Here is a 52,936-nt window from a genome sequence, read left to right on the forward strand (position 1 = left end):
ACCTCCCGAATCTGCATAATTGTGTCAAATCATTGATGTTATTGATTAACTATATCCATCTCATTAAGGCCATTAGCAAAATATGTATTCAAATATGATAATAAATGGAAGTATATTTTTTTCATAGATGATTTAGGGCTATTTCATGGATGAAAAAAGAGGACTTAAGAACGAGATTAGTCAATGGCTAAATTTATAATCAACTATTTTGCCAAATGAAATTGAACACTTTTCCACAAAAGTTTCCTCGGCTAAGCTCCCCCTTATAAACGTAAGCCAGAATTATAAAAAAAATAAGCGCACCTTCCGATACGCATAGCAAATACATATATCATGATTTTTTTTAATCTTTCAATAGTGAGTGGTAAACACTGATCAATTTTAACAAAGAATACTTTCACAAACTTTGTAGCCATTTCTAGTCACAAGTTGAAGAATTCGATGTGATAATTGATGCTAAAAGCCATTATTAACCATTCATTTTATCCGGCAAGCAACAATCTATTTAAATAAAGAACTTTTTTAAACATTCCTCTTTTACAGCCCTCTCGTATGAAACCTAAAACAACGAAAGCCCTACCTCTCTTTCATCCTTACGGCTCCTAGGCCGTGCCAGTATGAATCAGGTATGATCACAACAAAATATATAACGCCTCCCCGGGGAAATGATATTAGGCGCTGGGGCTGATTCTTAGTATATTACTCATCGTACTTTTCTTTTGAAAACATTTACTTTACTTTAGAAAATCAATTGGAAAGAATTTATTTTTTACGAAAAATGTTGATGGGATATTTCTGAAGAATGTATAAGGTGTTTACACAGATTGATAAGAACAAATGCGAAAAGCGCCTTGATCATCGGCGCTGGAGCTAGACGTGGACAACTTTTTTAAAGGCGATCCACTTTTCTAAACTTTATACGCTAACCAATAAAAAAAAGGTGGCACTTCATTCGTCGTGCCACCTTTATCTTATGGACAACTTACGCTTTTTGAACGTTAGCAGCTTGTGGTCCACGGTTACCTTCAACGATTTCAAATGTAACAGCTTGACCTTCGTCTAATGATTTGAATCCTTCAGATTGAATAGCTGAAAAATGTACGAATACATCATCTCCGCCTTCTCTTTCGATAAATCCAAAACCTTTTTCTGCATTAAACCATTTTACTGTACCTGTTACCATTGTAATTCCTCCTAATGTGTAATTTCACTATAAGTTTATTTATGCATTTGTAATATATCTATTTTCAACGGTGATCATTGACAAAATAAAAAGCCGAGCTATCAATGAAGAAGGACTACCAAAATCGCCCACCCTTCATTGCAGCTACGACTTACATATATCCAACAATATGATTAAATTCAAACTTAGTAGCCTTTTCAAAGTCTATTATAGTGGATATTTTTTATAAAGTCAATCTTTTATTTTTTATTCAATAGAACGTACATATTCTGCAATTTTGGCTATTTCACCTTTAGTTAAATTCGGGGCTGATTCATATTGATGTCGTTCAATCGTTTCTTCAATCGTCTTTGCACTTCCATCATGAAAATAAGGTGCGGTCGCCCATACTCCCCTTAATGTTGGTGTATCAAAACTCTTTCCGTCCCGAGGGTTCGTAAATTGAGCTCTTCCATCTCCATCTGAAGGTTGATCTAATGAACTTGCTGTGCCGATATCATGTAAGAAATCAGTGCGATCCGTTGTAAGCTTATGATCTTTTCCGACCGCTTTCACACTATCTGTGAACATACTTCCTCCATGACAAGAAAGACAATTTCCTTTTCCTTCAAAAAGTTCTTTCCCTTCTAAAGCAACCTGCGACAATTTTCCATTTTCCCGATAAGGACTTTTCGGTACAGGAAATGAAGATGGTTCTTTAAGGAAGGCAAACATGGCATCATACATATGCTGAACATCTTTTGGTAACGGTTCATTTTGTTTGTATTTCATCATGCCACCCATTTCTGTTTGAACAGTGATTAAGTAGTCGGTAAAATCATCACGGCTTCCATCCCACATAAACAGACCTGTTTCGGTTGTTAATACATTAGAAGGAAGGTTTCTCGGTCCTTTTGGGGTCGTAAGTGTTAGTCCGTTTAACTCGCCATCACTATGGCAAGAAACACAGCTCATCCAGTTATTTCCCGTTATATCCGTAGCAAATTCCTCACTATTGGCACTATAAAAAATCGTTTTTCCTTCACGAACGAGTGGGGATAGTGGATCTTTTTTAATGAGCTTCATATTATCCCCAGCATTTTTCACTCGGGCATATGAGCTGTCACCACCTGTATCAATGGTTGCGATATCATGACTCATCGCATTATGAACATAAATCATTTGATCATCAGGTGAAATAACGGCTCCCCTAGGGTTATTTCCCTCAATTCTTCGTAATATTTGAACTGCGTTTCCGCCACGTTTCAAATCGAACACCACTAAATCTTCACTACCAGACATGACAACATACGCTTTATTTCCATCTGATTGAAACACAATATCGGCAGGATTTGAGACGATCATCGTTTGATTTTGTTTGTCTGTCACATTGATTTCTGCAAATAGTTCTTTCCGCTTATCCACGATCTCTTTATCTTTTTCCAAGTCAATCACCGAAATAGCGGGAAAGACCGTTTCTTCAAAATGGATAGGGGTATCAATATTCGTTAAATAATGAGCTACCCAAGCGGTTTTACCATCTGGTGCAATCACAATTTGCTCTAATGTATTGGGGATTCCTTGGCTTTTTTTTCGATCAGATTGATCTGGTGATTCAGCTAATGGGATCACCTTTTTAACTTTTTCCTTTTTCGTATCTACGACAGAAATAGTTCCTTCTAAATATTGAGGTACATATAGTTTTTTACCATCTGCAGTTAAGGCTAATGTCCGCGGACGATCTCCTACTTTAATCTCATTCACTATTTTTTGATCATGTAGGTTAATAACAGACACAGAGTCTTCTCTAAATTTGGCGACATAAAGTTTTTGTCCATCTTGGCTTGTAAGTAAGCCAAATGGTTCATTGCCTACTTGAATGGTGTCTATTTTTTTCTTATCCTTCACCGAAATCAAATCAACTGTTCCACTATAACGACAGGAGACATACAATGTTTTTTCATCAGGGGATAAAGCCAGTTGGACAGGTTCTTTTCCAACTGGGATTTCCGCTAAAACCTTCATCTTATTTACGTCAGTGATCGACACCGTATTAATGTCCATATTTGCGGTAAAAATCATGTCTCCTTTTTCTGTCGAGAGGATGTTGTTACTATGAACAGCCTTTTGGCGAATCATTTCTGTCTTCTCCTTGGAACTTGTGACCCCATTTGAACAAGCAGCCATCATTCCCATGGTTAGAATCAATAGAATGGAAAAAAGTGAACCTTTTCTCATGTTCATACCTTCTTTTACCGTTTTTTCACTTCAACTGGAACGAGTACAGGGGCAATACCATATTTACCATGGCCTGCTTGAACTTGTGGGACTGTGTCTCCATCTGTGTTTTCCGACCTGTCCTTTTCTTTATAGACATCCCCTGTGTCCCAAAATTCACTTGTTTGCATTCCCTCTTTTAAGTTCGGACCATCGATAACAAGATCGTAAAAGTCTGTGTATCTTTTAGTAATCGTTTCAATTTCCAACGCTTTTTCCTGTTCTCCATTGTCACGATTACTTAAATTTTGAATCGCTACACGAAAAACTGCTGATAATGCCCCAGCTGTTGTAGGATCATACTTTATTTCTCCATCTTTCGTCTGTAAAATTTTTAACTCTTTATCGTAAAATTCTTTTTCCATAGAAACATACAACTCGCGAGCTGCTTCCCGATATTTCTCGTCTTCCGTTGCTAAGAATGCGGCCGTTAAACCACGAATGGCACCGAGTTGAGCTTTTAGTGTAACTTCATCCTTGACACCTTTTCCAATTTCATAGCCACTTGCTACTAATCCATCTTTTTGAACAAGATGAGTCAACATAAAATCCGCCTGCTTACGAATCATGTCAATCGCAAGTTTTCCTTCTTCCGTTTCTAAACCTTTTGCTGCTTCTCCACTTGCATACCCAACAGGCAATCCATCAATCGCACGTTGGAAAATCCGCAATGCTTCCATCGTATAGCCCGCTTCAAATGTGTCCACATATGTCCCTTGTTGCTTGCCATCATGTTCGTGAACAAAGACACCCTCTTTGTTATTAAAATGCATCGCACGGATGTTTTTAAATACGTGAAGCATAATGTCACGATTGACCGAGTACGGATCATCTGCTGTAATGTCATTATTTGCATTTGAATCAATATTTTCCCCTGCTCCCTGTGGGAAAGGATCCCCGTCAAATAACGCTTGGAAAGATGGAGCAACATTTTTATTTTCAGGACGTTGATCTGTCATTCCAAAAAATTCTGCAGATGGCCAAAGCATGAGCCATTGATCATTTAGGACACTTTTCGCATCGGTTACCTTCAGCTGTTTCGCCATGGCAGCTGCCTCATTCCCGTCTTCTGTAACAGCAATTTGATGTGGTAAATAGACAAGTCCTTTAGCAGGGTCATAGTTTACTCCCATTTTTGCTGCCTGTAATTGATTTGTTTTAGAATCATAGAATAAGTGATTACGAATATATAGAAGCTTATTCCAAATCTCTTCCGTTAAAATCATCCCTTGCATACCATCCGCAGAACTCACTCCAAGTGCAATGTTTTGATCTTCATCATCTTTTGGTGTTTCTCCTGCAAGCTCCTCATCCCCATCGACTGTATGGAAACCACCTAGGAAGTCACCCGCCCAAAGTGCTTGTTTTAAGAAAACACTTCCGTAAGCAGAGGGGACAAGTGCTTTTTCCATTTTATCGCGATCCCAACGAAGAGATTCAAAGTTTACTTGATATTTAGGTACATAAGTTCCATCGTCATTTTCTGCATATTTTTTCGTATCAACCTTTTGAGCATAATGTGGATCACCTTTGGAGTATTCCATAAATGTTGGATACATATTTGAGAAAATTTCTTCACGAGGATAGCCAACCGCATCAGCTAAAGAATAAAATCTTTCCCCAAGCAATTGTTCTGGTTGTTTTCCCTGCTTCTTCGCCAATTGTTGGATCGCAGGACCATGAACAAGATGAAGACCGAAACCAGATTTCTCGACTACTTCATACATTGCTTCTTCCGAGTATTCATAAGATTCAATTCCCGCCGTATAATCAAATTTCGTTGGCTTATTGACTTTTTGTGGATCTAACACATCTAAATCTAATCCTAATCCTTCAGCTAATGGTTCACCAGAGAGTTCAAATTCACTATAAGCGAACATATTGGCTGCTGTATCAAAGGTATAATCGGTTACCTTGACAGATGCCTTCGCTGTCTCTTTTTCTGATTTCTTCTCATCTTTGGCTTGGTCCGCTCCACAGCCAGCAAGAAATAGGGCTGAAACTACAGCCACTTTGGAAAATACATTCCATGGTAATTTACTCATGTCTAAAGACCCCTTTATGTACGTGTATAATTGATACTTTTTATCAATAACTGTTAATTATTATACATATGATGATAATGATTATCAATATCTTTTTCGTTTTTTCAATGGGGCAAAAAAAACGGAGGCGACTGTTCAGTGCCGGCAAACAAATAGTCATGCTCCCAAAGATAACACGGTTTCTTTATAGGATCCGTTTTTGACCACAAGCACTAGGAGACAGGTCGCCGTAAAAGTTCCTTCTATTCTTGGTCCGTTTTTTCAAAAAAAGTACGGAGAAATTGCAAAAATGTCGTAATCGCTTTCGTTGTGAATGGGTAGTTCGATGTAACTGCGAAAAAGTCACGATTGTAATAATATTGTTCTTTTCCAATCATTTGTAATCTATTAAGCTCGACTTCCTTTCTAACGGTCCATTTAGACAATAGCGAAATTCCAAGTCCTGCTTCAACCGATTCCTTAATAATTTGTGTACTTCCAAATTCTAATAATTTCTTCGGTTTTAAATTATATTTTTCAAAAAATAATTCGACCGCTTCACGTGTCCCTGAGCCTTTTTCCCGTACGATCCATGCCTCTTCTTCAAGGGTTTCGGCATCTGTTTGATTTTTCCACCCCTTCCCTCCAATGATGTACATTGTATCGGTTGCAATTTTCTCCAGCTTAACTTTACTTTGAGAAACACTTCCCTCCACAATTCCTAAATCAATTTCATGCTTCATAAGTTTTTCAACAATATCGTGGGTGTTCCCAATAGAAATGTTCGGCTTCACCTTTGGGAATGTGGCGAGAAATGGAGCAAGTATATGGGGCAAAATATATTCTCCAAATGAATAACTTGCCCCAATGGATAAATCCCCAGCCACCTCACTTGTTAAATCTTCAATGGCTTGGTGCATCTTTTGATACAACATCTCAATCTCTTCAGAATAAAAGGCAACAATGCTTCCTGCTTTCGTCAATCTGACTGTTTTATTCGTTCTTTCGATTAGTTTGATCTGAAGCTCATCCTCTAAAGCCTTTACATATTGACTGACTGCAGGTTGGGTAATGTAAAGTTCTTCAGCCGCTCGAGAAAAATTCAAATGGTTCGCTACTGTTAAAAACACCTTCAGCTTTTGTTCCACTTTACTCCTCCACTATAAGTAATTACTTATCGTAAATATAAAAATGATTAATTTCTATTATATCAGTGATTGCGATATGGTGAATATAAGGATTGGAGGCTACAACAATGGAGCAAATGAAACAGAAGTTGTCAGACCGATTTTTCTGGGGGGGAGTTGGGTTTACAACTTTCATTGCCTTAGTTGGAACAGCGCTTTCCCTCTTGCCTTTTTTCGGTAAAATCGGGGCGATGGCCTGCGCCATTCTTCTAGCTATTCTTTATCGACAGTTGTTTGGATATCCGGAAAAACTCCGAACTGGAATCGAGTTTGTAGGAAAATTTATCTTGAGATTTGCTATTGTTTTATATGGCTTTAAATTAAATATTTACCTCGTATTCAATGATGGTCTTGGCCTTCTTGGAAAAGGCATATTAACAATCATTTTTTCCATTGCGGTTACGATGCTGATCGCTAAATGGTTAAAAGCGGATCCAATGATTTCTTTACTACTTGGAATTGGAACGGGAATTTGTGGGGCCGCGGCGATCGCTGCTGCTTCCCCCATTATTCAATCAAAAGATGAAGATACAGCAATAAGTGTGGGCATGATTGCTTTGATTGGAACCATTTTCGCATTAGGGTATACAGCCATACTTCCCCATTCCGGGCTTTCACTAGTTTCATATGGGGAATGGTCAGGGATTAGTTTGCACGAAATTGCACATGTAGCTTTAGCCGGAGCAGCAGGTGGGGATGATGCACTAACAATGGCATTGTTAGCCAAGCTTAGCCGGGTATTATTATTAATTCCCGTTTGTTTTATCCTTGTATTTTGGATGAAAAGAAGAACAAAAAAAGAGAAAATTCAATCGAAGATCCCTTTCCCGTGGTTTTTACTAGGTTTCTTGTTAACGAGTTTCATTGGGACATTTGGAATGGAGCATGGGGTGATTTCCGAACATTCGATAGATTTGATTTCTACCATGGGAACATTTTTATTAACGATGGCCATGACAGGGCTAGGCCTAAATGTTAGTTTTCAAGAAATGAAACGAAAAGCGCTACGTCCACTTATCGCTTTATTGATGACATCGTTGGCCCTGTCTACTATTTGGTACTTGCTCTTAACCTAATTTCTATCAACAGAAGTGGTTTCCCTACTATAACAAGCAACTGCCCATCCCTTCTGTCCTATTCATTACGATAGAGAGGATGAGCAGTTGACATGGAAGCAGCAAGGAGCCACAACTATTAAGAATTTAATAAACTACTTTTTCATTAAGCAATATAACACCGCTTTTTGAGCATGAAGGCGATTTTCCGCCTCTTGGAATACGACAGATGCGGATCCATCCATCACTTCAGCTGACACTTCTTCACCACGATGAGCTGGCAAACAATGCATAAAAGTGCAATCTGGCTTTGCTTTCGACATGAGGCTTTCATTTACTTGATAGTTAGCAAATGATTGTAAACGTTTCTCTTGTTCTTCCTCTTGTCCCATACTCGTCCATACATCAGTATAAATGACATCCGCTCCAACGACAGCTTCATCTGGGTTACCGATTACTTCCACCGTTGCACCTGTTTCTTCGCCGATCTTTTGTGCCTTCTTCACGATTTCTTCATTCGGTTCATATCCTTCTGGTGTAGACACAGCAACATCCATTCCAACCATGGCAGCGCCAATCATTAATGAATGCGCGACATTATTTCCATCCCCAACATAAACGATTTTCTTTCCTTTAAATGATCCCTTTACTTCATACACGGTTAATAGATCTGCCAATGCTTGACAAGGATGATATAAATCCGTTAATCCGTTGATCACTGGGACAGTCGCTGCTTCCGCAATTGCCTCAATTCTAGAATGACCATGTGTGCGGATCATAATTCCGTCTAAATATCCTGATAATACCTTCCCTGTATCTTCAATAGTTTCCCCGCGACCGAGTTGTGTATCATGGCTGCTTAAAAAGATCCCATGTCCTCCTAGCTGGAGCATTGCCGCTTCAAATGAAACTCTTGTACGAGTTGAGTTTTTCTCGAAAATCATTCCAAGAATTTGCCCTTTTAAACTGTCTTGATATTTTTCAGGATTCTTTTTCATATCAGCAGCTAGATAGATTAGGTTTTTTACATCTTCAATTGAATAATCTAGTAATGTTAATAAATCCTTCCCTTTTAAAGTTAGTTCCTTTACATTTTGCGCCGTTGTCATAGTTTCATCACCTCAGGTTTTTTCATTTTCCATTGTTGTAGTGGGGCCACTTCATATCCTGTTACATGCAGACTTGATAGAAAGGCCATTAGAGATTCTTTCTCTGTAAATGTGAGCATTCTACTTTGCTCTGCAATCATCCGTTCTACTTTGCTCTTCTCATCTTCGCAAGGGGCATAAAATACAAACGCTTCTTCTTTCTTAGTCCACTCTTTTATCTTAACGTCCGTTACGACGGCTAATCCTGCATGTTCCGCATTCTTCAACAGTTCTTTATCTATCTCATCGGTTAAACAATACAATTCCTTCCCGTATGGTTTCTTATTTTTTTGTGGTAAAAAGATCTTGTGTAAAGCTTCTTCAACAGTTTTCCCGAAGGCGATCCCTTCTCCAGTTGCTTTCATTTCTGGACCTACTAATGTATCCAAACCTTGCAAAGCAAAATTTGAGAACACTGGATATTTTACTGCGTAATTTCCATCCGTTTCATGCGAGAAAATGGGCATCGACGCTATGGGCAGTTGTTTCTTCCCCGTCATCAGTAAAACAGATTCACGTGCCGCATTCATCCCGCACACTTTACTAACGAGAGGCACAGTTCGGCTTGCCCGTGGGTTCACCTCTAATACGTAAACAACTCCGTCATATAGAACATATTGAATGTTCATAATTCCTTTATAGGACAATTTCTTTACAAGCTTTTGTGCATATTCAAATATTTTCTGCTCTTCGTCCTTTTTTAAACTGACAGCTGGGAGGATCGCCATACTGTCTCCAGAATGAATGCCGGCTTTTTCAATATGTTCAATGATTGCTGGCATGGAAACCTGTTCCCCATCACATAAAATATCTGCTTCCACTTCTTTTCCAGGTAAATATCGATCCACTAATACTGGATATTGGATCTTATCATAGCTATTCAACCACTGCTCGAAGCTTTCTTTCGAATAAAAGCGGTGCATCCCTTTCCCACCGATGACATATGATGGACGAATCAAAATCGGAAATGGTATTTTTTCCGTTATCCCCATTAAATCCTCATACGATTCAGCGATATCCCCTTCAATATGCGGTATTTTCAGTTCATCTAAAAGTTGATAGAACAATTGGCGATCCTCTAATAAATCGATCAATTCCCCAGTCGTACCGAGAAGATCTAATCCGGCACGTTCTAGATCATGTGCTAGTGAAATGGCCGTTTGTCCCCCTAATTGTACGATGACTTTGTCTACTCCTTCTGCCTCAATAACATCCATTACAGATTCAAGTGTTAAAGGTTCAAAGTAAAGACGGTCGGCTGTCACAAAATCAGTACTCACCGTTTCAGGGTTATTATTAATCATAATCGTTTCATAGCCTGCTTCTTTTAACTCCATCACTCCATGGACTGAGCAGTAGTCAAACTCAATTCCCTGCCCGATCCGAATTGGACCACTACCAATAATGAGTACCTTCTCCTTATCAGACTTCGCTTGCTCGTTCTTACCACCATAAGTGGAATAATAATAATGAGAAGCTGACGGGTGTAGGCCTGCACATGTATCAATATTTTTATAGCTTGGAATAATTCCAAATTCTTTCCGCTTCGCTGTAACGTCTATTGATTTCGCACTTAATAAAGCAGCGATGGCCTCATCTGAGAAACCTTTTTGTTTCCAATGAAAAAGCTGCTCTTTCGAAACCTCTTGGAGACTAAGACCACTTATTTCTCGTTCTAAATCGATTAAGCTTTTCATGACATTTAAGAAAAACAGATCGATTTTTGTTTGACTATGAAGGAATTCAACAGACTCTCCTTTGCGTAGCATTTCTAAAAGGGCAAAAAAACGGCGATCATCTGCTTCTACGATGATGTCTAACAATTGTTCTTTAGACCATCCTTTTAGCTCAGGTAAAATTAATCCTTGTTGATCACCTTCAAGTGAAACAACTGCTTTTTGAATGGCTCTTTCAAACGTGCGGTCAACCGCCATGATCTCCCCTGTCGCCTTCATTTGTGTCGTTAATTTACGATCCACTTGTTGGAATTTATCAAAAGGCCAGCGCGGGAATTTCAATGCAATATAATCAATCGTTGGTTCAATATGAGCAAACGTTGACTGAGTGACTGGATTTTTCAGTTGATCTAACATCCAACCTGTTGAAAGTTTTGCCGCAATCCAAGCAATTGGGTAACCAGTCGCTTTTGATGCAAGTGCTGAAGATCGACTGACACGGGGGTTCACTTCAATTAAATAATACTGCTGATTGTCTGGATGGAGAGCAAATTGGATGTTACATCCCCCAATAATCTCCAAAGCCGAGATAATTTTAATGGCAGATGTTTTTAGCATCATTTGTTCTTCATGGGTTAACGTTTGAACAGGGGCAACAACGATCGAATCTCCTGTGTGAATTCCAACTGGATCGATATTTTCCATATTGCAAATCGTAATACATGTGCCACTCGCATCACGCATTACTTCATATTCAACTTCTTTCCACCCTGCAATACTTCTCTCAATTAAACATTGATGGATTGGGCTCTCCTTTAATCCTTTCTCCACTTTCCCCTTTAATTCAACTTCATTATGAGCAAATCCACCACCAGTTCCTCCTAACGTATAGGCTGGTCGAATGATAACGGGATATCCAATATCATTCGCAAAAGCGATTGCTTCTTCCGCTGTTGAAACGATCGAGCTTTCTGGAACAGGCTCTCCGATTTCAACCATCAACTGTCGGAAAAGGCTGCGGTCCTCTCCTTTTTGAATAGAATCAATGGATGTTCCAATCACCTTTACGCCATACTTTTGAACAATCCCTTGTTCAGACAATTGTTTTGCTAAATTCAATCCAGTTTGCCCACCAAATGTTGCAAGTAAGGCATCTGGTCGTTCCTTTTGGATAATTTTCTCCACCGTTTCTACTGTTAACGGTTCACAGTAGATGGCATCCGCAAAGATTTCATCTGTCATAATGGTCGCTGGATTATTATTCACAAGAATGACTTCGTAACCATCTTCCTTCAGTGCCATGCATGCCTGTGTTCCAGCATAATCGAATTCTGCCGCCTGCCCGATGACGATCGGTCCCGAGCCGATGACTAATATTTTCTTTACATTTAAACGCTTTGTCATATTAAGTGCCCCCTTCGTGACGATCGCCCTATTTCACTTTTTCCTCAACGATAAATTTGAAAGTAGTTCCATTCGATTGACAAATGGATTGAATAAGTGACCTTGTGTCTACTTCAATGAATAATGGAATCCTCCACTTAGATAAATACTCCTTCAAAGGTAAAAAAGTATCCATCGGAAAAGACTTATTCCAAATTTGATACACGATCACCCCCGCCACTGTAGGGGGGACATCCTTTAATGAATTTGCAATCCCACGTATACCAATTAAAGGATTAGAAAAAATAAGATATTTCCCTTTATATTGTGGATCGAATAGTGCATCCTCATATCCAGTCATTCCTGTATAAAAGATCAGCTCTCCGTTTACCTCAAGGTCTTCCATATGTTCACATTTACAGGGATAGCTTTCCCCAGTTTCTAACATCATCATTCCGTTCATTATTGTTCTCCCCTTCAAAACAATTCACCTTATTTAATATTTATACATCAAACAGAATGAAAATACAATATCATTTTCTGATTTTTTACTATTTATTGAAAATACCTATCCAAGAATAACCATAGGAACAAGATGAACCCCTTTCAAAAAGTCTAAAACTTTCGTCTTTTTATTTTGAGTACTTTTTTTTCGTTTGTACAAAGTAAATAGTGTACAATAGTCATGTAATCAATCTGCGGCGGGAACTTTTCAGCTTTTATGAATAGCTTACTTCGTTAAGCAGAGACAACTTTAGAGGTGAAAGTAAATGAGAGAAACTAGATTAATGCGTGATACCCTTTCGGTCAAAACAAGCTATGTTTTACCGCCAGATACAAATCAACATGGGACCCTTTTTGGTGGGAAACTAATGGCCTATATAGATGATATCGCATCCATTACAGCGACGAAACTAGCAAGAAAACCAGTTGTTACAGCTTCTACTGACTCCGTTGACTTTTTAAAACCAATCCGCGTTGGAGATGCTGTTACTTTAGAAGCGATGGTTTCCTACACTGGTCGTACAAGTATGGAAGTATTCGTAAAAGTAACTTCGGAAAATTTACTAACAGGGGACAAAGACGTGGCAGCTATTTCGTTTTTAACTTTTGTCGCTCTTGACGAAAATGGAAGACCAACTGTGATCCCTGAAGTCGTTCCAGAGTCTGAAGAAGAAAAATGGTTGAATGAAACAGCTAATAATCGTGCGGAACATCGGAAAGCTAGAAAAAAACACAGCCAAGAACTTGCTCAATTTTTCTCAAAATTATAATGTAAAACTTCATTAAGTGGAGGTTTTACTGCCCATCGAGGCGGGACAAATCCACTTTTCACAAAAAAAATACGCCTCTTTGGCGTATTTTTTGATGTATAAAACACAGGTTCCCCATCTTTTTACGGTCATGCCGGTCATTTTAGCTTATCCTTATCTAACTAGAATGATCTAACCCCAATTACCTAATTGGAGCATAAACATTAGCCATTGGAAACTTTTCTCTTTACAAAGATTAAATTTCGTTAACATCATGTTGATGATTTTGGCCTGTTTTTTATTAAAACTACCGTTAGAACAATGGATAGCTTACTGTAATATATTGTTGAATTTTGTAACAAAAATCTTATGGTACATTCTATCCATATACATTCCTAATTTCCCCCTCTTATACTAGATAGGACAAGTATAAGAAGGAAATTAATTTGGAGGAAGCTATATGTTCTCACAAACTGAAATTGGAATTGACTTAGGTACAGCAAACTTGCTCGTCTATAGTAAAAATAAAGGAATTGTAATTAATGAGCCTGCTGTAGTTGCAATTGATACAGCGACCATGAAAGTGTTAGCAACCGGACTTGAGGCGAAAAACATGATTGGAAAAACTCCTGGGAAAGTTACAGCATTAAGACCATTAAGAGATGGTGTCATCGCAGATTTTGATATGACAGCTGAAATGCTAAAAGACGTGATGAAGAAGGCTGGGAAAGCATTAGGATTTTCCATTAGAAAACCAAATGTTGTGGTATGTACCCCGTCTGGAGCAACTTCTGTAGAAAAACGGGCGATCCATGATGCCATTAAAAGCTTTGGTGCAAAAACCGTACATTTAATTGAAGAACCTGTTGCAGCTGCGATCGGAGCAGATTTGCCTGTCGAAGAACCCATTGCAAATGTGATTGTCGATATTGGAGGCGGAACAACAGAAGTAGCCATCATCTCCTATGGAGGTGTTGTATCCTGCAACTCCATTCGGGTAGGCGGTGACCGGATGGATGAAGATATTATTCAATACATCCGGAAGCAATATAATCTATTAATTGGCGAACGAACAGCTGAACAAGTGAAGATAGAAATCGGCATGGCTCTTATCGACCACGATGTAAAAAAGATGGATGTTCGCGGTCGTGACCTTGTGACAGGTTTGCCAAAAACGATCTCGATTCACTCTAAGGAAATTCAAGGGGCATTAAAAGAATCTCTACTCCAAGTGTTAGAAACGATACGAGTTACACTGGAAAATTCCCCACCAGAATTAAGTGGTGATATTGTTGACCGAGGTGTTATATTAACAGGCGGTGGCTCACTTCTGCAAGGAATGCAAGAGTGGTTAAGTCAAGAAATCATTGTTCCCGTTCACCTAGCCCCCAACCCTCTAGAATCGGTTGTAATTGGTACAGGACGATCCTTAAATATCATTAATAAATTACAAAAAGCCTTACGATAGCAAGTCGCTTACATGCGGACTTGCTTTTTTATTTAAAAAATACCGGTGCTCGTTTAAGGGATTTGCATATTTCCCTTAGGCTTTTGATGATTTCCCGAGGGCTTTTGCACTTATTCTATGCGGATTTGCTCATTTCCCAGTGTATATGCTTATTTCCCGTGATTTTATGCACTTCTTCTCACAATATTTGCACCTCCCATCCGAACATTACTTTTTAATCGCTGTGAGGTTTGCTCACGGGGTTTTGCTTATTTCCAAATGATATTTGATGATTTCCCAAGGGCTTTTGCGCTTGTTCTATGCGGATTTGCCCATTTCCCAGCATATATGCCTATTTCCCGTGATTTTATGCACTTCTTCTCACAATATTTGCACCTCCCATCCGAACATTACTTTTTAATCGCTGTGAGGCTTGCTCACGGGGTTTTGCTTATTTCCCAATGATATTTGATGATTTCCCAAGGGCTTTTGCACTTATTCTATGCGGATTTGCTCATTTCCCAGTGTATATGCTTATTTCCCGTGATTTTATGCACTTCTTCTCACAATATTTGCACCTCCCATCCGAACATTACTTTTTAATCGCTGTGAGGCTTGCTCACGGGGTTTTGCTTATTTCCCAATGATATTTGATGATTTCCCGAGGGCTTTTGCACTTGTTCTATGCGGATTTGCCCATTTCCCAGCATATATGCCTATTTCCAGAGATTTTATGCGCTTCTTCTAACGATATTTGCACCGTGCACCTCTTCGCCGAACATTTCGAGACGTTAGTTCGCTGGCATTTGACTATTTCCTTGCATATTTATCTAATCCGCCCCCCATTTTTCCCCTATATGGAATAATCAAGTTAAAACTCCGTATTTTTGGACATAATAAGACCAAAGGAGGATTCATCGATGACTGAACAACAAATCGCTTATACATTTCACACTTGTAATTGCGGCCATTTATACGATTCTTTGAGGGGGCCGATTGAAATTTCCGCCATGCTTGATCATGTTGAGGAAGATGTATTAGCTCAATTTTTGACCGCTTTTGATTTTTCTGAGCATGATCATCTTTTATTTGACGAGTTTAAATATTATTTCCGATTATTTCAAAAGGTGAAGCAGTCTTTTTTTTAATCACCTGGCGCTTCTTTTCCTATATATCCATCTTTCTGAGAATAAAAGCAAAATCCCCATCGGACTAGCCAATGAGGATGGATGATTTATTATCTTGAAAATGATCGTTTCGGACGATGGGTTGGAAAATGAATTTGTGGAATAGCAATCCCAATAAGGATAATCATGATTCCGGTCATTTGTAGGAAGGAAACTGCTTCCCCCAAAATAAATAAAGCTGCGACAATAGCTGCTGGAAGCTCAGCTGCCCCTACAATCGTCGCTAATCCTGAATCAATCTTAGGTGTTCCAATCGCGAAGAAGACAACTGGCAGGATCGTTCCGAATATCCCTAATAATAGGCCATATTTCCATAATCCAGTAGTCAAGACCCCATCTACAATCAAGATCGGTGAAACATAGAAAAGAACGAGAAGGAGCCCCCCGCTTGTAATAAAAACACTTCGTTGAATCGTCGGTACACCAGGTGCTACTTTCCCACTGTAAAAAATAAACAGTGCAAACGTGATCGCCGCAAGCAACCCATATACGACACCATCCAAATGTTCTCCCCATTGAAAATTCGTCGAACCAACTCCACCAGCTAACAATGTTCCAGCCCATAAAAAAACAACAGAAATCAATTTCTGGTTGGATGGCATTGCTCGATGATAAATCGCTTCAATTAAGATTCCAATCCACGTAAATTGGAATAACATCACAACTGCAATCGACGCCGGTACCCTTGCTAAACTCAATCCATAAAAAATCCCCGTCGCACTAAGCAATAACCCGACCGTCATTAAAGAACTGACATCCTTCCAACTCATTTTTACTCTTTTTGTAAAAAAATAAACAGCCATCAACATGGCAAGTCCAAAAAGGTACTGGCTTCCTGTCACTTGACCGACTGTAAATCCGGCTGCAATCGTCAGTTTTACAATAGAGGCATGGATCCCATAACTACATGCCCCAATCAAAACAAATAACGAATAGCGAAACTGATTCATCTTTTATGTCCTCCTTTCTCGATGACTTTTTTTAAAAGATGGTTGATTTCAGGAAAAAATACGATGTTTCACAATAAGTTCCATCTGATTTTTCCGCCGATGATCCATCACAATCTGCTATGATTCAATAAAGGAACAAAATAAGCCTTTTGCAAAGAAATAGGAGGGCCTTTAGTTGGCACTTCCCTGAATTTCAAATATACACATAGTATAGTACGTCTTTTCATGTTTCATCAATCCCTTTTAAATAGCCTGAATTTTCAAGATATACAAGAAGATTTCTCCTTGAAAAACTAATTCTGTAAATACTGTTAACCGATAGGAAGTAAAAGGGGTTTATAAAGATATTTCAGAAATTTCAAATTACACCTTGACGATTAATCCTAGATAGCATATGATTATAGTCAAAATTAATATTGTTGTTCTTATCCAGAGAGGTGGAGGGACTGGCCCAAAGAAACCTCAGCAACCAGCCAATTGGTCAGGTGCTAAATCCAGCAAACTACAACAATCGTAGTTTGGAAGATAAGGAGGAAATGATTACAGCCAATCAAGCCTTCTTATTATAGAAGGCTTTTTTTTATTATTGAAATCTGGAAAAAGGAGTGACTGAGATTGAATCTATTGGATCGACTAAAAGAGGAAGTGCTTACTGCTGATGGCGCAATCGGTACTCTCCTTTATTCATATGGGATTGACTTTTGTTATGAAGAATTAAACTTAACACAGCCCGACGTCATTAGACGGATTCACCAAGATTATATTCAAGCAGGAGCGGATGTCATCCAAACGAATACGTATAGTGCAAACTCGTTAAAATTAGCTCGTTACGGATTGGAAAATAAGAGAGAAAAAATAAATAAAGCAGCGGTTCAAATTGCAAAGCAAGCAGCTGGATTGAATGACACATTCGTTCTTGGGACGATTGGTGGCATTCGAGGTGTTCGAAAAAGTGATGCTACTCTTCAAGAGATTGTGGTCGCCTTTTGCGAACAAGCCGAAAGTTTACTTAGCGAAGATATCGACGGCCTTCTATTGGAAACATATTATGATTTAGAGGAAATTACAACGGTTGTGCATACAGCTCGGAAAATGACCGATCTCCCCATCATCGCTCAAGTGTCGATGCATGAACCAGGTGTGCTACAAAATGGGTTGCCATTAAACGACGCTTTATGCCAGTTAGAAGCTTTGGGGGCGGATGTCGTTGGCGTTAACTGCCGACTAGGTCCACATCATACAATTCTAGCATTGGAAGAAGTCGCCCTACCAAAGAAAGCTTTCTTATCTGCTTATCCGAATGCAAGCCTTCTGGATGTGGTCGATGACAGGATTGTCTATGAATCAGAAGCTGACTATTTTGGAAAGGCTACTGTTAAACTAAGAAATGAAGGTGCTCGTCTTATTGGCGGATGTTGCGGGACTACACCGAAACATATCGCTGCGGCGAAAAAAGCCTTACAGGGGTTACATCCGATTACAGAAAAGCAGGTAAAAGAGAAAACACCAATTTTGGTGAAATCCAGAAAAATATCGACAGTGCCTCCCCTCCATGAGAAAGCGAAAAATGAACGTTCTATCATCGTTGAATTGGATACACCGAAACATTTAGACACCACATCTTTTTTTGAAGGAGCAAAATGTTTACAAGAAGCGGGAATTGATGCGATTACGATGGCCGATAACTCCCTTGCATCCCCAAGAATTAGCAACATGGCGATGGCAACTTTATTAAAGTCAAATGATCAAATCCGTCCGCTTGTCCACATCACTTGTCGTGACCGAAATTTAATTGGCCTACAATCTCATCTAATGGGATTACATACTTTAGGTCTTCATGATATTTTGGCTGTTACGGGAGATCCAACAAAGGTCGGGGATTTTCCAGGAGCCACTTCTGTTTATGACGTTTCTAGTCTGGAATTCATCCAGCTAATCAAACAATTGAATGAAGGGATTTCTTTTTCAGGGAAATCATTAAAAGTAAAAACAAATTTTTCAGTTGCCGCTGCCTTTAATCCAAATGTTCGCATTTTAGATCGAGCAGTCAAACGATTGGAAAAGAAAATTGGGTTTGGGGCCGATTACTTTATCAGCCAGCCTGTTTTTACGAAAGAAAAAATTATTGAAATCCATGAAAAAACTAAGCATTTATCCACTCCAATTTATATCGGAATTATGCCATTAACAAGTTCACAAAATGCGGAATTTTTGCATAACGAAGTGCCCGGGATTAAACTTTCCGAAGAAACACTTAACCGGATGAAAGCTTGTGAAAATGACAAAACGCGGTCACATCAAGAAGGAATTTCGATTGCCAAAGAATTAATTAATACAGCTCACGAACTTTTCCACGGGATTTATTTAATCACTCCATTTCTTCGGTATGATATGACGGAAGAATTGGTCACATACATCCATGAGCTAGATGCCAAAAAGTTAGAAAGAGGGATTGTCCATGTCCATTCAACATTTAATTGAGAAAGAACTACAATCGCGAATATTAATTATTGACGGTGCAATGGGAACAATGCTACAACAAGCCGATCTTTCTCCAGAGGACTTTGGCGGTGAGGAATATGATGGCTGCAATGAATATTTGAACATCACTTCACCCAAAACACTCGAGAAAATTCATATGGCATATTTAGAGGCCGGTGCTGACATTATTGAAACAAATACGTTTGGTGGTACTCCCATCGTATTAAATGAATATGGTCTAGGTGACCAAGCCTATGAAATCAATAAAAAAGCGGTTGAAATTGCCAAATATTGCACTTCTCAATATTCAACTCCTAACCACCCTCGGTTTGTTGCAGGGGCAATGGGGCCCACTACCAAAACCTTGTCGGTGACGGGTGGGATTGATTTTGATACATTAAGTCAAAATTTTGAAATCCAAGCGAAAGCGTTGATCGATGGCGGATGTGACTTACTTTTACTTGAAACGAGCCAAGACATGCTCAATGTTAAAGCGGGATTCATTGGGATTGAAAGAGCTTTTGAAAAAACAGGTAAGAAAGTCCCTATCATGATCTCAGGGACTATTGAGCCAATGGGAACGACATTAGCGGGACAAAATATCGAATCCTTTTATTTATCCGTTGAGCATATGAAACCTTTATCTGTTGGCTTAAACTGTGCGACTGGACCAGAATTTATGACGGACCACCTCCGCTCACTCTCTGATTTATCAAAAGGATTTGTGAGTTGCTATCCAAATGCAGGTCTTCCAGATGAAGAGGGCTGTTATCATGAATCCCCCGAATCATTAGCGAAAAAAATTGAAGGGTTTGCCAAGAAAGGTTGGTTAAATATTGTCGGTGGCTGTTGTGGAACGACACCTGAACATATTCGCGCCATTCGAGAAGTCGTAAGTCAATATCCACCTCGTGTTCCGCAAAAAAAGCCACATGGACATGCAGTTTCCGGTATTGAACCGCTTCTTTACGATGATTCAATGAGACCATTATTTATCGGAGAAAGAACCAATGTCATCGGATCGCGGAAATTTAAACGACTCATCATCGAAGAAAAATATGAAGAAGCAGCAGAAGTTGCACGTGCTCAAGTAAAAGGCGGTGCGCATGTCATCGATGTATGCTTAGCCAACCCTGATCGCGATGAACTTCATGATATGAGCCAGTTCATCCAGGAAGTCGTGAAAAAAGTGAAAGTTCCACTTGTCATTGACTCTACAGATGAGAAGGTAATCGAAGAAGCATTGAAATTCTCACAAGGGAAAGCGATTATTAACTCTATTAATTTAGAAGATGGCGAAGAACGATTTGAAAAAGTCATCCCGATCGTAAAAAAATATGGAGCTGCCGTCGTCGTCGGAACAATTGATGAAACCGGAATGGCTGTGACACGTGAACGGAAACTAGAAGTTGCGAAACGCTCCCATGACTTACTTGTTCATAAATGGGGAATGGAACCAGAAGATTTAATTTTTGACCCGCTCGTCTTCCCTGTCGGAACTGGGGATGAGCAATATATCGGCTCTGCAACTGAAACAGTAGAAGGGATTCGTTTAATCAAACAACATCTGCCTAACTGTTTAACCGTTCTCGGTGTAAGTAATGTTTCATTCGGTCTCCCTCCTGTTGGTCGTGAAGTATTAAATGCCGTTTACTTATACCACTGTACCCAGGCTGGACTGGATTACGCGATTGTGAATACGGAAAAATTAGAACGTTTTGCCTCTATCCCTGATGATGAAATTAAGATGGCGGAGGATCTTTTATTCAAAACATCTGATGAATCGCTTGCGGTTTTCGCCGACTTTTATCGTGATAAGAAGAAAGAAAAGAAAGAAAGTGAATTACCGAAAACGGTTGAAGAACGCTTAAGCTATTATGTTGTGGAGGGTACGAAGGAAGGGTTAATTCCCGATTTAAAGAACGCGTTAACGATTTTTGACAGTCCATTAGACATTATTAATGGCCCATTAATGGATGGGATGGCAGAAGTCGGTAGATTATTTAACGACAACCAACTGATCGTTGCCGAAGTTTTACAAAGTGCGGAAGTCATGAAAGCAGCTGTTGCCTTTCTAGAACCTTTAATGGAAAAAACAGATGATGCTGGAAAAGGAAAAATCATTTTAGCCACTGTAAAAGGCGATGTACATGATATCGGGAAAAACTTAGTGGATATTATTTTAAGTAATAACGGTTTTACTGTCGTGGATCTCGGTATTAAGGTATCACCTAATGAACTCATTCAGGCGATTGAAAGAGAAAAACCAGATATCGTTGGTCTCTCAGGTCTCCTTGTAAAATCTGCTCAACAAATGGTCTTGACAGTCCAAGATTTTAAGCAGTTTGAAATTGATGTACCCGTGATGGTCGGAGGTGCCGCCCTATCTCGACGGTTTACCGAAACAAAGATTTCAACCAATTACGAAGGTCCTGTTTTATATGCGAAAGATGCCATGGAAGGATTATCTTTGGCGAATCGCTTACAAAATAAAGAGGAAAAACAAGTGCTTTTAACTGAATTAGTCGCTCAACAACAAAAGCGGAAGGAAGTGGAAGCTTATAGAGCAACAATGAAATCTTCTAATCATGTGGCGGTCTTAGAGAAGCCGAAGAAAACGGTCCGAACTGATGTGCCGGTTTTCAAACCTCAAGACATGAGAAAACGGGTATTGCGTGATTACTCAATTGCTCATTTAACTCCTTATATTAATTTGCAAACCTTAATTGGCCATCACCTTGGCTTAAAGGGAAAGGTAGATAAACTGTTAGCAGAGAAAGATTCCCGTGCACTTGCTTTGAAGGAAATGGTCGATTCCTTTCTATATTCCGGAAAATTACGAACAGCGGCTCTGTATCAATTTTTTCCTGCCCAATCCGATGGGGATGATGTTATCATTTATGATCCAGAAGATGAAAAAACGGAAATGGAACGATTCACCTTCCCTAGACAGGAAAAAGCTCCATTCCTTTGTTTAGCCGATTATTTAAAGAGTAAAGAGAGCGGAGAAATGGACTATGTTGGCTTCTTCGTTGTTACAGCAGGCTTTGACGTTCGAAAAAAAGCCACAGCATTAAAAGAACAGGGAGAGTTTTTACAAAGTCATGCCATCCAAGCGACGGCACTAGAATTGGCAGAAGGTTTTGCCGAAAGGATCCATCAGGAAATGCGCGACCATTGGGGATTCCCAGACAGCACTGATTTTACAATGAAAGATCGATTCGCAGCAAAATATCAAGGACAACGCTTCTCCTTTGGCTATCCAGCTTGTCCTAACTTAGAAGACCAAGAAAAATTATTTAAATTATTAAAGCCAGAAGAAATCGGAGTCCATTTAACAGATGGCTATATGATGGAACCAGAAGCATCAGTATCAGCAATTGTCTTCGCACATCCAGATGCAAGATATTTTAATGTATATTAAAAATTTCATACAAATTAATAAAACTTGGGATAGGTTATGGAACCACCCAAGTTTCTTTTTGTGTTTTTTGAGGGGATTGGAGAAGTGAAAGTGTAAATTCATGAAATTAGAGACCCTTTTTCAGTGAGAATATAGGACGTTCAGCGAACTAGTGCAATTATCTTATGAAGTAGTTCATATATTTGCCGGAAATAAGCATATATTTCGGGAAATATGCAATTCCTCTTTGAACTAGTGCATATCTCTCAGGGAAATAGGCATATCCATTCGGGAAATGATCAAACGACCGAGGAACATCCCCTCTCCAAGTAAGATAGAAAACTAATCCAAAAAAATTAATAGAAGTCCTACTCATAACTTCCCTCCATCGGCTTCATACTATGAGAAGAAGGAGTTGAAGGTATGAAGAAAAAGGATTTTCATTCAAAGGAATCCCCTATGATCCCAAAGACACCACAAGCTGGGGTTGCATCTGATATAAATGAATATTACCCTGGAGATTCTGTCAATGAGCATAGTCATTTAGAAGTAGCAAATGAATTGATTGGTCGGGGGGAAATCGAACAGCAAAATAATAATTTATAAAGAGTAGGGATTTTCTTCCTCCCCAATGAATGTTAAGTTGAACTGATCGCGGACCTTTAGGCAGTGATCCTCCACCTGTCTTTTTATGTCCGAATCATTTTGAGGGGTAGGTTTTCTGCCGGTTAAGTGGGATAAAAAACGCCCGCTCGAATTCTCAAAATGAGCGGGCCTATGATCTTATCGATTATCTACTTTTTCAGGGTACAAATCATGATTCATAAGACGATAATCGGCCATCTTTTCATATTTTGTTCCAGGTCTTCCCCAGTTACAATACGGGTCAATCGAAATTCCGCCTCTTGGAGTAAATTTCCCCCATACTTCAATGTAACGCGGATTCATCAGTTCTATTAAATCGTTCATTATAATATTCATGCAATCTTCATGGAAGTCACCATGATTTCGGAAACTGAATAAATATAATTTCAATGATTTACTTTCAACCATTTTTATATCTGGAATATAGCTAATATAAATAGTGGCAAAATCAGGTTGTCCAGTCTTTGGACAAAGACTAGTAAATTCCGGACAATTAAATTTCACAAAATAATCCCGATCTGGATGCTTATTATCAAACGTTTCTAATACATTTGGTGTATATTCAAACGGGTATGTTGTCCCCTGATTCCCTAGTAGCGACAGATCCGTTAACTCCTCATCTTTTCTCCCTGTCATCACTCATACCTCCCAGCATTATAAAAAATAAAACCACACCCTAAAAAATGGATATGGTTTGCACATACTATTACAATCCATAATTTTTTCAGAGAGTTAAGGCTTGAACCTCTACAAAACAGCCCAACTTCATCAGACCTACTCATTATAAAACACAACACCCCTATTGTAAATTGATTGAATTTCCATTTTCTGGAGGGTGCCTGGCACCTGGTTTAAATTTACACTTCCGGCATAGCCTTGTCCGGTTGTTGTTCTTTTGTTAAAATATTTATACAGTTTAGAAAACACTAGTAACGTAGTGGAAAATGAGGTGCTTTATTATGAGTCTGTTAAATGAGATTATGGAATATAATAAGAAGTTTGTGGATGAGAAGTTATATGAAGAGTATTCGACTACGAAGTTTCCTGATAAAAAGGTTGTCATTTTGACTTGTATGGATACGAGATTGGTTGAATTAGTTACACGGGCCATGAATTTTAAAAATGGGGATGTTAAAATCGTCCGCAATGCCGGAGCAATCGTCAATCATCCTTTTGGAAGTATTATGAGAAGTATTTTGGTCGCTGTCTACCAATTACAAGCAGATGAAGTTTTAGTTGTTGGTCATCATGACTGTGGAATGAGTTCATTAAAAAGTGCGAAAATCATTGAAGACATGGCTAAAAGAGGAGTCAAAACGGAGACAATTGATACATTGCGCAATGCCGGAATAGACATTGACCAATGGTTAGAAGGTTTTAACAGTGTAGAAGAAAGTATCAAACATAGTGTTCAAATGATCAAAACTCACCCACTTATGGTTGATGATATTCCTGTTCATGGACTCGTGATTGAACCACACACTGGTAAATTGGATTTAGTCGTAGATGGCTATAAGAAAGTAGAAGTAAATAACTAAATCACATTCTTTCGCACAAAGGGGCTGTCCGAAAAGTAGTTTTCTAAGCCTAAATCGGTAAAATGCAAAACCCAAGAATGCTGTCATATCAACATTCTTGGGTTTTTAATTTGGGCAAAATTCATATTAAAATGGACTTTTGAGACAGCCCCTTTTTTATTGTCTCAGAAAAATAAAAGACCCTTAAGCAGAAAAAAATATAAAAACTATCGAAAAGGTGGATATTCATTTCAGTTATTCTTATTTTGCTGTTTCTATTAAAAGATTATATTAAATCTTTTTAAGACAAATACACCGGTAACCGCCGGTGTATTTGTCTTGAATATTAATCTTCCATTGTTGAAAGGTCGCCTGTTGGTAGTCCTAGTTCCCAAGCCTTTAGGACACGGCGCATAATTTTTCCTGAACGTGTTTTTGGCATTGTTTCGCGCACTTCAAACATTCGAGGTGCGGCATGTGCTGCCAGGCGAGTCTTGACGAAATTGCGAATTTCTACCATCAATTCTTCACTTTCCTCATAGCCCTCTCGCAATGTAATGAAGGCTTTAATGACTTCTCCACGAACTGGATCTGGTACACCGATAACTCCTGCCTCTGCAACAGCTGGATGTTCTACTAGTTTACTTTCCACTTCGAATGGCCCAACACGCTCGCCAGAAGTGTTAATAACGTCATCAACGCGACCTTCAAACCAGAAGTACCCGTCCTCATCACGGTAGGCAGAGTCCCCTGAGACAAACCATCCATTTAAGAAATACGACTCATAACGCTCTTTGTTATTCCATACTTGAGGGAGCATCGCCGGCCATTTTGGTTTAATCGCTAGGTTCCCCATATGACGTGGTGGAAGCTCATTGCCATCATCATCAATGATCGTCATAGTAATACCTGGCACAGGTTTCCCCATAGACCCTGGACGAATCGGGTTACAACGGAAGTTCGCACAAATCGATGAACCTGTTTCAGTCATCCACCAGTTATCGTGAATGCGACGATTTAATGAGTCCATTCCCCAACGAATAACCTCTGGGTTCAATGGCTCACCGGCAGATAAAATATGTCGTACTTTTGAAATATCATATTTTTTCGGTAGTTCATTCCCACTCGCCATTAACATACGAAAAGCTGTAGGAGCACTGAACCAAACCGTAACATTGAATTTTTCTAGTGTCTTATACCAGTCCTCCGCTTTAAAGCGACCACCGCGAAGAACATTTGTTACACCATTTAACCAAGGAGACCACATTCCCGCAGATGTCCCTGTTACCCAACCGGGATCCGCTGTACACCAATAAACATCGTCTTCATGTAAATCATATACCCATTTTCCAGCGACATATTGGTGGATCATCGCATCATGAACTTGAAGAATTCCTTTTGGCTTTCCAGTAGAACCAGAAGTGTAATGAAGAAGCATTCCATCTTCTCTTTCCATCCATTCGATGACATGCTCATCAGAAACATTCATGAGTCCATTGAAAGTGACGATGTTCTCCCCTTTTTCATCGCCCCCGACTAAGATCACAAATTGTAAATCCGGTAATTCATCGACAGGAATTCGGGATAATAATTCTGGAGTGGTTACAACCGCTTTCGCACCACTATCTTGCAAACGATCTTTAACCGCTTCTTCCATAAAAGCTTCAAATAATGGCCCAGCAATAGCTCCAATCCGAAGAATTCCTAAAACCGAAATATATAATTCAGGACTACGTGGCATAAAAATAAAGACACGATCACCCTTTTCAATTCCTTTAGAACGTAGACCATTCGCAAATTGGCATGAAAGCTTACTCAATTCAGAATAAGTATATTCTTCCTCCCGTTCACCATCCGTATAAAGAAGAGCTTTTTTATCCCCCTTGCCTTCTTCCACATGACGATCAATTGCTTCATGCACCATATTCACTTTTCCTGTTTTAAACCAAGTAAAGTGCTCAGCAGCCTTTTCCCAACCAGCTGTTCGAACGGCTTCTTCGTAATTTTGTAAATTAGCATCCGTACCTGTTGGCATTAATTCTTTTTCTAAAGCATTTGTCCCCATTGTTTGCCCCCCTAGTTTATGTTATATAACAGAATGTAATTATCTCTTGTTGTTATTATACAACACAGGTGTTACAATTTTCAAAATATTTTTTAAAAATAATGTATTTTCTTTTAAGTTTTTGTCAAAAAAGTGGTTTTATTATCTCCTTTTCATCACACCACTACTTCCTTTTAAGCAACTTGATCCCGATAACTAACAATATAATGCCCCGTCTTTAAATTCTTTATCAATCGACTAATGATCAATACGGGAATTTACGCATGTTTTTTAAAAAGTAAAATAGGTAAAAATGTCATAATATGAAAAAAGTTGTCTAGAAATATAAAGAGGAATTGATTGAATAATCTGGAAATTTAGTTTTATAGTAGGATTTTTAGAGTTTCCAAAATAATACTTAAGGGGGAATTGTATTTGAAAGTACTTATTTCATTGTCGAACAAATTAATGCAACGCTATTTGCCTGACCCATTTTTATTCGTTATTATTCTTACTTTTTTTGTAGCCGGATTATCGTTGGTGTTGACAGATAGTACACCAACACAAGTGGTTGAGTATTGGGGCGGTGGATTTTGGGGATTATTAGCGTTCACCATGCAGATGGTACTTATACTTGTTACCGGGCACACATTAGCAAGCAGTCCATTTTTTAATAAAATTCTAAGTGGTCTCGCAGGCATTCCAAAATCTCCAGGGCAAGCAATCATTCTCGTTTCAGTTATTTCTTTAATAGCCTGCTGGATCAATTGGGGATTCGGTCTTGTCATTGGAGCATTATTTGCAAAAGAGCTGGCTAAAAAAGTAGAGGGTGTCGATTATCGGCTATTGATTGCAAGTGCTTACAGTGGGTTCCTGCTTTGGCACGGGGGGCTTTCAGGGTCTATTCCACTAACAATTGCAACTCCAGACCATTTTACTGAAGATATTATTGGAATTGTTCCAACAAGTGAAACTATTTTCTCGGTATATAATTTAGTCATTGTCGTTGCACTTTTTGTGATCATTCCATTCGTTAATCGGCTTATGCTACCTCCAAAGGATGAAACGATTGTGATTGATCGCTCATTATTAGAACAAAGAGATTCATTTCAAGCGGCCTCCATCGAAACATCAAGTGTGACACCTGCCGATCGTCTTGAGAATAGTCGAATTTTATCACTATTAACAGGTCTTCTTGGACTGGCATTTCTATTTTTTTACATAAAGAATAATGGCTTAAATATTAACTTAGATATTGTGAATTTTACTTTTTTATTCTTAGGGATTTTATTCCATAAGACTCCGAAGAAATTTTTAACTGCAGTAGGAAATGCTGTGAAAAGTTCAAGTGGGATTATTATTCAGTTCCCCTTTTATGCGGGATTAATGGGAATCATGGTTTCCTCTGGTTTAGCAAATGTATTGTCTGAAGCTTTCGTTTCCATTTCTACAGAGAACACTTTCCATATGCTTGTCTTTTGGAGCGCAGGGCTTGTTAACTTCTTCGTACCATCCGGTGGTGGACAATGGGCCGTGCAAGCACCTGTTATGTTAGAAGCTGCACAAGGAATGGGAGTATCCATGTCGAAAACTGGTATGGCTGTAGCATGGGGGGATGTCTGGACCAATATGATTCAACCATTTTGGGCATTACCAGCATTAGCAATCGCTGGACTCAAAGCAAAAGATATTATGGGATTTTGCCTCATCGTATTCTTTGTAAGCGGTGTCATTATTTCCTTAGTATTTTTGTTTTTATGACAGTTAATAGTTAAAGGTAATTTAGAAACCCAAAAACAGGTGAATACACCGAGTATTCACCTGTTTAGATTTTTCACTAAACCTTCCGCAAATTTCACGCCAAATTGTTTGCATTGCTGCTCTTCTTCATTTTCGGGCATTCCTTCTATTTTTAATCCTGGCTGCATGACAGTAGCTCCTTGTTGTTGCATTGTTTTTTCCAAAATGTCAACGGCTCTCGCGAAGTAAAGGTAGGATGTATCTCCTGAACCGAATGCGGCTACTGCTTTCCCTTCCAAGTCTAAATCTTGCACTTCTTCGTGTAAGTCCGCCATTTCCCAAGGGATTTCACCTTCTCCGTATGTATAACTTCCTAATAGAATCCCGTCATAAGGCAAAAGCTCATTCGCCAATAGTTCAAAAGAATCTTTAACTTCAACCTCCACCCCTTTTTCCTCGATGCCCTCCGCTACCAAATGGGCGATTTCTTTTGTATTTCCAGTCATACTTGCATAGACGATGATTACTTTCATATCATTTCCCCTTTCCCCTATAGTGTACATGTTCTGAAACCTTTGCATTTCACTATGTTCAGATAATACAAGTCTTTTCGTCCTTTCTGCAAATAAAGATCCTTCTTTTACATCACTACGTTCAGATAAAAGGGGCGAGGTTGGAATTCCACTCGGAAATGTAACTTCACCTTTAAATCCCACTACGTTCAGATAAAAGGATGAAAATGATAAATTTCATGAAGAATACGCAATACTTTAAATCCCACTACGTTCAGATAAAAGGATAATAAGTCTTTTACGTTTTGAGTTATTCCTGTCTTTAAATCCCACTACGTTCAGATAAAAGACTTTGAAAAAAAGAGAATTACAAGAGATATGATCGCTTTAAATCCCACTACGTTCAGATAAAAGTGGGACAAACGTGGATTATGCTGATTTCGTCAACACCTTTAAATCCCACTACGTTCAGATAAAAGCAAACCAAAAAAATGTATCAATTACTAGCTGACAACTTTAAATCCCACTACGTTCAGATAAAAGGTTTCAGGCCCCATAAAATCCTTAACTCTATCACGCTTTAAATCCCACTACGTTCAGATAAAAGAAAGAAGCCGAAAAGCGCATTCAAGCTTTTTTGAAAACTTTAAATCCCACTACGTTCAGATAAAAGTTGCTTGTGATTACTTCAATCTTTTTAGACTTAGTACTTTAAATCCCACTACGTTCAGATAAAAGACATTTCGGTTATGCCGCATCACAATTGTTTAATGCTTTAAATCCCACTACGTTCAGATAAAAGTGATGCCTATCTTAGCCTATATGGGAATCACGGTAGCTTTAAATCCCACTACGTTCAGATAAAAGTGCATTCCTCTTTCCGCTTACCGCCGCTTTACACCTTTAAATCCCACTACGTTCAGATAAAAGAATTTGGTTAGAAGAGTGTTCTGAAATCAAGTACGACTTTAAATCCCACTACGTTCAGATAAAAGGACAACTAAACGAAACAGGTCAACACTTTAAAGACGTCTTTAAATCCCACTACGTTCAGATAAAAGACTTCGCTCGGTATTGCCCTCGACTATAATTACGTTCTTTAAATCCCACTACGTTCAGATAAAAGGGTATCGATCCAACTATAATCAGAATCACTTTTTCCAACTTTAAATCCCACTACGTTCAGATAAAAGGGAAACAACGGAAATTCCAGCTGGTTAAAAAACAACCTTTAAATCCCACTACGTTCAGATAAAAGGGGCTAAACAGATATGGCTAAAAACAGGCGAAATCCTCTTTAAATCCCACTACGTTCAGATAAAAGTGCGGATGGCATCCCATTATTAAAAGCAGATAAGTGGCCTTTAAATCCCACTACGTTCAGATAAAAGGTCGTTACCGTCATTATCGTATGCAGTTACTCTTCTTTAAATCCCACTACGTTCAGATAAAAGAGAAACTAAATGTTCAATCGCATATGTCAACCCTCCCTTTAAATCCCACTACGTTCAGATAAAAGTCCTGGGCCGTCTTCGTCCTCGTCTTCCCCAGCCATCTTTAAATCCCACTACGTTCAGATAAAAGGTTTACGACGTTCGTCGGCTGCTGCCATTTTAGCGTCTTTAAATCCCACTACGTTCAGATAAAAGAAGGATGCGGATTCCATAGTTTCCTCCTGGTGATCGTACTTTAAATCCCACTACGTTCAGATAAAAGTGTCGTATAGACCGTCCCTAGTAATTTCATACGCAATCTTTAAATCCCACTACGTTCAGATAAAAGTGGTGCCGATTGGTTAGTGGATGCTTGTTTTTTCGTCTTTAAATCCCACTACGTTCAGATAAAAGTTCCAAGCACTTGACCCAATAAATCTCTTAAATCATTCTTTAAATCCCACTACGTTCAGATAAAAGCAACACAGCCATTAGCCAGTTTGACGCCGAATTTGAGTTTCTTTAAATCCCACTACGTTCAGATAAAAGGTGTCTAATAATGGGATATACCCGAGGTTTGAAGCCCTTTAAATCCCACTACGTTCAGATAAAAGGATAACGGGCGTCAATATCAATGTTAGTACCGACGTTCTTTAAATCCCACTACGTTCAGATAAAAGTAGATATTCCTGCTTTTTCTTTTAATTGGTTATATGTCCTTTAAATCCCACTACGTTCAGATAAAAGCCCAACCCAAAACCGCAATAAATCAATGCTTTTGTTGGTTAGTTTGCGGCGAACCATCAATGTGGTATTTTTAACAATTACACAATCATACTATAAACCCTATCATATCAAGACTTTCTCATATTCAAAAGTACAAATTCCAAAATGCACCAATTCAAAAGAAACAATCAAATTGTCCTTTTTCTTCGCCTATAATTTCTTTACGAATATGCTTAGGATTTTCAACTATATAGTAATAAATACTATCCTCATTTATATTTATAATGCTTTCCACCTCTTGGCGGCACTTCAAAAATGGTCCCTTTGTTACTTCTCCTTCAAAGACGGAATTTTGTGTCCATGTTAAATGGGCTTTTAACTTTTTGCATATTTTTCCAACCCTTCTCTCATTTACATCATAGGTAATAATTACATACATTTTTGATTACCACCACGCTTTCAACGGAATGTATGGTGTATCCCCAATTACATGCTTAATTAGTTTATAGCATTCAAGGCGAATTAAATACCAGTAAGAAACATTTCGTTTCAACTTTCGATGACGAATTGTTTGCTGAAGTCGCTCATCAAAAGCAGCAATAACTATTTTTCGTCCCATTTCATTCAAGTAAACCATTCCATCATGATTCTCAAAATGTTTTGATGTGATTTTTTTCTTATTTACAAGTGTAATTAAAAGCGGATCAACAAGTAATGGCTTAAATATCTCAGCTAAATCCAAACAAAGAGAAAAACGTTTTTGAGAAGGCTCATGTAAATAACTAATAGTTGGATTGAGCTGTGTCTTATATATTTCAGATAAAACAGATGTATACATCATTGTATTTCCAAATGAAATTAAAGCATTGAAAGGGTCGCGAGGAGGTCTTTTCGTCCTTTCTGCAAATGTGAATTCTTCAGGAATTAACTCATTTAATGCTCGATAATAATGTTGACGAATCATTCCTTCTATTCCCATAGTTTGCTGTACATCTTTCGCATCTCTAATGTTCTTACTCAGTTCAGTTATTATTTGTACAGATTCATACCCATGTATCCCTCTCTTACGACATGTCCGCAGCATGTGAAATGATGCAGATTGGACAAAACATTTTGCTAAAAATAACCTTTTCTCTTTTCGTAAATAGTGATCGCTCTGCTTAACTGTAACTATTCCAGAAACACTATGTTCTCTTGGATAAAACGACCCTGTATAGAATCCATAATAATTATAAAAATGAAGCATTACCTCTTTTTGACCCGAAAAATTAAATAAGGCACTATTCAAATCGATTTGGCCAAAAAGATGAACATTTTCTACCTGTTCAACTGGTACTGCTCTTTTTATTCCATCTTCCGAAACAATATATAATGTATTGTCTTTACGCATTAATCTTCCATTTGAAAACAAATAAATATCACGTCGCATCATCATCTCCCCCTTCTAAGGCAAAACAAAAATCGAAATATGCACAATTACGACAATAAGGGAGTTTTACTAATTTGGGAGTTTGCTCACTTTCAATAATTTTAAATACCTCAGCAATCACTTTACGGATTTTCTTTTCATTTTCTTCATTCAGTTCAATTTCAACAACTTTCTTTTCCTTCGTATAAGCAATGCGGCCTCGTTTTTCTATTCCTCGCTGCTTGAGTAAATATAGATAATAGAGCAGTTGCAGTTCATCAGCTTTTTGCATTTTACTAGATAGTTTTGTTTCCTGGACAAATTGTTGATCTAACACATCTATTTTTGCATGATCTCCTAACATAATTTCTTTTTTCTTTCTTTTATAAGATCCTTCATGCAACAATGTACCTTCAATTACCTTTTCATGTGCGGTTTCAAATGAAATTTGGCGACTATACAACCATAATTTCCTTTTACAAATTGAGTAATATTGAATGTGTAATCCTCCAACCTCACCTTTCATAACCCATCTCTCCATTAAAAAAATCTACTATTTACGTCATCGCACGCTAATTCTAATCCACGATTCTTACTATATTTAGCATTCACAATTTTATAATGTAGAAAAGCCTTCTGGTCCAAGGAAGACACACTTAGTCGTTCCTTCTTTGCTCTATACTCAAACGAAAACTTATTGACCGATACCGTTAGTTGATTTAACTCTTGGATAATCTTTTTTCGTTCTATCTGTTCTTCATTTGACATCTGATAATATAACTCAACTAAATTCCTTGCTTCATCCCCTAACTCTTGACCTGGTATAATAAGACAGCTATGAATATCTCGTAATATATTTTGTGCTTCTTTCGAATCTAGTTTAAATGGGGTTAAATGATTTAATTCCATTATAGATTGGTCAAATGTTTTTAAATATTCACTGTCTTCCAGTTGCTCACGACTAAACACATTTTCTACAATTCTTAATTTGGTTTCCTCATCCATTAATTCACCATCGTAATTTTTTAAAGACTCTAGTCCATTTGATACAATGGAGTACTCATAGATTGAATCAATACCTGACGCCTCTTCTGCACAAATAAAAACATTTGGCTCTTTAGGTGTAAAACCTTCACCAAACATTCCTGGTCTTTTTCCTTTACGATTACATCTTCCGAAGCGCTGAAACAATGCATCAGGAGTTGCAGCCTCAGTAAATAGAATATCGAAATCAACATCTATTGACGCCTCTACAATTTGAGTCGTAATCCAAATACCAGGAGAATCATTATTCAACTGTCCAAAACTCTTAATATTATTTTCTAATAATTTTCGATCTCTAGCGATAAATTGTGAATGAAGCAAGTACACATCTGATTGCTCTTCACCATTTAACGCATCATACACTTCTAAAGCCCTCTTAACCGTATTGACAACAACAAGGACTTTCTTATCAAATGAGAGTTCGAGTATGTTATCTACACAATTTAAAATGTTACTTTGTAATATCTTGATTCGATGACGTCGTGGCATTTTTTCAGTCGCTTGACTTCGATCGTCTGGCAGTAGCGTGATCTGTTTCACTGTAGATTTTTCTTCTAATAAATTTCTTTTCTCCAATTCTTCTATAAAAATAGCAGGAAGAGTAGCTGTCATAATCATCCACTTCCCACCAAGTTGGTGAATCATTTCAATCCCTTTAATTAATATGGCTACAATATGGGGATCATAAGCTTGAATTTCATCTATAACTACTTTAGAGTAAGCAAGCGTGGCCAACTCTCTTTCAAAGCCTTTGTACAATAGTGGAAATTTGAAAATTTGGTCAATTGTTGAAAAAGTTAACTTACCTGCAAGCAATTGAGCGTGTAGCATTTGCTGTGTAGTTAATTCAAATGAACTTTTTTCCTGATCATCTATCAAATAGTCGAATGCTCCCGAATGAAGCAAATGAGCTTCTGTAAACCCAATTTCACCTTTACGAACCACACGATCATAAATTGCATTTAAACTAACCCGTAATGGTAAAGTGAAAAATCCTTTCTCATTGCCTATCCACATAAATGCGGCCTCAGTTTTCCCACTACCTGTTTGTGCCACTAACAATACATTTTTATCTTGATGTTCGCCTGCAAACTTTTGAATTTTTCGTATCGAATACCCTTTTTGTTTCATATACTGTTTTGTCTGATTTGCAATGGAGCAATCGACTGCTTGTTCGACAAAGGTATCCACTTTTTCATTTTTTCTCTTTGCAGATGCCGCATAATCAGCCCTATGAAGCAAACCTTTTAATAATATATAGCGTTTTTGCTCATTTGATAAATTCCGGTTGTCCCTCCAAATTCTACTTCGATTCTCTAGTACTTCTAATAGTGTAGAATCTGGTTTACGTATTATTTTCACACTTTGTTGCTCTTCTATTTCATCAATATAGCTCTCAATTTGTTCTTTAAAAATAGACATAATCTCTTTTTTCATTGGTTGACGATCACGTTCATGATGAAATCCAACTATTAGCGATAACAACTCGGAATCTTTTAAATCAAGCTCATAGTGGTTTTCTAAGTCTTCAAACGGAATCATTGCAACAGATAAATAATTATGTGGATAATTTTCATGATTCTTACTTGCGGATACACCTTGTATTGCTGCTTTAATTCGGGTTTGAAATCCAACACTATATTTACCTACATCATGGTATTTTGCAGCAAAGTGTAATAACATCCATTCTTTCTTAGTAAGGAATTGGAGATGTTCGCCATAAGTCTGGCGAAGCACCTCCACTGCTGCAACAACATCTTCCGTATGTTCTCGGACGGTTAAGATATCAGGTTTCGATTTTGCGAAAAAAGTTGTCACTTTCATTTATCCTTCCATTAAAAATATGGGATAACATCCATCGTGAGGAATCACTTTTGTAAACTCTGTCTCCCTATTCATCGGCAGATACACAGTAGATATATGATCCCAAACTCTTTTCCCTCGTATAATTTCATATTTTCTCGGCAAACGAAAATACATTTTTGCGATTGTATCACTTTTTAGTTCTCTTCTTGTTTCTGCCCATTCTGTGGGTATATAGCAATCATATGGAATTGTTACATTCCCCTGTTCTTTCATTTCTACAAATTCTATTTCATCAATCCGAACAAGATCTTCCCATCGACCAAGACTAAGAGTTTGGTTTGTTTCGCTTAAACGTCTATACAAGTCATCTAATATCTTTGTTTCTGCATCAATATGAATGACATGCTCGATATTATAAAGCAAATGCAAATACATAGGCATAGAAGTAACATTTTCAGGCTCTATATCCATTCCCAAACCTGCAACGCTAAAAGGAAACTGAACATTGGCTTTCTTGTACATATACTTTTTAACATAATCTATCATCATACTTTCATATGTTCCTTGAATCGATAAATTCATTGGAATATATTCAGTAGCATTTAGTACAGCATGAAGCATTCCTTTTACTGTTGAAAAAGGGGCTAGAGGGTAAGTCTCACCAACTTTGAATGCCAGTGGCTTCTGATAACAAGCCGTTTCTTGAAATATTTTAATGCGAAGTAGACGCATTATAAGTCACCCCGTAGTGATCCGCCACTTTTTTCATTAATTGTTGAAAAAAGTCTTCAATCGTAAGGACTTTTCCTTCAAATGTGGACCGGATTTCTGCTTCATTTTGAAATTTCCCTCTTGAAAGGCCGATCCATGTATTTTCAGCGACTTTTTCTCCCGCGAAGGTTAATTGTGTTGCTTCTTCTAGCAATGAAACATCTAATCTTCCGCGATTCATTTTTACGCGTCCCTGAAAAAATGGATTTGCAACATTATATCCCCCTCCAATAACAAAGAATGGGGATAGATTCTCTTGGCGCCCCCGAATATGTCGGGAAAGAAGTTTAATAATTTCTAATAGTTGCTGGATCCTTTCAAATTTTTTTACTTGTTCAAGTTCAAGATCATCATTACTATCTATACCAATTTTATCGAGATCAATAGTTACTGTGTAGCTATAATAACTAACATGATTCTCTAAATTTGCTAGATTAGGATCTTCATTTCTACGATTAGCCAATCCCATATTATTCAAAAACTCCATATCCCCATTATATGGCTCCAACGAAATGGCATGGCTTAACCGAACAACTGCTGCCCGTTTAACAGATTTACTGCCAGTCTTTAAGTACCCAAATAAATCCATTTCTACAGAATCTTGTATGGTCACATTATCTTTAAATTGAAGGGTTCCTTTTGTCTTATCTACGACATCCAAATTCCAGCCAAACCATTCATTTCCCAAGCGAACAATATCATATCGTAAAGCTTGCCTCGAAGCGAAAGTATATGTATTTCCATCGGCGCGATTAAATTTTTTCAGTTCAGAAATATTTCCAAATCCTTCTCCATAGTTCAATGAACTCGCTTCCATTATCATAGTTATTGTTAATGTTTTTGACATTTTAGTTCCCCCTTTTAATTAATTATTTGTTTTTCCTGATCCTGTTGTTTAATTTCTGAAGGTATTAAACCTGCTACAAAAGCCATAGCAATTGTCGCAAACTCGCTATCAGATGTTTTGGGATCGATTGCACGAATGAATGCTGGATTTATGCTCATCCCAGCTGCTACATGAAGTCTTAAAGCCGTATCCATGAACAGTTGTCGATTTCCGGCCTTCGCTGCGTTCATTAATCGATAGGCTACGGAAGTCATTTTCTTATTTGCTGATGCTCGATAATTATTGGGCTCATTACTAGTTCCATCTACATTCAAGGTTTTTGATAAACGATATCCAATGCCATACATCTGATCTGTCATTGTTTTATTAGTCGTCAATGTCTTTCCCCCTTTAATCAAAATTAGCTTTTCTCTCATAAGTAGTGCATTCCGAATTGACCCTGTATGTCTATGTTTGTCACTTTCGCCTATCACTCGTCGCATTTCTTTCCATATAATATGCTTACTGTCTAGATTATCCATTGCCGCACGTACAATTTTTTCCCGAAATGCAATCGGATATATCCTTGAGGTAACTTTTGATTGCTCCGATAAAACATATTGCACAAACGTAGGATGTAATGGTCGATATTCTAATACTGTTTTTTTCATCTTATATTCTGTCATCCACTCAATAAGCATTGAAGATTGTTTCCGTTGCTCTTCTAACTCAGTAACTTTACTGAATGTATCTCGTAATGCCTCGCTAAACTTCACATCTTTTCGCATCGCATTTGAAAACTGATTATTTAAAAAAAAGGTGTTCTCACAACTAGACTGATCATATAAAAACCCAAAAACAGTTAATTCCTCTCCCTTAAAAGGTCGCTTGTATGATTGAGAACCTAATGGGGCCAATAACAGTAATAACCTCGCCAAAGAACTAATTGATTGAGTTGTATCTAAATTCCCATCCCATGCATAATTATAAGTATTTTTCATACTCATACCCAACGGGACAAAATACATTTCTTCAAACGCCATTGTTCCCCATTGCCCCTCTATAAGTGAACATTCCGGTAGCCCTTTTAACCATTCATACCAAGTTAATTTAGCTTTCTTTTTCTCCTTTAACCAAGAAGATGTGTAATTAGGCTTTTCTCCTAATTTAAAAAGTTCTTCAATCTTTTCCTCATCTCCTAATTCAAAATTCTTACGTAGTCGAATCTCCCAAAGTAAAGGTGTGATATAATCTTTACAAAAAAGTTCCATTTGTTCTTCATACGTCAATTTATTTTTCGCTACATTTAAAAAGGAAGCTTGTCCTCCAGATTGCGCTAACAAAGAACTTGATTTAGCAAAATTCAATGTCAATTTTTGATTAATCTTTTTTTGTTTGATTAATTGGTAAAACTCTTGTACACTATGTCCTACTACATCAAATTCCTGATTTTTCATTGCTTCTTTAAGAGTGTTAGTGATGCGATCACATTCATCTGAATATTCAGGGAAATATTTTTTGACTTTATCTAAAGATTTTTTTGCACGCTCGTTAACCCACTTCATATTCTCTTTATATTTCGCCTTATCATTAACACGTCTAGTTAAACTGATTGCTAAATTCTTTATTGCTTCATTTTCTCGTTCAGCGACACTATAATGATTAACTATATATTCAAAAAGAAATTCTGGAATTTTCTCAATCCAATTGAAAGAAACACTTAGACGATTTGCCTCTGTTTGCCACTCTTGATTTGTAGGGGCAAGTCGCATTAGGGCAACTGATCCCATCGATGTCATCCAATCATTTACAGGAATTTGAATCATCGCTTCTAATCACCTCCAGTGTTCCAAAACCTTGCGACTTCCTTAATGACATACCATCTTGATATAATAAGTGCAAATCCTTTATGTTTCCTTCTAGCAATAGTTGACCTTTCTGGGCTGTGAAAAATAAAACCTGACCCTTAGCACCACTATTTGTCTCTTGTATCACTTGTTTTTTCAGTCGATGAGCTATAATTTTAATGGGTTGATATAAACTACGACCATAAAGTGAAATAAATTGACGGTTCACGATGCTATTAAGCTCTTTTTCGAACTCATCGTCTGTTATTAATAGCGGCTTTCCTTTTTCATTCTCCACTAAAAAAGGAGACAATGTAGTAAACACCACCCTATTACTAATAATAGATCTTTCTTTTAACACTTGAATTTTGCCAACTTGAAAGTCCGAATCTTGATAGAAATGTTTATCCATTTGCTGAAGTCCATTAAGTAGATGAACCATGAAAATTGTGTCTGAGGAACTAATTGTGACTGTGACATAGTCGACAAGAAAAGTATCGCCCTCCTTTTTAAAATTAGATAAATATACCGAAAAGGTGTACGGCTTTGGCTGACTTAAACTAGAATAATATAACCTTTCGTAAAGTCTCTCATCCCCCTTTCTTACAGCTTCTTTAATTAAAGACACAACCATCATTCGATAAGAAAGCGGTATTTTACTTGTTTTTAGATCGACACTTATTCTCAATAAAAAAATACCTCCCTATTAGAACTTTATAGAAAATCTAACTAGGTAAATAGTATCATATCGTCCCAATGGAAATCTACCCCAATTTTGTTTTTTTATTTTTTTTTATATAATAGAGAACATATATCTGAACAGATGGGATTTAAAGATTAGTACTTTATTAATATTAATCAATTATTATCTGAACTCTTGGGAATGATATTCAAAAAACCTACTATTTCAATACAACTGTTTATGTTTGTATGTTTTGAGGTATTGAAAAGCTCAAAAACAGGTGAATACATCACAGTATTCACCTGTCCAGATTTTAAAAATATCATGCAGAATTTTTTGCACTGCTACTCTTCTTCTTTTTCAGACATCTTCGTCTCAAGCTTCCTATATTTGCTCCTCTCCTTCTCCTTTGCATTATTTAAATCCCACTACGTTTAGATAAAAGACACCTACTGTTTACACCTTCAACCCTACAGTCCCACTTTAAATCCCACTACGTTCAGATAAAAGGTGGATCAACAGTTTAGAAAAAGAAGCAATCCGAGACTTTAAATCCCACTACGTTCAGATAAAAGGGTTGAGCTTAAAGGGGTACTTCAATCAGATGGCAAACTTTAAATCCCACTACGTTCAGATAAAAGGAGCTTGTCATCAGCCATAGATAAGATGTCGGGATCCTTTAAATCCCACTACGTTCAGATAAAAGCTTTCTTTTCAGTATCCTGATCTACCATAACCATTTTCTTTAAATCCCACTACGTTCAGATAAAAGCAGTTAACGATTTAGAAATTGCTCAAAAAGATGCATCTTTAAATCCCACTACGTTCAGATAAAAGGTTTTACGTATGATCCATATGATCCTGTTTATAACGCTTTAAATCCCACTACGTTCAGATAAAAGATTTTTGCGTTCCAAGATGAAGAGGGTCAACCACTCTTTAAATCCCACTACGTTCAGATAAAAGGTGAAGGGGTGATAAAAATGAAATCTATTAAGATAACTTTAAATCCCACTACGTTCAGATAAAAGGTGGAAAGCGATGAGGGTTATTAAACACTTAAGCACCTTTAAATCCCACTACGTTCAGATAAAAGAAAAGCCTGTTACTAAGTCTGAAAGCGACGAGGTGACTTTAAATCCCACTACGTTCAGATAAAAGCCTATCGGGACAAGCAGATAGCGTAACTCTTAATTTCTTTAAATCCCACTACGTTCAGATAAAAGCTAGCTCCGTTAATTAAAGGCGGGAAAAGCTTGTACAACTTTAAATCCCACTACGTTCAGATAAAAGGAAATACGCTAAAGGTACCATTAACGGTACTCACACCTTTAAATCCCACTACGTTCAGATAAAAGGACGACAGCGGGAAGGCAACCAAAACAGCTAAAGCACTCTTTAAATCCCACTACGTTCAGATAAAAGAAATAACGTCCAGAAATGGGCAGACGGAGACTACCTCTTTAAATCCCACTACGTTCAGATAAAAGTTGAGGGTGGATATGAAAAAGTAAATGATTACATCTTTAAATCCCACTACGTTCAGATAAAAGGTTCGACAACGTACAAATGTAGTTATTTATATGTTCTTTAAATCCCACTACGTTCAGATAAAAGTTCATTAAAAACTTTATGCAAGGTTATTTATATACTTTAAATCCCACTACGTTCAGATAAAAGGGCATTTCTGGTTCAACAAAAACTGAATCTGCTAAACCCTTTAAATCCCACTACGTTCAGATAAAAGGCGTTGGGTTTCCTCGATCCATTTAGCGTACTCGCCCTTTAAATCCCACTACGTTCAGATAAAAGGATTTTTTAACTAATCCCTTTTCCACGTAGCTTTTTCTTTAAATCCCACTACGTTCAGATAAAAGTAACCGCCAATGTACAAGCCTATTACGAGGATATGCAGCTTTAAATCCCACTACGTTCAGATAAAAGGCCCTACCGAAAACCGCAATAAATCAATGGTTTTGATGGTTAGTTTGCGGCGAACCATCAATGTGGTATTTTATTCATGTCCACGATCATGCTACAAATTCTATTATATCAAGGCTTTCTCGTGTTCAAAAGACTAAATCCCAAAATGCACCAATTTAAAAGAAGCAATCAAATCGTCCTTTTTCTTCGTCAAAAACCTCTTTGCGGATATGTTTAGAATTTTTAACTATTTTTCAATAAACCTTCCGCAAATTTCACGCCAAATTGTTTGCATTGCTGCTCTTCTTCGTTTTCGGGCATTCCTTCTATTTTTAATCCTGGCTGCATGAAGGTAGCTCCTTGTTGTTGCATTATTTTTTCCAAAATGTCAACGGCTCTCGCGAAGTGAAGGTAGGATGTATCTCCTGAACCAAATGCAGCTACTGCTTTCCCTTCCAAGTCTAAATCTTGCACTTCTTCGTGTAAGTCCGCCATTTCCCAAGGGATTTCACCTTCTCCGTATGTATAACTTCCTAATAGAATCCCGTCATAGGGCAAAAGCTCATTCGCCAATAGTTCAAAAGAATCTTTAACTTCAACCTCCACCCCTTTTTCCTTAATGCCCTCCGCTATCAAACGGGCCATTTGTTTTGTATTTCCAGTCATACTTGCATAGACGATGATTACTTTCATATCATTTCCCCTTTCCCATATAGTGTACATGTTCTGAAAAATATCTAAAGGAAATTTTCCTTTATGCATTTTGTATTTGATTCCGAGTTCCTTCTCAAGGTAGCTTTCTATTCATTATTTTTCATAGATTGCATATTTCACACGATCTATTCCAAATATTTTTTACACCTTGCCCCTTTAATTTCCAATTATTCACTAATAAAGGTCATTTCACGAAACTTTCCCACTTCTGATTTCGTATAGTTGCTAGGAGGGGAATATAGGATGTCATTACTATCGATTACGATTCAGCAAGCTGGTTATGATTTAGATGAAGCAATTATTCAGGATATTCAGTTTTCGATTAATAAAGGGGAACTAGTTGGATTAATCGGAGCAAATGGTGCGGGAAAAAGTACGACGATTAAAAGCATCCTTGGATTGATTCCCCATTTTCACGGGGAAATAATTAAGAAACAGGATCTTTTCATGTCTTATTTACCTGAGCGTCCCGTTTTTTATGATGAACTAACATTCCAGGAACATATCGATTTCGTTGCAGCACTTGAACACTTATCGGATGATGTTGTGTTACAGCGCATCGGACCTTTGCTCAATAACTTCCAAATGGCAGAACATCTTCATGAATTGCCTACAACTTTTTCTAAAGGAATGCAACAAAAAGCCATGATCATCTTGGCTCTCTTGAAAAAACCTGAACTTTTTATCATTGATGAACCTTTTATTGGCCTAGATCCTATCGCAACGAAATTATTACTAGACCTAATTCAAAATAAAAGAAAACGAGGAATTGGTATTCTCATGTGTACCCATGTTTTAGACACTGCGGAAAAAATTTGCGACCGCTTTATCGTTTTGAACAACGGGAAAATGATTGTTTGTGGGACATTAGAAGAAATTCGAGACTTCTGTCATTTACCAAATTCAGATTTATTCGACTGCTATCATTACTTAATTAAGGATGATGAAAATGAGTAGCTTTCATATTTTTATCAGCCGCCTAAAGCAAGATTTATTATTTCAATATAGAATCACTAAAACCATTCTCGATTGGAGCGTTCTTTTATACTTTGTGGTCCCTGGTACAATAATTGCGTTTTTTATTTATCGTTCTTGGTGGTTTGATCTCCCACAATGGAGTGAATCCTTTACTTTTTCAATGATCGGGGCGATCTTCTTTTTAATCAGTTGGAAGGGGAATAACCGGACATTTGTTCAGGAAGCTGATGGAGTATTTTTCCTTACACATAAAATGAAATTTCTCAATATGATTAAATGGGCCTTTGTTTATTCTATTTGGAAAGCTGCTTTCAAAATCATTTTTCTTACATTCACCGCCATGCCCTTTTTGCTTCACCATTTTTCCTTGAACCATTGGGAAATTGCAAGCTTTTCCTTATTTTATATTGGAATAACATTATTTATTCGGGCTTTAAAGTTTTTCTTTCAAACCCAAACCTGGAAGGAAAAACTGATAATGTGGGCTGTCTTCCTCTTCATGTTTTTGGGGCACCAGTACTGTTTACCAGTCATTCAGAAACCAGTATTTTCAGTCGTCCTCGCATTTCTTTTTATCATCTTTGCTTCATTGTTAGCAATTCCAAGAGTTCTAACCACAAATTATTTTCAAAATGAAGTACAAAAAGAAAATCAAGAGCGGCTACGTCTTATGAATTCTGTTTTAGGTGCGGCACCTGGGGTCGAAAAGCCAAAAATTATAAAACGAAAGAAAGCTTTTCTATTTCGTCATTCTAGAAGAATTTTTAAACAACGAACACCCCAGATTGGCCTAACGGAAGTCTTTATCAAAATCATTTTACGGAATTTTACATACTTAAGTGGATACTTCAAATTAATTGCTGTCACAAGTGCAGCTATCATCGTCATTCCTAAACTGATTTATCAATTGATTCTCATCGCATCATTTACCTTTTTTATGTGGGGCTGGGTGGCCAATTTATGGGATCAAGTGATTCTACAACATCCAATCGGAAAGCAATCGAGTGAACAAGAGGACTTTTTTCAAGCGCGAAAAAAAGTAAATATTGTTCTCACATGTATAGCAACCGGGGTCTTGATGGTCATTGTGATAGTAAAGGAGTTTTTGGGGTAGTAATAGTGTAAATTGGAAAAAGTGCGGCTTCAGTGGGGCCGTTCCCCTGTATAGATTTGATCATTTCCCGCGGTTTTTTGTGCTTCTTCTCCTATTATTTGCACATCAGGGACCCTTGGGAATGCACGGAATCTTTCTTTTGCTCTCCCCGGGGGATTTGATCATTTCCCAACTGGATTTGCACATTTCCCATCTACTTTTGCTTTACTATTTTCTACTTTTGCTTATTTCCCCTTTTTTATGATCATTTCCCGCGGTTTTTTGCGCTTCTTCTCCTGTTATTTGCACATCGGGGACCCTTGGGAATGCACGCGATCTTTCTTTTGCTCTCCCCAGAACGATTTGATCATTTCCCAACTGGATTTGCACATTTCCCATCCATTTTTGCTTTACTATTTTCTACTTTTGCTTATTTCCCCTTTTTTATGATCATTTCCCGCGGTTTTTTGCGCTTCTTCTCCTGTTATTTGCACATCAGGGACCCTTGGGAATGCATGCGATCTTTCTTTTGCTCTCCCCAGAACGATTTGATCATTTCCCAACTGGATTTGCACATTTCCCATCCACTTTTGCTTTACTATTTTCTACTTTTGCTTATTTCCCCTATTTTATGATCATTTCCCGCGGTTTTTTGCGCTTCTTCTCCTATTATTTGCACATCAGGGACCCTGGGAATGCATGCGATCTTTTTTTGCTCTCCCCAGAACGATTTGATCATTTCCCAACTGGATTTGCACATTTCCCATCTACTTTTGCTTTACTATTTTCTACTTTTGCTTATTTCCCCTTTTTTATGATCATTTCCCGCGGTTTTTTGCGCTTCTTCTCCTGTTATTTGCACATCGGGGACCCTTGGGAATGCATGCGATCTTTCCCATGCCCTGTTTCTTCTTGCAAAAATGAGGACAGTCCCCCACTGTTCTAGCATTTTAAAACAGCAGGGGACTGTCCCCAAAAATTTATTTTAAATGTATTTTCACATCTAAAGTTGATAACTGGTCCATGTATAGGTCTTCATATGATTGGTTTAGCTTATAATTTACTTCCTTATCTGTTTTACCTTCGTTCTCTTTTTTTATCTTTTCTTCTAATTCATTCGCCACTCGATCTCGAAGCATCGTAACTCGGAGGTATTCTCGGACAGAATCGTCATATTTCTTTTTCCCATATGCTTCGAGAAGTGCTTTTGTTTCCTTCCTATTTTCTATTTGCTCTGATAATATTTTCTCCTCTTTTGTTATTATGTCATCCGGAATGTAATAATTTTTTTCTTCTCCTAATAAAGCCATCGCATTGAGCTCTATTAGACTTTGTAAATTGACATTAATATTATCATAGCTCTCTAATTGCTCATCCCAATATGCATTACGATCCGCTACTTTTTCTACTTCGAGGCTTTCAATATCTTCACTTCTTTTAAGTTCAACCATCATTTTATTCATTAGTGTATAAAATTCCAGGTCTTTATCGAGGAAATCATTCCCATTTATTGTGATAATTTTCGTATTTTCACTTAATTTTGATTGCGATTGTTTGGTCTGTTCATCTGTTGTCGTTTGTTCCTTCTGGTCCGTAACATCTGACTTTCCAGATGAGCATCCGACTAGAAAAAGAATGAGAAGCAATGACAACCATTTCCTAATGGCTGGATGTGTAGAACCATTATGCCATATTTTCTGCATCCTATTCACTCCTCTTCTACATCAAACTCAAGTGTACCTTCATAAGTTTCTCCATCTTTTTCAGCTTGGACTTCGGCAATCCATTCTCCTGCCATTGGAAGTTCCACTTCACCTTCATAAGTTCCATCGCCATTATTGGTAAAATGAACTTCGATCTCGCCATGATCCATTTTAGCCATTTCTAAGTTGGCGGTAATTTCCAGTCCTGTGACTGCTTCCGAGCCTTCAACTGCTTTTATCACAATGGGAAAGGATTGACCATATTTATGGCTAGGGGCTGTCTCTATGGAAAAATCTACTCCACCCGCTTTACAACCGGCTAATACAATGACAAGCATTAACAGAGCAAAGATTCTCTTTTTCATCATAATTCCTCCATTTTATGCATCTCTAGAAAGGCATCTACTGTATACTTTTCGATTTTTCCTTGGTTTAAAAAGGCAACATGTGTACAAATCTGCTTAATCTCATCGATATAATGTGAAGACATTAAAATGGTTTTATCTTGGAGTGAATGAATAATTTTCAAAATTTCTTTACGCCCAATAGGGTCTAATCCACTAGTGGGTTCATCCAAAATAATAATCTCTGTATCATAATAAAGAATTACAGCTAAACCTAAGCGCTGCAACATCCCTTTTGAATAGCCATTGATCGGTTGCTTTCGATCATCTGCCAAAGAAACCATTTTTAGGATTTCTATGATCTTGTTCTCATCAATCTTCTTCGTATCCAGTGCTGCAAAAAAGCGCATATTCTCTTCCCCTGTTAAATGAGGATAAAGGTGGAATTTTTCTGGTAAATAGGAAACATGCTTTTTCCATGTTTGCTGCTTGTTAGAATATCCTCCTAGAGTGACAGTGCCGCGTTTATGCGGAAGAATACCTAGTATCGTATGAATTAATGTTGATTTTCCAGCACCATTTCTTCCAACAAGCGCACATCGCTCATTTTTCTCAATGGTTAGATTCACTTGATCTAGCACTTTCTTTCCTTGGTAGCCTTGAGATAGTTCCTTTATTTCAATCATGACGCTCACCACCATTTTTAATTATTACGGTAAGTGTAAAAAATAGAAGCGGCCAAACAATTGCATTTATCATTAAGAATATCCATGGTTCCATGAGAATAAATTTATCCATCATTCGCGACATATGGGTCAATCCGAATAATCCTAGCTCTGTTTCTAAATAAAACCTCATCGCATGAATCGGATTTAAGAAATATACCCACGAGAAGATGTGTAAGTTATCAAAACTAGCAGCTGGTAAAGCATAGAGAAAGGCTAAATCTATTAAAAACACAACTGAAAACCAAATAAGAATGTTAGCTCCAACAAGCTGCATTTTCGTTTTACAAATGCTTCCTAGGAATATACCAATTTGGTTAAAAATCAATAGGAATACAATAATCACTAGGATAAAGTGAAGAAAACTACTTAAATGAAAGTTTAAGAATGCTTTCATAAATAATGCTAGAATAAAATTTGCACCAATAAATGTTATTATCATGACAAGCTGAATTGCTGCTGACTTTTTTACGATAAATGTAATGATTGACTCTTTTTTTGTAAGTAGAATCATCGATGTCTTTAGTTCCTTTTCCTGAAAAATAGAAAAGGAGGCTAGAAATATAGCAAACAGAGGAAGTAAATAAATATTCATGTCATACATCGATAGGAGGAGCGCTTCAAAACCAAGATCCGATGGAAAACTTCGAGCCTCCGCAATCAAAAATATGGATGTTAACATAATCATTGCTAGCCCTAGCCATAACCCCTTCCCTCTTGTTTGTTCTAATGCTTCTTTCCAAATGTATGGCATTCCCATTCTCCCCTTTTGTATGAGCAACTAGATTAGTATTTTTAAAATCTTTTGTTATAAAACTGTTTTTTTCTAACTTTATAAAAATATAGTATGATGAATAATCCGATTCCAACAACAAACAACAAACTATAATTTATATTTCTCTCTTTTAATAATGGATATTGATCTAATGCCATTACTTTTTGATTGCTAAATAATTCATTGTTCTTTTCATAAAGCTTGATTGCCGGGCTATTTAAAAATAAATAGGCTAATTCATTTTTCTCAATAAGTTCTCCAAGGGATGATGTGTATTCAAAAGCTGTGTCTCCTACTTGATCCTGATTTAAATCTACCATAGGTTTATTCCAATAATTTCCTTCTTTATTTTTGAACCACTCATTATTTGACTTGCCGCCAACCGTTATCACATCACTGATATTTTTATTAAATGTATTCTTTAAAAATGTTTGTGCTGTGGCTGAAGACCATAATTCAATCCCTATTTGATTATGGAAAAAATCATTTCCCTCAATAAGGTTGCTTGTGGACTGTTCAAGGTAAAGCCCCCGCTGATTAAGATGGAACTCATTATTTACCACTTGGATGTCTCGGCTTGTTTGAACAATTAAACCAAATGAACGTGATCCCTGGTTAAAAGAAAAACTATTATTTTTAAGTACAATATGATCCGAATGCATGATGGCTGCTCCACCAGTATTGCGATTAAAATAATTTTTCTCAAAGTTATTGTAGTTAGAATACATGTAGTGTAATCCATATCTTGTCTGTGTTACGGTATTATGATTGATTTTATTGTTATCGGAATACTCAACATAAATACCATCTCGAGTCCCTTGAATGCTGTTGTTTACAATTTTATTTTCACCAGAACGTACGATATGAATGCCATTTCCTTGATCTCCTAGGTTTTTTGTCGTTTGGCCAGTAATCTCTGTCCCAGTAATTGTGACGTCCTTTGTCTTGTTTAAAAAAATACCATGGAAACTATCTGTAATGGTTAAGTTTTTTAAAATAGTATGATCACCCATCACCCGAACACCTGCGTACTCCTCTTCCGAACTACGACTCATTCCACTATGTTTAATCGTAAGGTTAGCAAGTGTTACATCATCACTTGTTACCTCAATGACATTACCTGTTTGATCACCATTAATGACTGTACCTTTCTTGCCTTTAATGGTTAGTGGCTTATTAATCACAATGTTGCCATTATAGGTTTTTGCTTCAAGCTTTAATTCACCGCCTTTTGGTGTTCCATCAATTAATTCTTGTAATGGATTTGATTCAGCAGAAGCATCTAGTGCACCAATCAATAAGCTAATAGAAGCAACTATAGAAAGTATCCATATTTTCATTTTTTTCGGTCCTTCCAAAGTGGAAAAATCATTAAAATAAATACAATTCCGAGCAAATATCCACCATATGTGAAGTAACTATTTGTGACAAAGTTAGCTATTGTATTTTCCCCGATAATAGGTGGAACGAATGGATCTAAGTCTATCGGTGCTTTCGGGTCAAGTTCTGTTCCGAATTTTTTTAACCAACGATACATATCTAATAATCCGACGATTCCACCAATGACATAAAGGATAATAAGTCCGAATAAAAATGACTTTTTCCGTAAAAACGCAACGAGAAGTGTTAAAACTGCAAAGGAGATTACAATGTATGGCATGTAAGCAAGTTCTGGAAATGATTGATTGCTAAATTCCTTCATGCCAATATAGTGATTGAGTCCATTCACAACCTCAATATCTCCATCAAGTGTTGTTGGATAGACAATAATATCTAAACCTTCAGGATACTGTGGGGCAAAAAACTTCATCCCCCACCATGGAATAAATATAGATATAACTATCAGAACAGCTGCAATAATCAAGCTGATCATCGAAGCTACAGAAAGGTTCTTCTTCATATGATCATCTCCTAAGGATGGTGGAGAAGTAAGTGGGGAAAGCCCATTTACTCCCCCTTTCATTGGTTACTCTTTTGGCTTAACTAATAAATAACCGCTCATTTCTTGATGTAGCGCTGAACAGAAGTTAGTACAATAGATCGGGAAGGTTCCCGCTTGATCCGCTACAAATTCCAATGTATTTGTTTGTCCTGGCTGTACTTCAAAGTTTAAGTTGTAATCATTAATACCAAAACCATGAGTAATATCCTGGTCAAGATCAATATTCGTCATATGGAAAAATACCCGGTCTCCTTGATTTACTGTTACAGCATCAGGTCTGTCTGATTTTGCATCAAAGACAAATTTAGATCTTAAAGCAACACCATAAACATGTACTTCATTGCCTTTTCTTTCAATATGTGCATCTTCTTTACTCCAGACGGCATTTTTTCGTTTCTCGTCTTTTTCATATAGTTTCTTCGGCTTTATTTTATCCTTATGAACAATTTGGGCATAGTGTGGTTCTGGATCTACAGGTGCTGCCATGATATGTTCCATTTCTTCGCCTGAAATATCGAATAAATCCATCGATTCTGGATGGGATGGACCAACAGAAAGGAAATTATCTTTTGCAATTTTATTTAATGCCACAAGCCATTTTCCATCTGGGTCTACTGTATCTCCTTCAGCGGCTGAGGAATGCCCTGGTGAAAAGTAAGAAGGCTTACGGTCAATAACTTCCCCTGTATCCACTTTCCATTTCACCACTTCTGATGAAATGAACATGGTGTTATAGGCATTTCCTTTATCATCAAATTGCGTATGCAACGGCCCTAAAGCACCTGGAGGATCAACTTCGCGTTCCATTACTTTTTTATATGGTAAAACAGGGATACCGAATTTTTCATCGGAATAATCTTCTTTTTCAATCGCTTCAAAAGCTTTTTCAAATGAAAATACAGTCATTAATGGTGCAAGTTTCCCGGCTGCAATGAAACGTTTACCATCTGGCGTAACATCCACACCATGAGGAGATTTCGAAACAGGGATTGCATAAATAGCCCCTTTATAATCTCTTGGATCCACCATTTTCACGCCTTCAATTTCTTTATAATTTCCTTTTGCCACTTCCCCCTCAAGCTTCTTCCAGTTAATCAAAACAATATAGTCACGGTCATTTTGAGAGGCATTGATTTCTAAGTTCGTTGTAGCAAATTCTGTGTTATAAGTTGTCATCACAATCCAATCGCCAGACATCTTTTTACCCGCATCAGATAAATCATAAGACCACGGTGGAAGCATAATTTGATAAGCTAGATTGAATTTCTTTTTATCTCTGTCAAATTTCGCCATAGATACGACACCTTTATATTCCTCTTTATACTTATCTAATTCAGCATATTTTCCACCTAACGGACGGGCAAATCTTGTAGGTAATGCAATATACTCCGTATTTTCTGTCACAAAAACTCCAGCATGGGGACCACCCATATTTGGTAATGACATAATATCTGCAGTATGGAATGTACTTAAGTCAACGGCTGCCACACGGTTATTCCCTACATCATTTGCAAATAGAAATTCACCGTCATAGTCTCCTTTTGTTTCTGAAACTGCTGGATGGTGAAAATCACCCCATGTATAACCACCTAACATTTTTTTCGTATTTTCATCATATCCATACCCTGTTGCTGGATCTGGAGTAAAGACAGGTACAGTACGGATTTTTCGCATGGATGGAACGCCATAAACAAATAACTGTCCTGAATGCCCACCAGATGCTAACATATAATAATCATCGTATTCCCCATAAGGTACATACACCTTTTCAGCTTTACTTTTATTATCCGCTGCTGACGATGCTTTTTCCTCTTTATTAAAATCGGCAAAAAAGACAGCAGCCACCAATACTCCCGCAGCAAGTCCCGATACCGCCGATATAATTCCTTTCCTCTTCATTTATATTCACCTCCAATTTTACTTTTCAGCTGCTTTCTTTAATGCTTCTACGATTTTTTCTATCTCTTCATCTGTTAATGGATTTCCTTCAATCACCCCAGACATTACAGCCGATGTAGGTACTTTTAAAAATTCTTTTATTGGTTTACCATGTTTCCCTTCTACATTGTCGTATGCTTTTGAAAGATCTGGCCCAGTTGCCCCACCTTGAATATTTAAAGCTGAGACGGAATGACAGGAAATACAACCTTTTTCTGAAAATATCCCTCCATCTGAAGTAGTGGCCGTTTTCGGAGCATTTGAATCCTTACTCTCTTCTTTTACAACATTCTCTTGTTTTGATTCTTTCTCTTGCGTAGTTGTTTGGTTCGTTCCATCTGCTTCTTCCTTATCTTGAAAAATAAAATACCCGGCGCCAAAACCGACAAGAGCAGATACAATAAATATGATGATCCAATTTTTCAAGAGATGAACCTCCTTCCGTTGACACTGTAGAATTTTACTTGGCATTTTTCATCAATGATTTTTCGATAAAATTTCATAAAATGAAACTTCATTCAGTGGGGGTTACTTCTCATTAAAGGTGGGAGAACTAAACTGAAAACAGACGAAATGGATAACAGTGATCCTATCGGTTTCCACCTTTTCAATCATATTTTCTGAAAAATGCCAGTATGTTGAAGCAATTAAATCTTACAGTAGTCCCCTAGTTCGGAATGTGATGCACATCACATTCCAATTGTTTCTTTAGAAATCCATCACCAATTGTTCAACATTCCTTCACAAATTTCCCCTTTTCGTGAAATTCATTTGGGAGAATAGAGAAAAACAGCAAAAATTTATCCCCATCCAACGGAAGCCAAGTTGACGACTGTCGGATGAGGAATAATCGAAATTCGGGTATATAGGCTTGAGTGGGGATTTGATCATTTCCCTCGGGCATTTGCTTATTTCCCAACAACATTTGCACCACTTCTTTGGCTTTTGCACTACTTCTCACTACTTATGATCATTTCCTGGAATATTTGACTATTTCCCGCCGGTTTTTGCACCTCAGCCCCAGTTCAGTCGGCATTTCGGGATGGGATTCTTGACTTGCTGTTTTTGACTTACCAGGGGGATTTGATCATTTCCCTCGGGCATTTGCTTATTTCCCAACAACATTTGCACCACTTCTTTTGGCTTTTGCACTACTTCTCACTACTT

Annotated in this window: 39 protein-coding genes, 2 CRISPR repeat arrays and 1 riboswitch; of the genes, 11 read left to right on the forward strand and 28 right to left on the reverse strand. The window is 37.6% G+C overall.

Annotated features, from left to right (window positions below; all coding sequences use genetic code 11):
- Window positions 1-982: 982 nt before the first annotated feature.
- The 4 genes from J2S13_RS09895 to J2S13_RS09910 all read right to left on the reverse strand — a co-directional run bounded on the left by J2S13_RS09895 (window position 983) and on the right by J2S13_RS09910 (window position 6,611).
- Window positions 983-1,183 (reverse strand): cold-shock protein, encoded by a 201-nt coding sequence (locus J2S13_RS09895; protein ID WP_307257586.1) that lies wholly within the window; start codon window positions 1,181-1,183, stop codon window positions 983-985.
- Window positions 1,184-1,429: 246 nt separating this feature from the next.
- On the reverse strand, window positions 1,430-3,400 hold the full coding sequence (locus J2S13_RS09900) for a beta-propeller fold lactonase family protein (RefSeq protein ID WP_370874014.1): 1,971 nt from the start codon (window positions 3,398-3,400) through the stop codon (window positions 1,430-1,432).
- A 14-nt stretch (window positions 3,401-3,414) separates the two neighbouring features.
- Window positions 3,415-5,484 (reverse strand): hypothetical protein, encoded by a 2,070-nt coding sequence (locus J2S13_RS09905; protein WP_307257587.1) that lies wholly within the window; start codon window positions 5,482-5,484, stop codon window positions 3,415-3,417.
- Window positions 5,485-5,726: 242 nt separating this feature from the next.
- Window positions 5,727-6,611: a LysR family transcriptional regulator gene (locus J2S13_RS09910; protein ID WP_307257588.1), complete on the reverse strand. Its 885-nt coding sequence runs from the start codon at window positions 6,609-6,611 to the stop codon at window positions 5,727-5,729.
- 107 nt (window positions 6,612-6,718) lie between these two features.
- On the opposite strand from J2S13_RS09910, the gene J2S13_RS09915 reads away from it, so the two are divergent.
- Window positions 6,719-7,726 carry a YeiH family protein gene (locus J2S13_RS09915; RefSeq protein WP_307257589.1) on the forward strand — a complete coding sequence of 336 codons (1,008 nt, stop codon included), beginning with the start codon at window positions 6,719-6,721 and terminating at the stop codon, window positions 7,724-7,726.
- Between the two features lie 134 nt (window positions 7,727-7,860).
- Here the strand turns inward: J2S13_RS09915 and argF are convergent, their stop codons facing one another.
- Genes argF through J2S13_RS09930 form a run of 3 tightly spaced genes read right to left on the reverse strand, consistent with a single transcriptional unit; the run spans window position 7,861 to window position 12,375 of the window.
- Window positions 7,861-8,814 carry an ornithine carbamoyltransferase gene (gene argF, locus J2S13_RS09920; RefSeq protein ID WP_307257590.1) on the reverse strand — a complete coding sequence of 318 codons (954 nt, stop codon included), beginning with the start codon at window positions 8,812-8,814 and terminating at the stop codon, window positions 7,861-7,863.
- On the reverse strand, window positions 8,811-11,933 hold the full coding sequence (gene carB / locus J2S13_RS09925) for a carbamoyl-phosphate synthase (glutamine-hydrolyzing) large subunit (protein ID WP_307257591.1): 3,123 nt from the start codon (window positions 11,931-11,933) through the stop codon (window positions 8,811-8,813). The genes argF and carB overlap by 4 nt, the downstream gene beginning before the upstream one ends.
- Before the next feature lie 28 nt (window positions 11,934-11,961).
- Window positions 11,962-12,375, reverse strand: a complete 414-nt coding sequence (locus tag J2S13_RS09930; protein WP_307257592.1) for a carbamoyl-phosphate synthase domain-containing protein — start codon at window positions 12,373-12,375, stop codon at window positions 11,962-11,964.
- 307 nt (window positions 12,376-12,682) lie between these two features.
- Here J2S13_RS09930 and J2S13_RS09935 point away from each other — a divergent pair, with 307 nt between their 5' ends.
- The 3 genes from J2S13_RS09935 to J2S13_RS09945 all read left to right on the forward strand — a co-directional run bounded on the left by J2S13_RS09935 (window position 12,683) and on the right by J2S13_RS09945 (window position 15,760).
- Window positions 12,683-13,186: an acyl-CoA thioesterase gene (locus J2S13_RS09935; RefSeq protein WP_307257593.1), complete on the forward strand. Its 504-nt coding sequence runs from the start codon at window positions 12,683-12,685 to the stop codon at window positions 13,184-13,186.
- 439 nt (window positions 13,187-13,625) lie between these two features.
- A complete protein-coding gene (gene mreBH / locus J2S13_RS09940) occupies window positions 13,626-14,633 on the forward strand; it encodes a rod-share determining protein MreBH (RefSeq protein WP_307257595.1) in 1,008 nt (335 codons plus the stop codon).
- 899 nt (window positions 14,634-15,532) lie between these two features.
- Window positions 15,533-15,760, forward strand: coding sequence for a hypothetical protein (locus J2S13_RS09945; RefSeq protein WP_307257596.1), 228 nt, complete (start codon window positions 15,533-15,535; stop codon window positions 15,758-15,760).
- Window positions 15,761-15,849: 89 nt separating this feature from the next.
- On the opposite strand, the gene J2S13_RS09950 is transcribed toward J2S13_RS09945, so the two are convergent.
- Window positions 15,850-16,749, reverse strand: coding sequence for an EamA family transporter (locus tag J2S13_RS09950; RefSeq protein WP_307257597.1), 900 nt, complete (start codon window positions 16,747-16,749; stop codon window positions 15,850-15,852).
- A gap of 422 nt (window positions 16,750-17,171) precedes the next feature.
- A riboswitch (SAM riboswitch) is annotated at window positions 17,172-17,281 on the forward strand.
- Window positions 17,282-17,364: 83 nt separating this feature from the next.
- Here J2S13_RS09950 and J2S13_RS09955 point away from each other — a divergent pair.
- From J2S13_RS09955 to J2S13_RS09965, 3 genes are all read left to right on the forward strand, one after another.
- Window positions 17,365-19,230 carry a bifunctional homocysteine S-methyltransferase/methylenetetrahydrofolate reductase gene (locus J2S13_RS09955; protein ID WP_307257598.1) on the forward strand — a complete coding sequence of 622 codons (1,866 nt, stop codon included), beginning with the start codon at window positions 17,365-17,367 and terminating at the stop codon, window positions 19,228-19,230.
- On the forward strand, window positions 19,208-22,654 hold the full coding sequence (gene metH / locus J2S13_RS09960) for a methionine synthase (protein ID WP_307257599.1): 3,447 nt from the start codon (window positions 19,208-19,210) through the stop codon (window positions 22,652-22,654). Before J2S13_RS09955 ends, metH begins: the two co-directional genes overlap by 23 nt.
- A 402-nt stretch (window positions 22,655-23,056) precedes the next feature.
- Complete coding sequence (locus J2S13_RS09965) at window positions 23,057-23,239, forward strand: hypothetical protein (RefSeq protein ID WP_307257600.1); 183 nt, start codon at window positions 23,057-23,059, stop codon at window positions 23,237-23,239.
- A gap of 177 nt (window positions 23,240-23,416) precedes the next feature.
- Here the strand turns inward: J2S13_RS09965 and queF are convergent, their stop codons facing one another.
- The gene (gene queF, locus J2S13_RS09970; protein WP_307257601.1) at window positions 23,417-23,914 is read right to left on the reverse strand and encodes a preQ(1) synthase; all 498 of its coding nucleotides are present in this window, start codon (window positions 23,912-23,914) and stop codon (window positions 23,417-23,419) included.
- Between the two features lie 323 nt (window positions 23,915-24,237).
- On the opposite strand from queF, the gene J2S13_RS09975 reads away from it, so the two are divergent.
- Complete coding sequence (locus J2S13_RS09975) at window positions 24,238-24,816, forward strand: beta-class carbonic anhydrase (protein ID WP_307257602.1); 579 nt, start codon at window positions 24,238-24,240, stop codon at window positions 24,814-24,816.
- A gap of 325 nt (window positions 24,817-25,141) precedes the next feature.
- Here J2S13_RS09975 and acsA read toward each other — a convergent pair whose 3' ends face one another.
- Complete coding sequence (gene acsA, locus J2S13_RS09980; RefSeq protein ID WP_307257603.1) at window positions 25,142-26,860, reverse strand: acetate--CoA ligase; 1,719 nt, start codon at window positions 26,858-26,860, stop codon at window positions 25,142-25,144.
- Window positions 26,861-27,274: 414 nt separating this feature from the next.
- Here acsA and J2S13_RS09985 point away from each other — a divergent pair, with 414 nt between their 5' ends.
- Window positions 27,275-28,600, forward strand: a complete 1,326-nt coding sequence (locus J2S13_RS09985) for a short-chain fatty acid transporter (protein ID WP_307257604.1) — start codon at window positions 27,275-27,277, stop codon at window positions 28,598-28,600.
- Window positions 28,601-28,656: 56 nt separating this feature from the next.
- On the opposite strand, the gene J2S13_RS09990 is transcribed toward J2S13_RS09985, so the two are convergent.
- The 10 genes from J2S13_RS09990 to J2S13_RS10035 all read right to left on the reverse strand — a co-directional run bounded on the left by J2S13_RS09990 (window position 28,657) and on the right by J2S13_RS10035 (window position 42,250).
- Window positions 28,657-29,112, reverse strand: a complete 456-nt coding sequence (locus tag J2S13_RS09990; protein WP_307257605.1) for a flavodoxin — start codon at window positions 29,110-29,112, stop codon at window positions 28,657-28,659.
- Window positions 29,113-29,282: 170 nt separating this feature from the next.
- A CRISPR array of direct repeats spans window positions 29,283-31,271; the repeat unit is 29 nt; unit sequence CTTTAAATCCCACTACGTTCAGATAAAAG.
- 154 nt (window positions 31,272-31,425) lie between these two features.
- Window positions 31,426-31,689 (reverse strand): CRISPR-associated endonuclease Cas2, encoded by a 264-nt coding sequence (cas2, locus tag J2S13_RS09995; protein ID WP_307257606.1) that lies wholly within the window; start codon window positions 31,687-31,689, stop codon window positions 31,426-31,428.
- 6 nt (window positions 31,690-31,695) lie between these two features.
- On the reverse strand, window positions 31,696-32,679 hold the full coding sequence (cas1b, locus tag J2S13_RS10000; protein WP_307257607.1) for a type I-B CRISPR-associated endonuclease Cas1b: 984 nt from the start codon (window positions 32,677-32,679) through the stop codon (window positions 31,696-31,698).
- Complete coding sequence (cas4, locus tag J2S13_RS10005; protein ID WP_307257608.1) at window positions 32,669-33,184, reverse strand: CRISPR-associated protein Cas4; 516 nt, start codon at window positions 33,182-33,184, stop codon at window positions 32,669-32,671. The genes cas1b and cas4 overlap by 11 nt, the downstream gene beginning before the upstream one ends.
- A gap of 14 nt (window positions 33,185-33,198) precedes the next feature.
- Complete coding sequence (cas3, locus tag J2S13_RS10010) at window positions 33,199-35,520, reverse strand: CRISPR-associated helicase Cas3' (RefSeq protein ID WP_307257609.1); 2,322 nt, start codon at window positions 35,518-35,520, stop codon at window positions 33,199-33,201.
- A 6-nt stretch (window positions 35,521-35,526) separates the two neighbouring features.
- The gene (gene cas5b, locus J2S13_RS10015; protein WP_307257610.1) at window positions 35,527-36,240 is read right to left on the reverse strand and encodes a type I-B CRISPR-associated protein Cas5b; all 714 of its coding nucleotides are present in this window, start codon (window positions 36,238-36,240) and stop codon (window positions 35,527-35,529) included.
- A complete protein-coding gene (cas7i, locus tag J2S13_RS10020; protein WP_307257611.1) occupies window positions 36,221-37,126 on the reverse strand; it encodes a type I-B CRISPR-associated protein Cas7/Cst2/DevR in 906 nt (301 codons plus the stop codon). The genes cas5b and cas7i overlap by 20 nt, the downstream gene beginning before the upstream one ends.
- A gap of 14 nt (window positions 37,127-37,140) precedes the next feature.
- Window positions 37,141-38,931 (reverse strand): hypothetical protein, encoded by a 1,791-nt coding sequence (locus J2S13_RS10025; protein ID WP_307257612.1) that lies wholly within the window; start codon window positions 38,929-38,931, stop codon window positions 37,141-37,143.
- Window positions 38,909-39,640: a CRISPR-associated endoribonuclease Cas6 gene (cas6, locus tag J2S13_RS10030; RefSeq protein WP_307257613.1), complete on the reverse strand. Its 732-nt coding sequence runs from the start codon at window positions 39,638-39,640 to the stop codon at window positions 38,909-38,911. Before cas6 ends, J2S13_RS10025 begins: the two co-directional genes overlap by 23 nt.
- Before the next feature lie 410 nt (window positions 39,641-40,050).
- A CRISPR array of direct repeats spans window positions 40,051-41,578; the repeat unit is 29 nt; unit sequence CTTTAAATCCCACTACGTTCAGATAAAAG.
- A 222-nt stretch (window positions 41,579-41,800) separates the two neighbouring features.
- Window positions 41,801-42,250, reverse strand: a complete 450-nt coding sequence (locus tag J2S13_RS10035) for a flavodoxin (RefSeq protein ID WP_307257614.1) — start codon at window positions 42,248-42,250, stop codon at window positions 41,801-41,803.
- Between the two features lie 264 nt (window positions 42,251-42,514).
- On the opposite strand from J2S13_RS10035, the gene J2S13_RS10040 reads away from it, so the two are divergent.
- On the forward strand, window positions 42,515-43,228 hold the full coding sequence (locus J2S13_RS10040; protein ID WP_307257615.1) for an ABC transporter ATP-binding protein: 714 nt from the start codon (window positions 42,515-42,517) through the stop codon (window positions 43,226-43,228).
- Window positions 43,221-44,363, forward strand: a complete 1,143-nt coding sequence (locus J2S13_RS10045) for an ABC transporter permease (protein WP_307257616.1) — start codon at window positions 43,221-43,223, stop codon at window positions 44,361-44,363. Before J2S13_RS10040 ends, J2S13_RS10045 begins: the two co-directional genes overlap by 8 nt.
- Window positions 44,364-45,322: 959 nt before the next feature.
- On the opposite strand, the gene J2S13_RS10050 is transcribed toward J2S13_RS10045, so the two are convergent.
- The 8 genes from J2S13_RS10050 to J2S13_RS10085 all read right to left on the reverse strand — a co-directional run bounded on the left by J2S13_RS10050 (window position 45,323) and on the right by J2S13_RS10085 (window position 52,195).
- Entirely contained in the window at window positions 45,323-46,045 is a 723-nt protein-coding gene (locus J2S13_RS10050; RefSeq protein ID WP_307257617.1) for a hypothetical protein, read from the reverse strand.
- A 5-nt stretch (window positions 46,046-46,050) separates the two neighbouring features.
- Window positions 46,051-46,410 (reverse strand): FixH family protein, encoded by a 360-nt coding sequence (locus J2S13_RS10055; RefSeq protein WP_307257618.1) that lies wholly within the window; start codon window positions 46,408-46,410, stop codon window positions 46,051-46,053.
- Complete coding sequence (locus J2S13_RS10060) at window positions 46,410-47,075, reverse strand: ABC transporter ATP-binding protein (protein ID WP_307257619.1); 666 nt, start codon at window positions 47,073-47,075, stop codon at window positions 46,410-46,412. Before J2S13_RS10060 ends, J2S13_RS10055 begins: the two co-directional genes overlap by 1 nt.
- Window positions 47,068-47,868 (reverse strand): ABC transporter permease, encoded by an 801-nt coding sequence (locus J2S13_RS10065; RefSeq protein WP_307257620.1) that lies wholly within the window; start codon window positions 47,866-47,868, stop codon window positions 47,068-47,070. The genes J2S13_RS10060 and J2S13_RS10065 overlap by 8 nt, the downstream gene beginning before the upstream one ends.
- A gap of 41 nt (window positions 47,869-47,909) precedes the next feature.
- Window positions 47,910-49,229 (reverse strand): nitrous oxide reductase family maturation protein NosD, encoded by a 1,320-nt coding sequence (gene nosD, locus J2S13_RS10070; protein WP_307257621.1) that lies wholly within the window; start codon window positions 49,227-49,229, stop codon window positions 47,910-47,912.
- Entirely contained in the window at window positions 49,226-49,789 is a 564-nt protein-coding gene (locus J2S13_RS10075) for a hypothetical protein (RefSeq protein ID WP_307257622.1), read from the reverse strand. The genes nosD and J2S13_RS10075 overlap by 4 nt, the downstream gene beginning before the upstream one ends.
- 66 nt (window positions 49,790-49,855) lie before the next feature.
- A complete protein-coding gene (nosZ, locus tag J2S13_RS10080) occupies window positions 49,856-51,730 on the reverse strand; it encodes a Sec-dependent nitrous-oxide reductase (RefSeq protein ID WP_307257623.1) in 1,875 nt (624 codons plus the stop codon).
- Window positions 51,731-51,748: 18 nt separating this feature from the next.
- Window positions 51,749-52,195: a c-type cytochrome gene (locus tag J2S13_RS10085; RefSeq protein ID WP_307257624.1), complete on the reverse strand. Its 447-nt coding sequence runs from the start codon at window positions 52,193-52,195 to the stop codon at window positions 51,749-51,751.
- Window positions 52,196-52,936 lie beyond the last annotated feature (741 nt).

Origin of the sequence: Oikeobacillus pervagus (genome assembly GCF_030813365.1) — a bacterium.
Lineage (GTDB): Bacteria > Bacillota > Bacilli > Bacillales > DSM-23947 > Oikeobacillus > Oikeobacillus pervagus.

Excerpts from the sequence above, each read along its gene's own strand:
- J2S13_RS09975 (WP_307257602.1), top strand. The coding sequence starts at position 24,238 with ATGAGTCTGTTAAATGAGATTATGGAATATAATAAGAAGTTTGTGGAT.
- J2S13_RS10040 (WP_307257615.1), top strand. The coding sequence starts at position 42,515 with ATGTCATTACTATCGATTACGATTCAGCAAGCTGGTTATGATTTAGAT.
- J2S13_RS10055 (WP_307257618.1), bottom strand. The coding sequence starts at position 46,410 with ATGAAAAAGAGAATCTTTGCTCTGTTAATGCTTGTCATTGTATTAGCC.
- J2S13_RS09950 (WP_307257597.1), bottom strand. The coding sequence starts at position 16,749 with ATGAATCAGTTTCGCTATTCGTTATTTGTTTTGATTGGGGCATGTAGT.
- mreBH (WP_307257595.1), top strand. The coding sequence starts at position 13,626 with ATGTTCTCACAAACTGAAATTGGAATTGACTTAGGTACAGCAAACTTG.
- J2S13_RS09935 (WP_307257593.1), top strand. The coding sequence starts at position 12,683 with ATGAGAGAAACTAGATTAATGCGTGATACCCTTTCGGTCAAAACAAGC.
- argF (WP_307257590.1), bottom strand. The coding sequence starts at position 8,814 with ATGACAACGGCGCAAAATGTAAAGGAACTAACTTTAAAAGGGAAGGAT.
- cas2 (WP_307257606.1), bottom strand. The coding sequence starts at position 31,689 with ATGTATGTAATTATTACCTATGATGTAAATGAGAGAAGGGTTGGAAAA.
- carB (WP_307257591.1), bottom strand. The coding sequence starts at position 11,933 with ATGACAAAGCGTTTAAATGTAAAGAAAATATTAGTCATCGGCTCGGGA.
- nosD (WP_307257621.1), bottom strand. The coding sequence starts at position 49,229 with ATGAAAATATGGATACTTTCTATAGTTGCTTCTATTAGCTTATTGATT.
- acsA (WP_307257603.1), bottom strand. The coding sequence starts at position 26,860 with ATGGGGACAAATGCTTTAGAAAAAGAATTAATGCCAACAGGTACGGAT.
- J2S13_RS09990 (WP_307257605.1), bottom strand. The coding sequence starts at position 29,112 with ATGAAAGTAATCATCGTCTATGCAAGTATGACTGGAAATACAAAAGAA.
- J2S13_RS09915 (WP_307257589.1), top strand. The coding sequence starts at position 6,719 with ATGGAGCAAATGAAACAGAAGTTGTCAGACCGATTTTTCTGGGGGGGA.
- J2S13_RS10025 (WP_307257612.1), bottom strand. The coding sequence starts at position 38,931 with ATGATTCAAATTCCTGTAAATGATTGGATGACATCGATGGGATCAGTT.
- cas4 (WP_307257608.1), bottom strand. The coding sequence starts at position 33,184 with ATGAAAGGTGAGGTTGGAGGATTACACATTCAATATTACTCAATTTGT.
- cas1b (WP_307257607.1), bottom strand. The coding sequence starts at position 32,679 with ATGCGACGTGATATTTATTTGTTTTCAAATGGAAGATTAATGCGTAAA.
- cas5b (WP_307257610.1), bottom strand. The coding sequence starts at position 36,240 with ATGCGTCTACTTCGCATTAAAATATTTCAAGAAACGGCTTGTTATCAG.
- metH (WP_307257599.1), top strand. The coding sequence starts at position 19,208 with ATGTCCATTCAACATTTAATTGAGAAAGAACTACAATCGCGAATATTA.
- J2S13_RS09945 (WP_307257596.1), top strand. The coding sequence starts at position 15,533 with ATGACTGAACAACAAATCGCTTATACATTTCACACTTGTAATTGCGGC.
- J2S13_RS10060 (WP_307257619.1), bottom strand. The coding sequence starts at position 47,075 with ATGATTGAAATAAAGGAACTATCTCAAGGCTACCAAGGAAAGAAAGTG.
- J2S13_RS09895 (WP_307257586.1), bottom strand. The coding sequence starts at position 1,183 with ATGGTAACAGGTACAGTAAAATGGTTTAATGCAGAAAAAGGTTTTGGA.
- J2S13_RS09905 (WP_307257587.1), bottom strand. The coding sequence starts at position 5,484 with ATGAGTAAATTACCATGGAATGTATTTTCCAAAGTGGCTGTAGTTTCA.
- nosZ (WP_307257623.1), bottom strand. The coding sequence starts at position 51,730 with ATGAAGAGGAAAGGAATTATATCGGCGGTATCGGGACTTGCTGCGGGA.
- J2S13_RS09930 (WP_307257592.1), bottom strand. The coding sequence starts at position 12,375 with ATGAACGGAATGATGATGTTAGAAACTGGGGAAAGCTATCCCTGTAAA.
- J2S13_RS10075 (WP_307257622.1), bottom strand. The coding sequence starts at position 49,789 with ATGAAGAAGAACCTTTCTGTAGCTTCGATGATCAGCTTGATTATTGCA.
- J2S13_RS10035 (WP_307257614.1), bottom strand. The coding sequence starts at position 42,250 with ATGAAAGTAATCATCGTCTATGCAAGTATGACTGGAAATACAAAACAA.
- queF (WP_307257601.1), bottom strand. The coding sequence starts at position 23,914 with ATGACAGGGAGAAAAGATGAGGAGTTAACGGATCTGTCGCTACTAGGG.
- J2S13_RS09965 (WP_307257600.1), top strand. The coding sequence starts at position 23,057 with ATGAAGAAAAAGGATTTTCATTCAAAGGAATCCCCTATGATCCCAAAG.
- J2S13_RS10050 (WP_307257617.1), bottom strand. The coding sequence starts at position 46,045 with ATGCAGAAAATATGGCATAATGGTTCTACACATCCAGCCATTAGGAAA.
- cas7i (WP_307257611.1), bottom strand. The coding sequence starts at position 37,126 with ATGTCAAAAACATTAACAATAACTATGATAATGGAAGCGAGTTCATTG.
- J2S13_RS10065 (WP_307257620.1), bottom strand. The coding sequence starts at position 47,868 with ATGCCATACATTTGGAAAGAAGCATTAGAACAAACAAGAGGGAAGGGG.
- J2S13_RS09900 (WP_370874014.1), bottom strand. The coding sequence starts at position 3,400 with ATGAGAAAAGGTTCACTTTTTTCCATTCTATTGATTCTAACCATGGGA.
- J2S13_RS10045 (WP_307257616.1), top strand. The coding sequence starts at position 43,221 with ATGAGTAGCTTTCATATTTTTATCAGCCGCCTAAAGCAAGATTTATTA.